Source organism: Caballeronia sp. BR00000012568055 (assembly GCF_029439455.1).
Classification (GTDB): domain Bacteria; phylum Pseudomonadota; class Gammaproteobacteria; order Burkholderiales; family Burkholderiaceae; genus Caballeronia.
Genome location: NZ_JAQFVG010000329.1, coordinates 1 through 44708, shown reverse-complemented (window position 1 = coordinate 44708; position 44708 = coordinate 1). Strand labels below are relative to the sequence as shown.

43 protein-coding genes and 1 other RNA gene are annotated in these 44708 nt (G+C 59.9%); 20 read left to right on the top strand and 24 right to left on the bottom strand.

The window, feature by feature from the left end; translation table 11 throughout:
* From P7F28_RS28155 to P7F28_RS28105, 11 genes are all read left to right on the top strand, one after another.
* On the top strand, positions 1 to 506 hold a 506-nt coding region (locus P7F28_RS28155), incomplete at its 5' end, for an NAD(P)(+) transhydrogenase (Re/Si-specific) subunit beta (protein ID WP_277188134.1).
* Positions 507 to 688: 182 nt separating this feature from the next.
* Entirely contained in the window at positions 689 to 1993 is a 1305-nt protein-coding gene (locus P7F28_RS28150; protein ID WP_277188133.1) for a class I SAM-dependent RNA methyltransferase, read from the top strand.
* Between the two features lie 165 nt (positions 1994 to 2158).
* Positions 2159 to 3556 (top strand): aminopeptidase P N-terminal domain-containing protein, encoded by a 1398-nt coding sequence (locus P7F28_RS28145; protein ID WP_370467421.1) that lies wholly within the window; start codon positions 2159 to 2161, stop codon positions 3554 to 3556.
* Positions 3557 to 3563: 7 nt separating this feature from the next.
* On the top strand, positions 3564 to 4751 hold the full coding sequence (locus P7F28_RS28140) for a UbiH/UbiF/VisC/COQ6 family ubiquinone biosynthesis hydroxylase (protein ID WP_277188131.1): 1188 nt from the start codon (positions 3564 to 3566) through the stop codon (positions 4749 to 4751).
* A 211-nt stretch (positions 4752 to 4962) separates the two neighbouring features.
* Entirely contained in the window at positions 4963 to 6063 is a 1101-nt protein-coding gene (gene dusB, locus P7F28_RS28135; protein WP_277188130.1) for a tRNA dihydrouridine synthase DusB, read from the top strand.
* On the top strand, positions 6060 to 6293 hold the full coding sequence (locus P7F28_RS28130; protein ID WP_277188129.1) for a Fis family transcriptional regulator: 234 nt from the start codon (positions 6060 to 6062) through the stop codon (positions 6291 to 6293). Before dusB ends, P7F28_RS28130 begins: the two co-directional genes overlap by 4 nt.
* Before the next feature lie 64 nt (positions 6294 to 6357).
* Complete coding sequence (gene purH, locus P7F28_RS28125; RefSeq protein ID WP_277188128.1) at positions 6358 to 7923, top strand: bifunctional phosphoribosylaminoimidazolecarboxamide formyltransferase/IMP cyclohydrolase; 1566 nt, start codon at positions 6358 to 6360, stop codon at positions 7921 to 7923.
* Between the two features lie 85 nt (positions 7924 to 8008).
* Complete coding sequence (gene ruvC / locus P7F28_RS28120; RefSeq protein ID WP_277188127.1) at positions 8009 to 8551, top strand: crossover junction endodeoxyribonuclease RuvC; 543 nt, start codon at positions 8009 to 8011, stop codon at positions 8549 to 8551.
* Positions 8552 to 8584: 33 nt separating this feature from the next.
* Positions 8585 to 9166 (top strand): Holliday junction branch migration protein RuvA, encoded by a 582-nt coding sequence (gene ruvA / locus P7F28_RS28115; protein WP_277188126.1) that lies wholly within the window; start codon positions 8585 to 8587, stop codon positions 9164 to 9166.
* 58 nt (positions 9167 to 9224) lie between these two features.
* A complete protein-coding gene (gene ruvB / locus P7F28_RS28110) occupies positions 9225 to 10286 on the top strand; it encodes a Holliday junction branch migration DNA helicase RuvB (RefSeq protein WP_277188125.1) in 1062 nt (353 codons plus the stop codon).
* 2 nt (positions 10287 to 10288) lie between these two features.
* Positions 10289 to 11194, top strand: coding sequence for an oxygenase MpaB family protein (locus P7F28_RS28105; protein WP_277188124.1), 906 nt, complete (start codon positions 10289 to 10291; stop codon positions 11192 to 11194).
* On the opposite strand, the gene P7F28_RS28100 is transcribed toward P7F28_RS28105, so the two are convergent.
* From P7F28_RS28100 to tyrS, 3 genes are read right to left on the bottom strand one after another with little or no spacing between them, the layout of a single operon-like run.
* On the bottom strand, positions 11191 to 11838 hold the full coding sequence (locus P7F28_RS28100) for a histidine phosphatase family protein (protein WP_277188123.1): 648 nt from the start codon (positions 11836 to 11838) through the stop codon (positions 11191 to 11193). The genes P7F28_RS28105 and P7F28_RS28100 overlap by 4 nt on opposite strands.
* Positions 11835 to 12281: a D-aminoacyl-tRNA deacylase gene (gene dtd, locus P7F28_RS28095; protein WP_277188122.1), complete on the bottom strand. Its 447-nt coding sequence runs from the start codon at positions 12279 to 12281 to the stop codon at positions 11835 to 11837. Before dtd ends, P7F28_RS28100 begins: the two co-directional genes overlap by 4 nt.
* The gene (tyrS, locus tag P7F28_RS28090) at positions 12278 to 13525 is read right to left on the bottom strand and encodes a tyrosine--tRNA ligase (RefSeq protein WP_277188121.1); all 1248 of its coding nucleotides are present in this window, start codon (positions 13523 to 13525) and stop codon (positions 12278 to 12280) included. The genes dtd and tyrS overlap by 4 nt, the downstream gene beginning before the upstream one ends.
* Positions 13526 to 14218: 693 nt before the next feature.
* Here tyrS and P7F28_RS28085 point away from each other — a divergent pair.
* The 4 genes from P7F28_RS28085 to P7F28_RS28070 all read left to right on the top strand — a co-directional run bounded on the left by P7F28_RS28085 (position 14219) and on the right by P7F28_RS28070 (position 17825).
* Positions 14219 to 15199: a hypothetical protein gene (locus P7F28_RS28085; RefSeq protein ID WP_277188120.1), complete on the top strand. Its 981-nt coding sequence runs from the start codon at positions 14219 to 14221 to the stop codon at positions 15197 to 15199.
* Between the two features lie 60 nt (positions 15200 to 15259).
* Positions 15260 to 15712, top strand: coding sequence for a hypothetical protein (locus P7F28_RS28080; protein ID WP_277188119.1), 453 nt, complete (start codon positions 15260 to 15262; stop codon positions 15710 to 15712).
* Between the two features lie 141 nt (positions 15713 to 15853).
* Entirely contained in the window at positions 15854 to 16465 is a 612-nt protein-coding gene (locus P7F28_RS28075) for a hypothetical protein (protein ID WP_277188118.1), read from the top strand.
* Between the two features lie 208 nt (positions 16466 to 16673).
* Positions 16674 to 17825 carry an anhydro-N-acetylmuramic acid kinase gene (locus tag P7F28_RS28070; RefSeq protein ID WP_277188117.1) on the top strand — a complete coding sequence of 384 codons (1152 nt, stop codon included), beginning with the start codon at positions 16674 to 16676 and terminating at the stop codon, positions 17823 to 17825.
* A gap of 66 nt (positions 17826 to 17891) precedes the next feature.
* Here the strand turns inward: P7F28_RS28070 and erpA are convergent, their stop codons facing one another.
* The 3 genes from erpA to rplM form a co-directional block, all read right to left on the bottom strand.
* Positions 17892 to 18257, bottom strand: a complete 366-nt coding sequence (gene erpA, locus P7F28_RS28065) for an iron-sulfur cluster insertion protein ErpA (protein WP_277188116.1) — start codon at positions 18255 to 18257, stop codon at positions 17892 to 17894.
* Between the two features lie 223 nt (positions 18258 to 18480).
* Entirely contained in the window at positions 18481 to 18873 is a 393-nt protein-coding gene (gene rpsI / locus P7F28_RS28060) for a 30S ribosomal protein S9 (RefSeq protein WP_014190405.1), read from the bottom strand.
* Between the two features lie 9 nt (positions 18874 to 18882).
* Positions 18883 to 19311, bottom strand: a complete 429-nt coding sequence (gene rplM / locus P7F28_RS28055; protein WP_277188115.1) for a 50S ribosomal protein L13 — start codon at positions 19309 to 19311, stop codon at positions 18883 to 18885.
* Between the two features lie 553 nt (positions 19312 to 19864).
* On the opposite strand from rplM, the gene P7F28_RS28050 reads away from it, so the two are divergent.
* The gene (locus P7F28_RS28050) at positions 19865 to 20287 is read left to right on the top strand and encodes an OsmC family protein (protein WP_277188114.1); all 423 of its coding nucleotides are present in this window, start codon (positions 19865 to 19867) and stop codon (positions 20285 to 20287) included.
* A 65-nt stretch (positions 20288 to 20352) separates the two neighbouring features.
* On the opposite strand, the gene rnpB is transcribed toward P7F28_RS28050, so the two are convergent.
* From rnpB to pyrC, 3 genes are all read right to left on the bottom strand, one after another.
* Positions 20353 to 20767, bottom strand: an RNA gene (gene rnpB, locus P7F28_RS28045) — RNase P RNA component class A.
* A gap of 19 nt (positions 20768 to 20786) precedes the next feature.
* Positions 20787 to 21587: a DUF3025 domain-containing protein gene (locus P7F28_RS28040; RefSeq protein ID WP_368860380.1), complete on the bottom strand. Its 801-nt coding sequence runs from the start codon at positions 21585 to 21587 to the stop codon at positions 20787 to 20789.
* Positions 21584 to 22645 carry a dihydroorotase gene (gene pyrC, locus P7F28_RS28035; protein WP_277188113.1) on the bottom strand — a complete coding sequence of 354 codons (1062 nt, stop codon included), beginning with the start codon at positions 22643 to 22645 and terminating at the stop codon, positions 21584 to 21586. Before pyrC ends, P7F28_RS28040 begins: the two co-directional genes overlap by 4 nt.
* A gap of 208 nt (positions 22646 to 22853) precedes the next feature.
* Here pyrC and P7F28_RS28030 point away from each other — a divergent pair, with 208 nt between their 5' ends.
* Positions 22854 to 23756, top strand: a complete 903-nt coding sequence (locus tag P7F28_RS28030; RefSeq protein ID WP_277188112.1) for a class II glutamine amidotransferase — start codon at positions 22854 to 22856, stop codon at positions 23754 to 23756.
* A gap of 103 nt (positions 23757 to 23859) precedes the next feature.
* On the opposite strand, the gene P7F28_RS28025 is transcribed toward P7F28_RS28030, so the two are convergent.
* The 8 genes from P7F28_RS28025 to P7F28_RS27990 all read right to left on the bottom strand — a co-directional run bounded on the left by P7F28_RS28025 (position 23860) and on the right by P7F28_RS27990 (position 30985).
* Positions 23860 to 24048, bottom strand: a complete 189-nt coding sequence (locus P7F28_RS28025) for a hypothetical protein (protein WP_277188111.1) — start codon at positions 24046 to 24048, stop codon at positions 23860 to 23862.
* 245 nt (positions 24049 to 24293) lie between these two features.
* On the bottom strand, positions 24294 to 25019 hold the full coding sequence (locus tag P7F28_RS28020) for an amino acid ABC transporter ATP-binding protein (protein ID WP_277188110.1): 726 nt from the start codon (positions 25017 to 25019) through the stop codon (positions 24294 to 24296).
* Positions 25016 to 25693 carry a glutamate/aspartate ABC transporter permease GltK gene (gene gltK, locus P7F28_RS28015; RefSeq protein ID WP_277188109.1) on the bottom strand — a complete coding sequence of 226 codons (678 nt, stop codon included), beginning with the start codon at positions 25691 to 25693 and terminating at the stop codon, positions 25016 to 25018. Before gltK ends, P7F28_RS28020 begins: the two co-directional genes overlap by 4 nt.
* A complete protein-coding gene (locus P7F28_RS28010; RefSeq protein ID WP_277188108.1) occupies positions 25693 to 26433 on the bottom strand; it encodes an amino acid ABC transporter permease in 741 nt (246 codons plus the stop codon). Before P7F28_RS28010 ends, gltK begins: the two co-directional genes overlap by 1 nt.
* Before the next feature lie 67 nt (positions 26434 to 26500).
* Entirely contained in the window at positions 26501 to 27397 is an 897-nt protein-coding gene (locus P7F28_RS28005) for a glutamate/aspartate ABC transporter substrate-binding protein (RefSeq protein ID WP_277188107.1), read from the bottom strand.
* A gap of 249 nt (positions 27398 to 27646) precedes the next feature.
* Complete coding sequence (locus tag P7F28_RS28000) at positions 27647 to 28411, bottom strand: hypothetical protein (protein ID WP_277188106.1); 765 nt, start codon at positions 28409 to 28411, stop codon at positions 27647 to 27649.
* Between the two features lie 212 nt (positions 28412 to 28623).
* A complete protein-coding gene (locus P7F28_RS27995) occupies positions 28624 to 29916 on the bottom strand; it encodes a Glu/Leu/Phe/Val dehydrogenase (protein ID WP_277188105.1) in 1293 nt (430 codons plus the stop codon).
* A 109-nt stretch (positions 29917 to 30025) separates the two neighbouring features.
* Positions 30026 to 30985 carry a LysR family transcriptional regulator gene (locus tag P7F28_RS27990; protein WP_277188104.1) on the bottom strand — a complete coding sequence of 320 codons (960 nt, stop codon included), beginning with the start codon at positions 30983 to 30985 and terminating at the stop codon, positions 30026 to 30028.
* A gap of 262 nt (positions 30986 to 31247) precedes the next feature.
* Between P7F28_RS27990 and P7F28_RS27985 the strand changes: the two genes are divergently transcribed.
* The gene (locus P7F28_RS27985) at positions 31248 to 32636 is read left to right on the top strand and encodes an MFS transporter (protein WP_277188103.1); all 1389 of its coding nucleotides are present in this window, start codon (positions 31248 to 31250) and stop codon (positions 32634 to 32636) included.
* Between the two features lies 1 nt (position 32637).
* Here P7F28_RS27985 and P7F28_RS27980 read toward each other — a convergent pair whose 3' ends face one another.
* Positions 32638 to 34527, bottom strand: a complete 1890-nt coding sequence (locus P7F28_RS27980; protein ID WP_277188102.1) for an ABC transporter ATP-binding protein/permease — start codon at positions 34525 to 34527, stop codon at positions 32638 to 32640.
* A gap of 172 nt (positions 34528 to 34699) precedes the next feature.
* Between P7F28_RS27980 and P7F28_RS27975 the strand changes: the two genes are divergently transcribed.
* Positions 34700 to 35095: an acyl-CoA thioesterase gene (locus tag P7F28_RS27975; RefSeq protein WP_277188101.1), complete on the top strand. Its 396-nt coding sequence runs from the start codon at positions 34700 to 34702 to the stop codon at positions 35093 to 35095.
* Here the strand turns inward: P7F28_RS27975 and P7F28_RS27970 are convergent.
* Together P7F28_RS27970 and P7F28_RS27965 are read right to left on the bottom strand one after the other, a co-directional pair.
* On the bottom strand, positions 35092 to 37749 hold the full coding sequence (locus tag P7F28_RS27970; RefSeq protein WP_277188100.1) for an EAL domain-containing protein: 2658 nt from the start codon (positions 37747 to 37749) through the stop codon (positions 35092 to 35094). The genes P7F28_RS27975 and P7F28_RS27970 overlap by 4 nt on opposite strands.
* Before the next feature lie 170 nt (positions 37750 to 37919).
* Positions 37920 to 38399 (bottom strand): nitrate reductase associated protein, encoded by a 480-nt coding sequence (locus P7F28_RS27965; RefSeq protein ID WP_277188099.1) that lies wholly within the window; start codon positions 38397 to 38399, stop codon positions 37920 to 37922.
* A 181-nt stretch (positions 38400 to 38580) separates the two neighbouring features.
* Between P7F28_RS27965 and fdhD the strand changes: the two genes are divergently transcribed.
* Positions 38581 to 39408, top strand: coding sequence for a formate dehydrogenase accessory sulfurtransferase FdhD (gene fdhD, locus P7F28_RS27960; protein WP_277188098.1), 828 nt, complete (start codon positions 38581 to 38583; stop codon positions 39406 to 39408).
* A gap of 2 nt (positions 39409 to 39410) precedes the next feature.
* Here the strand turns inward: fdhD and P7F28_RS27955 are convergent, their stop codons facing one another.
* Genes P7F28_RS27955 through P7F28_RS27940 form a run of 4 tightly spaced genes read right to left on the bottom strand, consistent with a single transcriptional unit; the run spans position 39411 to position 44276 of the window.
* Positions 39411 to 39812, bottom strand: coding sequence for a lysozyme inhibitor LprI family protein (locus tag P7F28_RS27955; RefSeq protein WP_277188097.1), 402 nt, complete (start codon positions 39810 to 39812; stop codon positions 39411 to 39413).
* Positions 39809 to 40573 (bottom strand): enoyl-CoA hydratase, encoded by a 765-nt coding sequence (locus tag P7F28_RS27950; RefSeq protein ID WP_277188096.1) that lies wholly within the window; start codon positions 40571 to 40573, stop codon positions 39809 to 39811. Before P7F28_RS27950 ends, P7F28_RS27955 begins: the two co-directional genes overlap by 4 nt.
* 54 nt (positions 40574 to 40627) lie before the next feature.
* The gene (locus P7F28_RS27945) at positions 40628 to 41827 is read right to left on the bottom strand and encodes an acetyl-CoA C-acyltransferase (RefSeq protein WP_277188095.1); all 1200 of its coding nucleotides are present in this window, start codon (positions 41825 to 41827) and stop codon (positions 40628 to 40630) included.
* 22 nt (positions 41828 to 41849) lie between these two features.
* Positions 41850 to 44276 (bottom strand): 3-hydroxyacyl-CoA dehydrogenase/enoyl-CoA hydratase family protein, encoded by a 2427-nt coding sequence (locus tag P7F28_RS27940; protein WP_277188094.1) that lies wholly within the window; start codon positions 44274 to 44276, stop codon positions 41850 to 41852.
* Between the last annotated feature and the right edge of the window lie 432 nt (positions 44277 to 44708).

Below are 44708 nucleotides of genomic sequence, written 5' to 3'. Positions count from 1 at the left end.
CCGATGACGCCGCGTTCATGCTCGGCAATGCGGAAAGCGTGGTGATCGTGCCGGGTTATGGTCTCGCGGTGGCACGCGCGCAGCACGCGCTGAAGGAACTCACGGATAAGCTCGTCGAAAAGGGAATCGACGTTCGATACGCGATTCATCCGGTCGCGGGCCGCATGCCGGGACACATGAACGTGCTGCTCGCCGAAGCGGAAGTGCCGTACGAGATGGTGCAGGAAATGGAGGACATCAACAGCGAGTTCGGGCAAACGGACGTGGTGCTGGTGCTCGGCGCGAACGATGTCGTGAATCCGGCGGCTAAAACCGATCCGAAATCGCCGATTGCCGGAATGCCGATTCTCGAAGCGTACAAGGCACGCACGATCATCGTGAACAAGCGATCAATGGCGGCGGGTTACGCCGGGCTTGATAACGAACTGTTCTACATGGACAAGACGATGATGGTGTTTGGGGATGCGAAGAAGGTGGTGGAGGAGATGATGAAGGCGGTGGAGTAACGCGCGTCATGCGGCTTTGCGCCGTGCGAAAGCCGCACGGCGCAAAGCGAAGGATTAAGGCGGTAGTCAGAGCACTCACGCCGAATTCATCGCTTGACGAATTAGCTGACACTCGCCACGGAAGGCGTTCGCACCCACCCGCGTACAATGTCGCCTTCTGAATGTCTTGAACGAATGCCCTCATGTCCTCCCCCCTCTTCGACTGGTTTCTCCCCTGCCCGCGCGGACTCGAAGCGCCGCTTGCCGCCGAGCTTGCCGAGATCGGAGAGCGTCACGTCGCCGGCGCGCCGCTGTCGGGCGGCGGATCGCTGATCGTCGGTGCGCAAGTGCCGGGCGGCGTGCACTTCCGGGGCGCGTGGGTCGCGGGCATGGCGGCGAATCTGCATTCGCGTATCGCGAGCCGCGTGCTGCTGAAGATCGCGCACGGTCCGTATCGCAATGAAAACGATATCTACGAGCTGACGCACCGGCAGCGCTGGGAACAATGGTTCACGCCCAGTCAGACCATGCGCGTCGATCTCACCGCGATCAAATCGCCCGTCAAAAGCCTCGAATTCACCACTCTGCGCGTGAAGGACGCCGTCTGCGACCGCCTGCGCGATCTGAGCGGCGCGCGTCCGAGCATCGACACGGCGCAACCCGACGTGCGCGTCTTCGTCTTCCTGACGATGAACGAATGCACGCTCTATCTCGACACCTCCGGCGAGCCGCTATTCAAGCGCGGCTGGCGACTCGACAAAGGCGCGGCACCGCTGCGCGAAAATCTCGCGGCGGGCATTTTGCGTCTCACCGGCTGGACGCCCGGCACGCCGCTGTTCGATCCGATGTGCGGCAGCGGCACCTTCCTCGCCGAAGCCGCGCAAACCGCGATGGATATCGCGCCGGGCCTGGAACGCCGCTTCGGCTTCGAAAAGCTCAAGCCCTTCCACCCCGGCATGTGGCAAAAGCTCAAGTCCGCCGCCACCGAAGCAAAGCGCGCCGCCCGCGCCTCGCAAACCGACATCAATATCTTCGGCAGCGATATCTCCGGCGACATGCTGGAGAAGGCGCGCGCCAATCTGAACCGCGCGGGCGTGCCCGATCTCGCGCTCAAACAAGTCGATGCGCGCAACATGACGCCGCCCACCGACGCGCCCGGCATCCTCGTCGCGAATCCGCCGTACGGCGAGCGGATCGAAGTGCGTGGACGCGGCCCGCGTGGCGAGATTCGCGAAACGCCGCGCTCGCGTCGCGACGAAGAAGATTCGTTCGAACGCGCTCAGCCCGATCCGGCCGACACGGAGTTCTTTATCTCGTTCGGCAACGCGCTCAAGCAGCGCTTCCCCGGCTGGCGCGCTTACGTGCTGACGTCGGATCGCAAGTTGCCGGGCATGCTGCGACTGCGCGAATCGACGAAAACGCCGTTGTTCAATGGCGCGCTCGAATGCCGCCTGTTCCGATTCGATCTCATCGCGGGCAGCGTGCGGAACCGGCCGACCGACGAATAAGAACGCGTCACGTCGAAGCCAGTATGCACGGCGGCCGCGCGCCGATCCATTAGGCCGAATGGCATAGGCATTTGCACAATCCGCACACGTGAGGCGCTTTGTGCCGATTTGCCTATGCCGTTCGGACGGATCGCGCGGCATTCCGCCCGGCGCTACAATCGGCGCATGAACTCAATCACCGAACTCGCCAGCCCCATCGCCGTCGACGTCTATCGCCAGCGGCGCGAACGTGTACTCGCGGCGTTGCGCGCGCAAGGCGGCGGCATCGCCGTGGTGCCGACTGCGCCGGAAGTCATGCGCAATCGCGACGCCGACTACGCGTATCGGCATGACAGTTACTTCTATTACCTGACCGGCTTCACCGAACCCGAAGCAACGCTCGTGCTGAACGCGAGCGCCAAATCCGGCGAGCCGTCCACGCTGATCTTTTGCCGCGAGAAGAACGTGGAGCGCGAGACGTGGGAAGGCTTCCGCTTCGGTCCCGAAGCCGCGCGCGAGGCGTTCGGTTTCGACGCGGCCTTTCCCATCGACTCACTCGACGAAGAAATGCCGCGCCTGCTCGCCGATCAACCCGCGCTGCACTACGCGCTCGGCACGTCGGAATCACGCGATGCGCAAGTGCGCCGCTGGCTCGACGCCGTGCGCGCAAAGAGCCGCAGCGGCGTGCGCGCGCCAACGCAAGCGCGTGATCTGCTGCCGCTGCTCGACGAAATGCGTCTGGTCAAAGACGATCACGAACTCTCGATCATGCGTCGCGCGGCAAGCATTTCCGCCGAAGCGCATCGTCGCGCGATGCGGGCGTGCAAACCCGGCATGCGCGAATACGAGATCGAAGCCGAACTGCTCTATACCTTCCGCCGACACGGCGCGCAGGCGCCTGCGTACGGTTCCATCGTCGCGGCGGGCGCAAATGCGTGCGTGCTGCACTATCCAGCGGGCAACGCGATTGCGCATGACGGCGATCTGATCCTGATCGACGCCGCCTGCGAACTCGACGGCTACGCGTCCGACATCACGCGCACATTTCCAGCCAATGGCCGCTTCACGCCCGCGCAGCGCGAGCTCTACGACATCGTGCTCGCAGCCCAACACGCCGCCGCCGATGCCACGCGCGCCGGCGTCAGTTTCGACGCACCGCATCAGGCCGCTTTGAACGTGTTGTCGCAAGGTCTGCTCGATACGGGCATCCTCGATAAAACAAAGTTCGGCACCGTCGACGATGTGCTCGCGCAGCGCGCTTACTCGCGTTTCTATATGCATCGCACGGGGCATTGGCTCGGTATGGACGTGCACGATGCCGGCGAATATCGCGAAGCCGATGGCCCGCTCGACGATCAGGGCGCGAAGCCGTGGCGCACGCTCGCGGCAGGCAATGTGGTGACCATCGAGCCGGGACTTTACGTGCGCGCGTCCGCCGATGTGCCGGAGCGCTTCTGGAATATCGGCATTCGTATCGAGGACGACGCGGTCGTGACAGCGAACGGCTGCGAACTCATCACGCGCGAAGTGCCGGTCGAGGCCGACGAAATCGAAGCGCTGATGCGCGAATCCAACTCAAACTGAATCGACCATGAGCGACGTTCAAGCCACGGAACAGCCTTTCGACTACGACATCGCCATCGTCGGCGCGGGGCCGGTCGGGATCGCGCTTGGCGGATGGCTTGCGCGGCGCAGCGCGACATCGCGTATGTCGATCGCATTGATCGATGCCCGCACGCCCGACGCCGCCGCCAGCGATCCACGCGCGCTCGCGCTTTCGCACGGCAGCCGCGTGATGCTTCAGGAACTCGGCTTCCCCGCCGATTCCACGCCCATTCGCCGCATTCACGTGTCGCAGCGCGGTCACTTCGGACGCACGCTGATCGAGCACGACGAACACGAGTTGCCGGAGCTTGGTTACGTCGTGAAGTACGGCTCGCTGGTCGGCGCGCTCGCCAACGCGGTGCGCGCGACGAAGGTCGATTGGCTCACGAACACCTCGGCGCTCGCGCCATTGCAGGATCACGATGGCGTGACGTTGCCGCTGCAATCGGCTGAAGGCGAGCGAACCATTCGCGTGAAAGTGCTGGTGAATGCCGAGGGCGGTCTTTATCAGCATCAGACTTCCGATGCACGCCGTTCGCGTGACTACGGCCAGACGGCGATCGTTGGCACGGTGAGCGTGTCGGATCCGCGCGCCAACGTCGCGTGGGAGCGCTTCACGCCCGAAGGCCCGATCGCGCTGTTGCCGTGCGGCGGTCGGCATCACGCGGATTACGCACTCGTCTGGTGCTCGACGCCGGAAGAAGCCGCGCGCCGCATGGAGCTGAGCGACGACGCATTTCTCACCGAACTCGGTCACGCCTTCGGCACGCGCATGGGCAGCTTTACGCGTATCGCGGGGCGCGCGGCGTTTCCGCTTGGCCTGACGGCGCTGCATACGCTGATCGACCGCCGCACGGTGGCGATCGGCAACGCGGCGCAGACGCTGCATCCGGTCGCGGGCCAGGGCCTGAATCTCGGCCTGCGCGATGCCCGCGCTCTCACCGACGCCCTTTCCGTCGATGGCCCGCGTCCACTCGCGCTCACGCATTTCGCGCAACGCCGCGCGCTGGACCGCCGCCTGACCATCGGCGCAACGGATACACTCGCGCGCCTGTTCACCGTCGATTTCCCGCCGCTCGCCGCGATGCGCGGTCTGGCGCTCACCGCGCTCGAATTCCTGCCTCCGGTCAAAACGGCGCTGGCACGTCAAATGATGTTCGGCCAGCGCCGTTGAACTGACAAATAGAGACAATCGTATGCTCACGGTCATCGAACTTATCCTCTATGAACGCGCGCGCTTTCATTGAAGATTTAATGACTTGCATGCGATTGCTCTTAATTTCAGCACGCTGTTCGCGTTAAAATACGCGTTTCCCCTTCAGAAACGTTGCATCCGCCTGACGCGGCTTCGGCCGGATTACGCCTCGCGGTGCTTTTTTGCCTTCATGCCAAGTATCGGTCCTCACGTTCTGCGCAATAACCTGTTCGTCGCTCCGATGGCAGGTGTCACCGACCGCCCGTTCCGCCAGCTCTGCAAACGCATGGGCGCGGGTTACGCGGTGTCGGAGATGGTCGCGTCGAATGCGCAGTTGTGGAAGAGCGAGAAGACCATGCGCCGCGCCAACCACGCGGGCGAAGTCGAGCCGATCTCCGTGCAGATTGCGGGCGCGGACCCGCAGATGCTGGCCGAAGCCGCGCGTCACAACGTGGCGAACGGCGCGCAGATCATCGACATCAATATGGGATGTCCGGCGAAGAAGGTGTGCAACGTGGCGGCGGGGTCGGCGCTGTTGCAGAACGAACCGCTGGTCGCGCGCATCGTGGAAGCGGTGGTGCAGGCGGTCGGCGTCGGGCCGGATGCGGTGCCCGTTACGCTCAAGATTCGCACGGGCTGGGATCGCGAAAACAAGAACGCGATCAAGATTGCGCACATTGCCGAAGATGCGGGCATTTCCATGCTGACGGTGCATGGCCGCACGCGCGCCGATCTGTATAAAGGCGACGCGGAATACGAAACCATCGCTGCCGTGAAGCAGTCTATCCGCATTCCGCTGGTCGCGAACGGCGACATCACCACGCCTGAGAAAGCGCGCCACGTGCTCGCCGTCACGGGCGCGGATGCCATCATGATCGGCCGCGCGGCGCAGGGTCGTCCGTGGCTGTTTCGTGAGATCGAATACTTTTTGCAGACGGGCGAGCGTATGCCGCCGCCGCGCATCGACGAGATTCAACAGGTGATGAACGAGCACCTGGAAGATCACTACGCCTTCTACGGGGAATTCACCGGCGTACGGACTGCGCGCAAGCATATCGGCTGGTACACTCGCGGCCTTTCCGGCGCCAATACCTTCCGGCACCGGATGAATACGCTGGACACGACCAAAGAACAATTGCTCGCTGTCAACGAGTTCTTCGACGCGCAAAAGGCGTTGTCGGACCGTCTCGTCTATGTCGATGACATCGACGAGTCCGCTGACGCAGACGGCGCGTGCGGCGAAGAATCGTGCGGCGGGCAAGACAACAACAAACGACTAATTGCCGCATGAGCAGACATAACATCGAACAATGCGTCCGCCAGAGCCTCGACAGCTACTTTCAGGATCTGGACGGATCGAACCCGCACGACGTGTACGACATGGTGATTTCGTGTGTGGAAAAGCCGCTGCTCGAGGTGGTGCTCGAGCAAGCGGGCGGCAACCAGTCGCTCGCGGCCGAATATCTCGGCATCAACCGCAATACGCTACGCAAGAAGCTTCAGCAGCACGGATTGATTTGATTCATCGGACCGGCGCGCTTCGCTCGGTCCGGCCTGGTTATCCTTTTCGGTTTCAGTGTTCATCATGATCAAGCAAGCGCTCATCTCCGTTTCCGACAAGTCCGGCATCGTCGAATTTGCCCGGTCGCTCTCCGACCTCGGCGTAAAAATTCTTTCGACCGGCGGCACGGCCAAACTGCTCGCGGATGCGGGCCTATCCGTTACCGAAGTCGCCGATTACACCGGCTTTCCGGAAATGCTCGATGGCCGCGTGAAGACGCTGCATCCGAAGGTTCACGGCGGCATTCTTGCGCGCCGCGATCTGCCCGAGCATATGGCCGCGCTTGAAAAGCACGATATTCCGACCATCGATCTGTTGGTGGTGAATCTGTATCCGTTCGTGCAGACGGTCTCGAAAGAAGAGTGCTCGCTGGAAGATGCGATCGAGAATATCGATATCGGCGGGCCGACCATGCTGCGTTCGGCAGCGAAAAATCATCGCGATGTCACCGTCGTGGTCGATCCGGCGGACTACGCCACCGTGCTCGACGAGATGCGCGCGAACGGCAACACCGTCGGTTACAAGACGAATTTCCGCCTCGCGACCAAGGTGTTCGCGCACACCGCGCAGTACGACGGCGCGATCACGAACTATCTGACGAGCCTCACCGAAGAACTCCTGCACGCGAGCCGCAACACCTATCCGGCGACGTTCAACGTCGCGTACGAAAAGGTGCAGGACTTGCGATACGGCGAGAATCCGCATCAGAGCGCGGCGTTCTATCGTGATCTTTCAGTACCGGCCGGCGCGCTCGCCAACTACGAGCAGTTGCAGGGCAAGGAACTCTCGTACAACAACATCGCCGATTCGGACGCGGCGTGGGAATGCGTGAAAACGTTCGATGCACCCGCGTGCGTGATCATCAAGCACGCGAATCCGTGCGGCGTGGCGCTCGGCGCGAACGCGCTCGAAGCGTACTCGAAGGCATTCCAGACCGATCCGACGTCGGCGTTCGGCGGCATCATCGCGTTTAATCGTGAAGTGGATGAGGCGGCCGCGCAGGCGGTGGCGGAGCAGTTCGTCGAAGTGCTGATCGCGCCGTCGTTCAGCGACGCGGCGCGCGCCGTGTTCGCGGCGAAGCAGAACGTGCGCTTGCTGCAAATCGCGCTGGGCGACGGCCACAACGCGTTCGATCTGAAGCGCGTCGGCGGCGGCTTGCTGGTGCAATCGCTCGATTCGAAGAACGTTCAGCCGCATGAACTGCGCGTCGTGACCAAGCGCCATCCGACGCCGAAGGAAATGGACGATCTGATGTTCGCGTGGCGCGTGGCGAAGTTCGTGAAGTCGAACGCCATCGTGTTCTGTGCGAACGGCATGACCATGGGCGTCGGCGCGGGCCAGATGAGCCGCGTGGACTCGGCGCGAATTGCGGGCATCAAGGCGCAGAACGCGGGGCTGACGCTGAATGGCTCGGCGGTGGCATCGGATGCGTTCTTCCCGTTCCGCGACGGCCTCGACGTGGTGGTGAATGCGGGCGCGACCTGCGTGATCCAGCCGGGCGGCTCCATGCGCGACGACGAAGTGATCGCCGCCGCCGACGAGCACAATATCGCGATGGTCCTCACGGGCACGCGTCATTTCCGTCATTGATCTGACGGACATCGCTTAAGATTGGCCTGTTTGCGCTCAGACGGCGCAAACAGGCCTTTTTATTTGGATGACGCGACGCGAACGTATGAGAATTCTTGGCATCGACCCCGGCCTGCGCGTGACGGGCTTCGGCATCATCGACAAGACGGGGAACACGCTCAATTACGTGACGAGCGGCGTCATCAAGACCGCCGATGCGGACCTGCCTTCGCGGCTCAACACTATTTTCAGCGGCATTTCGACCTTGATCGCGCAGCATCATCCGGATCAGGCGGCGATCGAAAAAGTCTTCGTCAATGTGAATCCGCAATCGACGCTGCTGCTCGGACAAGCGCGCGGCGCGGCGATTTGCGGAATGGTCGCGAGCGGCGTGCCGGTGGCGGAGTACACCGCGTTGCAGTTGAAGCAGGCGGTCGTTGGTTATGGACGCGCGACCAAGGAACAGATGCAGCAGATGGTCGTGCGCTTGCTGAATCTCTCAGGCGTGCCGAGCACCGACGCTGCGGATGCGCTCGGCATGGCGATCTGTCACGCGCACGGAGGCACGGGACTCGCGGCGCTCGGCGGCATTGCGCCGTCGCTGGCGAAGAAGGGCTTGCGCGTGCGGCGCGGGCGGCTCATCGGCTAACTCATCGGCTAATTTTCAAAGCATATACACACTATGATCGGTCGCATTGCCGGCGTTCTGCTGGAAAAAAATCCGCCGCATTTGCTCGTCGATTGCGGCGGCGTCGGCTACGAAATCGACGTGCCGATGAGCACGTTCTATAACCTGCCGAATTCGGGCGAAAAGGTCGTGTTGCTGACGCAGTTGATCGTGCGTGAGGATGCACATTTGCTGTACGGCTTTCTCACGGCGGAGGAGCGCGCGACGTTTCGTGAACTGCTGAAGATCAGCGGGATCGGCGCGCGGATGGCGCTGGCGGTGCTGTCGGGCATGAGCGTGCACGAGCTTTCGCAGACGGTGACCACGCAGGATGCCGCGCGTTTGACGCGGGTGCCAGGGATCGGCAAGAAGACGGCTGAGCGCTTGCTGCTCGAGTTGAAGGGCAAGCTTGGCGCGGATCTCGGTTCGGCCGCGGCGGCTGTTTCTGCGTCGGATCACGCATCGGATATTCTCAACGCGCTGCTTGCGCTGGGGTATTCGGAGAAGGAAGCGCTGGCGGCGGTGAAGAATGTGCCAGCAGGCACGGGCGTGTCGGAAGGGATCAAGCTGGCGTTGAAGTCGTTGTCGAAGGGGTGATTCGGCTTAGGCCATTCGGCCAGCTTCGCCGTGTAAAACCTCGCTGTACAATCAAAAAATGATCGAAACCGACAAACTCGCCGCCGAGCGCATTATCTCGGCCACGCCCGTCTCGCCGAACGAGGAAGCGTTCGAGCGCGCGCTGCGTCCGCGTCAGCTCGATGAATACGTCGGGCAGGAAAAGGTGCGCGGCCAGCTCGAAATCTTTATCGAAGCGGCGAAGCGTCGTTCCGAGGCGCTGGATCATGTGCTGTTGTTCGGGCCGCCCGGTTTGGGCAAAACCACGCTTGCACACATCATCGCGCGGGAAATGGGCGTGAATCTGCGGCAGACGTCGGGACCGGTGCTGGAGCGCGCCGGCGATCTCGCCGCCCTGCTCACCAATCTCGAAGCCAACGACGTGCTGTTTATCGACGAAATTCATCGGCTTTCGCCGGTCGTCGAGGAAATTTTGTATCCGGCACTCGAGGATTATCAGATCGATATCATGATCGGCGAAGGGCCGGCCGCGCGCAGCGTGAAGCTGGATCTTCAGCCGTTCACGCTCGTCGGCGCGACCACGCGCGCGGGCATGCTGACCAATCCGCTGCGCGACCGTTTTGGCATCGTGTCGCGGCTGGAGTTTTACAACGCGAGCGAACTGTCGCGCATCGTGGCGCGATCGGCTTCGTTGTTGAAGGCGGATATCGTCAACGAGGGCGCGCTGGAAATTGCCAAGCGCTCGCGTGGCACGCCGCGTATCGCGAATCGGCTGCTGCGGCGCGTGCGCGATTACGCCGAGGTGAAAGCCGACGGCATGATCACCGCCGAAGTCGCCGACGCCGCGTTGAAAATGCTCGATGTCGATCCGGTCGGCTTCGATCTGATGGACCGCAAGCTGCTCGAAGCCATTCTGCATAAGTTCGATGGCGGGCCGGTCGGCGTCGATAATCTCGCGGCGGCAATCGGCGAAGAGCGCGATACGATCGAAGACGTGCTGGAGCCGTATCTGATTCAGCAAGGCTTTTTGCAGCGCACGCCGCGCGGACGCGTGGCGACCTTGCTGACGTATCGGCACTTCGGGCTGGCCGCGCCGGATGCGGGGCCGATCAAGGATTTGTGGGACGCGAACGGACAATAAGCATGTCCGATCAGGCGACGTTCGTCACCCGCTTGCGCGCATCGATCGGGCAAAGCGTGGTCGGTTTGACGAGCGGCAGCGGACCGCTGATCGATTACACATCGCCGCCGGGCGATCCCGGTCTCTTCGGCCCGGACGCCGCCTGCTGGAAAGTCCACTCCGATTTCCCATCGATGATGACGGGCGGCATCAGCGCCCTTCTCCTTCAAACGCTGCATCCGCTTGCGCTGGCTGGCGTGTGGGATCACTCGACGTTTCGCACCGATATTCTCGGCCGTCTGCGCCGCACCGCTACGTTCGTCGCGTGCACGACATACGGTAATCGCGCCGATGCGCTCGCGCTGATCGAGCGCGTGAAGCATATCCACTCAGGCGTGACGGGCATCGCGCCGGATGGCCGCGCGTATCGCGCGAGCGATCCGGATTTGCTGACCTGGGTGCATGTGGCCGAAGTGTCGAGTTTTCTCAACGCTTATCTGCGCTTCAAGGACCCGACTTTCTCAAACGTGGATCAAGACCGCTATTTCGATGAAACCGCGACCATCGCGCGAATGCTCGGCGCGCGCGATGTGCCAACCACACGGGCCGCGATCGAAGAATATCTGGAAGCGATGCACCCGCAGTTGCAGGCAAGCGAGCGCACGCGTGAAGTGTTGAACGTGCTGAAGCGTGCGCCGACGCCGAGCATCGTCATGAAGCCGGCTAGCCGGATGCTGTTCAGCGCGGGCGTCGATTTGTTGCCCGAATGGGCGCAGCAGACGCTCGGACTTGGCTCGATGAAGCCCGCGCGGAAGATCATCGCGAATCCGGGCGTGAAAGTGGTCGCGTCCGTCGTGCGCTGGGGATATACCAACACCGTGTCGAAGCGCGCTTTAAAACGCGTGACAACACCAACATCGACCGATTAACCCCGCTTACGAAAATCGTCGTCGTCCGTATCCGTGGCGAGATGCGAGACGTCGCCCCATGCGATCACCTTTGCGCCGTCATCGCCATATTCGACCGTGTTGACGCTGCAGTTCAGCAACGGCCAGTTACGCGCTTCCGACAGCGGCAACTTCATCGCGTATCGATAAATACAGTCGAGCACGCCGCCATGCGCGACGCACGCGATCCGCCCGCCCGGATGCGCGGCGATGATCGGCTCCATCGCGTGCACGACGCGGTGATAAAACACGCGCTGCGACTCGCCGTCGCCCGGCGGCGAAAAGCCCGGATCACGCGTCTGCCATTCGATGAATTCATCGGGAAACTTCGCGTTGATCTCTTCGCTGTCGTGGCCCTGAAACGCGCCGTAGAAACGCTCGCGCAAGCCTTCGGTCAGACGCAGATCAAGACCCAGCGAATCGGCAAAGGGACGCGCGGTTTGCATCGCGCGTTGCAAGTCGCTCGAATAAACGGCGTCGAGCTTTTCGTGCGCGAGGCGCGTGGCCAACTGTTCGGCCTGCAAGAAACCATGCTCCGACAACGGAATGTCGATATGCCCTTGAATCCGCTTGATGCGATTCCAGTCGGTTTCGCCGTGTCGAATAAAGAGAACCTGAGTCGTCATGATGGGCGCACTTGAAGCCAGAAAGTCACCGGCCCGTCATTGACGAGCGATACCTGCATGTCCGCGCCGAATTCGCCCGTTTCCACGATCCGATGCTTCGCGCGCGCCTGCGTCACGAAGTAATCGAACAGGCGGCGTCCCTCGTCGGGAGGCGCGGCGGGCGTGAAGCTCGGACGCAGACCGCTGTTGGTATCGGCGGCGAGCGTGAATTGGGAAACCAGCAGCAAACCGCCTTCGACGTTTTGCACCGAGAGATTCATCTTGCCCGCTTCATCGCTGAAAACGCGATAGCCGAGCATTTTGGCGAGCAGCTTGTCGGCGGCAGCTTCGTTGTCGCCGCGTTCGGCACAGACCAGCGCGAGCAAACCCGCGCCGATCTCGCCAGTGACGCGATCGTCCACGCGCACATCGGCGCGCTTCACACGCTGGATCAGCGCGATCATGCGGTCAGCGTAATGCGCGCAAAGCGGCGCTTGCCGACCTGCACGACAAACTCGCCCGCTTCGACCTTCAGCGCTTTATCGGTAATCACCGTGCCGTCGATCTTCACGCCGTTCTGCTCGATATTGCGCAGCGCTTCACTCGTCGATGGCACCAGTCCCGCCTGCTTCAGCATCTGCCCGATGGCGAGCGGCGCGCCAGCAAGCGTGATCGACGGAATATCGTCCGGCACGCCGCCCTTTGCGCGGTGGTTGAAGTCTTCGAGCGCGCGCTCGGCGTCCGCCTTCGAATGGAAGCGCGCGACGATTTCCTGCGCCAGCATCACCTTGAAGTCGCGCGGATTGCGCCCGCCTTCGGTTTCCTTCTTGAACGCCTCGACTTCCGCGATGCTGCGGAACGACAGCAGCTCGAAGTAACGCCACATCAGCACATCGGAAATGCTCATCAGCTTGCCGAACATATCCGTCGGCTTTTCGCTGATGCCGACATAGTTGTGCTTCGACTTCGACATCTTCTCGACGCCGTCGAGGCCTTCGAGCAGCGGCATCGTCAAAATGCACTGCTGTTCCTGACCGTATTGCTTCTGCAATTCGCGGCCGACCAGCAGGTTGAACTTCTGATCCGTGCCGCCGAGTTCCAGATCCGCATTCAGCGCGACGGAGTCGTAGCCCTGCATCAGCGGATAAAGGAATTCGTGGATGGAAATGGGCACGCCGCCCTGAAAGCGCTTGGTGAAATCCTCGCGCTCCAGAATGCGCGCGACCGTGTAGCGCGATGCCAGCTTGATCATGCCGTCGGCGCCGAGCGGCATCGACCATTCGCTGTTGTAGCGAATTTCGGTCTTCTCGCGATCGAGCACCAGCGCGGCCTGCTCGAAATACGTCTTCGCGTTCATTTCGATCTGCTCGCGCGTGAGCGGCGGACGCGTGGCGTTGCGGCCCGACGGATCGCCGATCAGCGACGTGAAATCGCCGATCAAGAAGATCACCTGATGGCCGAGATCCTGCAACTGGCGCATCTTGTTCAATACGACCGTATGGCCGATGTGGATGTCCGGCGCGGTCGGATCGAGACCGAGCTTGATGCGCAGCGGCTTGCCCGTGGCGGCGCTGCGCGCGAGCTTCTGCGCGAATTCGTCTTCGATCAGCAGTTCGTCGCAGCCGCGTTTGGCGATGGCGAGCGCGTTCTTCACCTCATCGGTGATCGGGAGGGGCAGGCTCGCGGAAGCGTTGGAATCAGTGGTCATGCTTGCGGCTTGTGAAAGTCAAAGGGTTCGATGGTTGCCGGTGCGGGTGGTTAGTCAGAGGAACGTTACGCTCGGCCCGAAGGCGTCTCGCGTTTGACTATCCACACAATGAGACGCGCACAAAAATCTACGGCACTTCGAAAGTGCCAGGAAGCCCGTACACGAGCCCCGCTCTGGCTGGAATTTTACGCGATGACGCGCCATCCAGTGTAATAAGCGGAAATTTTATTATCTCATTGCCGCAAAATGCAGAAAGTTCATGCTAGTAACCGCGTTCGGTACAAAACATGAGAGATTACCCTTATGGAAAAAACATATGCCTCTTACTAACGAGCATCTTAAAAAGGCGGATCCGCATCTCAAATTAAAAATAGCATTGCCTTAATTAACTCCTCGCATTAGATTAATCACGCAGGCTTAAATACCTGCGAACCCAACCAAACAGATTAAGACGAGGTCAAAATGAATCAGGATATTAAAAGCATTCCGCAGGAAGCGTCGAAGCATGCAGTTGATCATTCTCTGAAAATTCAGAGTAATGGTCTGTCCACAAACAAGCTGATGGGAAATCTCCGCCCGAATCTGACTCAGCCTGAATGTAGCGGGCCGAACATGTAATATCGTTTGACAAGAGGGAAGCAGGAGCATTAGCTTTGTTCCTGCGAGTTCGGCAGGAAAACTCGGAGCAATACTATGACAACCAAAATGCGTCTCACACCCAAGATCATCGAACTCGGTGAAGCTGATTACCAGCATTTTATTGATCAGCTTCCGGATGCCTCTGCGATTATCCCTGACATCTCGAAACTAAACGATCGGGCTCTCACACAATCCGCTCACAAGCTCGCAAGCGAAATATTTTCCACGGAAATCGATCTCGTAAAGTCAGAGCTATCGGATGCAAAGGCTGGAATCGTGGCAGTTGACATTCCAGAAAGCCGAACGCTCAGCGTTGATGATAATGCGTTTTGGGGCGTGGCTCTGGCAACTGGATTCGGCTCGAATGTCTTTTCTCTCGCGCACGACAAGATTAATGGTACGCCATTCACGATTTACGCTGCATCCTATGAAAAGAGTCGCGAGCTGACTGAATTCGGACTGCCGACGGTCGCCCCGGAGACAAAGCTCGGTTTCCATACCGACGGTGTTATACATGGCGATACAGTGTCGATGCCCTGCAATATCATGCTTTACAACGTACTAATAGAATATTATCGCCCTGGTTGTTTTCATTGGGTTCCATTTCATTCATGGGATGAGAAGAAGACCTTTATGGAACGCGTTGGGGTTGGCAAACGTTATTCCGTCAAATTAGCGCCGAGTATCTATGATCTAGGAGAAGGAAAACTGGAGATCGTGTCGCCTGATACAGTAGATGTTCCAATTTTTGCGGACGACGAGAAAAATGAATTTCCGTTGTACATCAATGGGAGCGTCGTAGGCTCCAGCGACAATGAAAGTTTTGATCCCGAGATCTTCGCAGCATTAAAGCAATCAATTGCGGATAGCCGCGTGCGTTACTCAGTCCCGCAGCGAAGCCGCCGCATAATCTTTGCCCGAAATGTCGCGGGTGCGCATGCACGTGACATCTTTGAGGAGCCGATTCCCGGTGTGCCTTATACCCGAATTTTTTTGCGATCAGTCGATGTAGACGCCGTCAGTCTTGCTTGTTAGTTTTGCTGATTGTGTGCCGTATGTCTTCCGAACGCTGCCCCCCTACATTTGGATCTTCACGTGTCGTTAATTCGATTTCTCGCGATCTATGCGTTGAACTTCTTTCGAATTGGCTTCCAGACCGTTGCCATTGCGTGGTTCGCCACGTTGGCGACGGGTCGGGTAAGTGCTGTTGCTGAATTGCTGTTGGTTTCAAGTGTATCGACTCTGTGCATTTCGCCAATCATTGGACGTCTCGTCGATTCGATTTCGCGGAAGAAGATGCTCCTGTGTTTAGGACAGGTTTCGGCATTCTTTTTTGGTTTAATCGCAACCTGCATTTTGCGATTCGCACCTTCCATTGCGCCTTTTTTTGTGCTTTCATCCATTACCGTATTATTATCAGGCGCTTCATTGCTTTCGAGTGGCGCGATGGATTATTTTTTGCGCACGTTTATTTCCGACGAGATACGCGCACGCCAGCTTGCTCGGATTAATACCGTAAATCAAATTGCACTAATTGCAGGAACCTGAATAGCGGGTGCTGCCGCCTCCGCAGTTTCAGTAGAATTCGGGCTTCTCATCATTTCGCTGCTTGCGGGACTTACCACTCTTCTATGTTTGATTCTATTGTGGGATCTACGCCTAGACAAAAAAATTGAACGAAAGCGACGGGTGACCGGATTGTTCCAAGCGTCGATTTACTTTAATCATCCTATATTGTTCTACGTTGCTTGCTCCGGTGCGCTCGTTTATTCGATTGGCCAAGCGACGAATATGTTACTTCCAAGTCTGATCGCCTTTCACTTAAACCTGAGCAGTATCGAATATTCGAAGATAGAAACCGCGTGGTCGGTCGGAGCACTGGGAGTAAGCGTTTCGTTGGCCATATTGAAAACTAAAATGGTCCGCCCTTTGAGTTTCGAATTGATTATTATCAGCGCGATGTCGCTCGTACTTGGGTTCGTTCCTTTTGCGTCGCGGCTTCCTGTTCTGGTCGCAATGCACCTTCTACTCGGCGCCGCCTTCGCCTTTGTCCGCATCCGAATGGAGACTCGCTTTCTTCAAGAGTGCCCCGTGCATCTGCTCGGTCGATTTAGAGCAAACAGCATGGCGCTGACTAGCCTTGTGGGCATCCTTGTTTATTTCGCTCCACTGATTAATCGTAAGGCGTCGATCGCAGTTCTCTATTTGTCGGTTGCAAGCGCACTACTCTTCGTCACCGTGATCGTGTTCGCAGCATCCGCGTCAATTACATCAGTCGGCGGCCGCGCAATTAGGGAATGAGTGGCCTTTCATATAACCATCAGCGAAGCGACCGGTGCGGTTCCTGGATGAACCCGCGCATCGCCAAGCATCCAAGAATCCCCTTCGTTATGTTCACGTTCACGCCCATAACAAGCATATAAAGTGCGCATACCACTTAACGATTCTCTCCGATACGCGGATAATTCGCCGCTGAATCGTCTTAACCCAACGACGATAGGAGCGCAACGTGGGCAAGAAACGCGAGGAAGTCGAAACCAGCCACGCAGACGGCGTGTACTTCGGTTTGATGTCGGGCACCAGCATGGACGGTGTCGATGGCGTCGCCGTGCAGTTCGCGACGGGCAAGACGCCGGTCGTGCTCGGCGAGGCGCACATTTCCTTTTCCAAAGATTTACGCGATGCGCTCTTCGCGCTGCAAGCGCCCGGCGACAACGAACTCGAACGCGAAGCGCTCGCCGCCAACTCGCTCGCCACGCGCTACGCGATCTGCTGCCATGAATTGCAGAGCATGAGCGGCTGTTCCGCGACCAAGGTGCGCGCGATCGGCGTGCATGGCCAGACGGTGCGGCATCGCCCGGAAAAGGGTTACACACGGCAGATCAACAATCCTGCGATGCTGGCGGAAATGACCAATATCGACGTGATCGCCGACTTCCGCAGCCGCGACGTGGCCGCCGGCGGGCAAGGCGCGCCGCTCGTGCCCGCCTTCCACGCGACGATGTTCGGCGCGCCGAAGGAAACGCGCGTGGTCTGCAATCTGGGCGGCATCAGCAATATCACGATTTTGTCGGCGAGCGGCGCGGTGCGCGGCTTCGATTGCGGCCCGGCGAATGCGCTGATCGACGAATGGGCGCTGCGTCATCTGCAACGCGCATATGACGATGGCGGCCAGTTCGCCGCGCAAGGCACGGTGAATCAGCCGCTGCTCAACGCCCTGCTCGATGAACCGTTCTTCTCGGAAGCGCCGCCGAAAAGCACCGGCCGCGATCTTTTCAATCCGATGTGGATGGACGCGAAACTCGCCGCCTTTCCTGGATTACCGCCCGCCGATGTGCAAGCGACCTTAACCGCATTGACCGCCACGACTGTCGCGCGCGAGATCGAACGCCACGCATCCGATGCGCGCGCGGTCTATGTCTGCGGCGGCGGCGCGCGCAATCCGGTGCTGCTGAGGATGCTGCAAAAAGCGCTGGAAAATAGCGGCGTGTCCGGCGTTCCCGTCATGACGACGGACGCGCTCGGCGTGCCGCCGCAGCAAGTCGAAGCCTTCGCCTTCGCCTGGCTGGCGATGCGCTGCGTCGCGCGCGAGCCGGGAAATCTGGCATCGGTGACGGGCGCGGCGGGTGAGCGTGTTTTGGGCGCGATTTACCCGCGCTGATGTTTGTTAACGCAAAACGGAGCCAAATGGCTCCGTTCTTCACTGCATCGGCTTCCGAGAGAAAACTCAGACCGAGAACGACGAACCGCATCCGCAAGTCGTCGTCGCGTTCGGATTCTTGATCACGAACTGCGCGCCGTTGATATCGTCCTTATAGTCGATTTCCGCGCCGACCAGATATTGGTAACTCATCGAGTCGATCAGCAATTGAACGCCGGATTTGTCCATCACGGTGTCGTCTTCGTTGACTTCTTCGTCGAACGTGAATCCATACTGGAAGCCCGAGCATCCGCCGCCCTGCACGAACACGCGCAGCTTCAGTTCCGGATTGCCTTCTTCATCGATCAGTTGCTTGACCTTGTCGGCGGCCGCGTCGGTGAAGACGAACGGCAACGGCATTTCGGTCGTGGGGGTGTCGCTGACAGCGCTCATTCGAATTCTCCAATTAAGCTTCTAACCGCTATTGTAGGGCTGATCTCAATATCGTGCCGAATGTCCATGGAATCAATGGGCTATATGCAAATTCGACATCTTTTAGTCTGCACGCGCCACGACACACCATAGAAAAAGCCGCCGGCACCTGAGTGCGGGCGGCTTTTCCAGCAATTTCGATCCGAACCAAAGCCCGGACGAAACCCAAAGCGCAATCGAACGGTTAACGCTTCGAGAATTGCTTCCGGCGGCGTGCCTTGTGGAAACCGACCTTCTTACGTTCCACTTCACGCGCGTCACGCGTGACGAAGCCAGCGTTCGACAGTTGCGACTTGAGCGTAGCGTCATAGTCCATCAGCGCACGGGTGATACCGTGGCGGACTGCGCCTGCCTGACCCGTTTCACCGCCGCCCGACACGTTGACCTTGATGTCGAACGTGGTGCCGTGGTTCGTGAGTTCCAGCGGTTGACGCACGATCATCAGCGACGTTTCGCGCGAGAAGTAGTCGGCGATGGGCTTACCATTGACGACGATCTCGCCCTTGCCCGACTTGATGAAGACACGAGCGACGGCGCTCTTGCGGCGGCCCGTACCGTAGTTCCAGTTACCGATCATGTGGGCTCCTTAGATCTCGAGCGCCTTCGGCTGTTGCGCCGAGTGCGGATGCGTTGCTTCGGCGTAGACCTTGAGCTTCTTGATCATTGCGTAGCCGAGCGGACCCTTCGGAAGCATGCCCTTGACAGCCTTCTCGAGCGCGCGGCCCGGGAAACGCTCTTGCATCTTGCCGAACGTGGTTTCGTAAATGCCGCCCGGGTAGCCCGAGTGACGATAGTACTTCTTGTCCGTGGCCTTGTTGCCCGTGACCTTCAGCTTGCCGGCGTTGATGATGATGATGAAATCACCAGTGTCGACGTGCGGAGTGAACTCAGGCTTGTGCTTGCCGCGAAGACGGCGTGCCACTTCGCTGGCAACACGGCCGAGGACTTTGTCCGTCGCGTCAATCACGTACCATTCGCGCGTCACCTCTTCGGCTTTTGCGGAAAACGTCTTCATGATCGATCCAAAAATTGATGTGCCCTTTTAGCTTTCCTGTTCGGCCGTGCTTATATGTGCTGCACTTGCACGCTCTCTCAGGCTTCTCTCCGCGGGCGTGGTGCGAAGAGAACTTTGAATTATAAAGGGAAATGGTCCGCTGCGTCAAAGCGTTGCGGAGAGCCACGCGACGAGGGACGAAAAAAAGCCCGGGCGCGTGTGGCTCGGGCTTAATCCACCAAAGGAGGAGGTGGAGGAGACAGAACCGAGTATAGGCATCGGTATGCTGCGAAGCAAGAAGAATCTATATCGTGAAATTGAATTTCTTAATATGAAATATGTGGGATTTTGGTAATTTCATCGATAAAACAAGATGTTAGATTGAACTCTTACTTGCTCGACACGGCTTAGCACACTCTAGAGTGCTGCCTCGAGTCGCCTGAATAGCTGTATTGAATGACTCAAAACAGTGACTTATAGCAAGTCGTCAACCAGTAGAAGCCAGACCCGGCGGCAATGAGTTTTTGCGCAAACGGCTACAATAAACCCTCGAAAAAGCGGCTGGAGCCTGAGCATGGAATGCAAAGTTAGCTGGATGGGACAGGACGGCATGGCCTTCGCCGCCGAAACGGGAAGCGGCCATTTGGTCAATATGGATGGCGCGCCGGAAGGTGGCGGGCGCAATCTCGCGCCGCGTCCGATGGAAATGGTGCTGCTCGGCACCGGTGGCTGCACCGCCTACGACGTCGTGATGATCCTGAAGAAAAGCCGTCAGGAAATCACCGACTGCTCGGTGACGCTGAAGGCGGATCGCGCGAGCGAGGATCCGAAGGTCTTCACCAAGATCCACTTTCATTTCACGGTGACTGGCAAGAATCTGAACCCGGCGACGGTCGAGCGCGCGATCAATCTGTCGCACGACAAGTACTGCTCGGCTTCGATCATGCTGGCGAAGACGGCGGAACTCACGCATTCGTTCGATATCGTCGAAATCTGAGCGAATTGCCTGAGGCCAAAAAAAGAGCCGACGTCGCGAGACGCCGGCTCTTTCCTTTTGATTAACGGCAAAGCGGACCGATAAGCCGGATTCTGTGCACGCGCCCGGCCGAAACCGCACGCGCGTGGCAATCATTCCTCTAGGCGCGCCATTGCTGACGCGCTCAAGCTTCCTACCCGCAGACGAACGGGGGCACCGTCCTGCATCGCGAAGATGCCTGCCTGCCTATTTGGAATTGCTCCGGGTGGAGGTTACCGTGCCGGCGCGTCTCGCGACGTCCGCGGTGCGCTCTTACCGCACCGTTTCACCCTTACCTGATCTCCGGACTTGCGCCCGAAGCCATCGGCGGTTTGCTTTCTGTTGCCCTGTTCCGCGTGTTGCCACGGATGGCCGTTAGCCATCACCCTGCCCTGTGGAGTCCGGACTTTCCTCGCCCTCTTCGGCTTTCACCTCGGAGGCCGCGATTGCCTGGCCTGCTTTGCTGCCCGCGATTTTACCATCAGCGGTTGCGGCGGCCTTTGCGGGACACGGCGGCGTCATCGTAGAAATCGGGCGATGCATTCGCGGGCCACCAGCCGGGAACGCCCAGCACCGGCAGCGGCGCGAAGCTGCGGCCGTCGAGCGGTTCGGACAGAAGGCGGTCGGCTACTAAGCGATCGAGCGTCGCGCGGCGGGCGGGTTCATCGAGTGAGAAGTAGTCGGGCGGGACGTCGATGATCCATGCGTGACCCGTACACGCTTTGTATGGCGCGATCAGCTTTTCCAGCAGCGCGTGCCCGAAGATGCGCGCCTCGCAGCGCACGCCCCACGCCGCGCGTTCGGCGATGAACAACGTGTTCCAGTCGAAACGGCGGAGCGCGTCGGTCAGCGATGGATCGGCGCTGGCGAAGAGGATGGCGTTTTCATCGAAGACCGTGAGCGCGTCGCGCACGCCGCCACGTGTCGGACCGATGCCGAGTGCATCGATTTGATCGGCTTGTCGCGTGTTGAGCGCGGCTTTGATGCGCGGCTGCGTGAACCACATCAGGCCATTGAAGAAATCGTGGAGATTGTGGCGCGTTGGCACGTTGCCGGTTGCGGCGATGTGGCCTTCGTAGGATGCGCCTTCCGGCAAATCGTCCTGCGCGATGAAGCGCAACGACTTGCCACGGCCGGTGAAAAACCCGGCCGCACGCGCGTCTTCGTTCAATAAGGAAAGATATTCCGGGTAACCAACCAGCGCTGCGGCCTTCCATCGCTTGCCGCGTTCAGCGATAGGCGCAAGCCAGGGCCGCGCCCAATCGATCGCCGCAAAGCTCACCCGGCAAAACGCCAGTTGATCGATTCGCCGCCTTTCAGCGGCACGATCTGCGCATCGCCGGCGGTGAATTCGGCGGGCAAGGTCCACGATGCGCGTTCCAGCGTGACCTTCTCCGCACTACGCGGCAGGCCGTAGAAGTCAGCACCGTAGAAGCTGGCGAAGCCTTCGAGCTTGTCGAGCGCGCCGGCTTTACCGAATGCTTCGGCGTACAACTCGAGCGCGTGCAACGCCGTGTAGCAGCCCGCGCAACCACACGCGTGCTCCTTCAAACCCTTCGGATGCGGCGCGCTGTCCGTGCCGAGGAAATAGCGCGGATTGCCGGAAGTCGCCGCCTTCACCAACGCCTCGCGATGCGTTTCGCGCTTCAGCACCGGCAAGCAGTAATAGTGCGGGCGAATGCCGCCGACGAGCATCGCGTTGCGGTTGAACAGCAGATGATGCGCCGTAATGGTCGCGCCGATATCGCCTTCCGCCTCACGCACATAGTCAGCAGCATCTTTCGTCGTGATGTGCTCGAACACCACTTTCAGCCCCGGAAACGCGCGACGCAACGGCGTCATCACACGGTCGATAAACACCTTCTCGCGATCGAACAAATCGATATCGCCATCCGTCACTTCGCCGTGAATCAGAAGCGGCATGCCAACTTCCTGCATCGCCTCAAGCGTCTTCGCACATTTGCCGATGAGATCGGTCACGCCCGCGTCCGAATTGGTCGTCGCGCCCGCCGGATACAGCTTCACGCCATGCACGAAGCCACTCGCCTTGGCGCGGCGGATCTCGTCGGGCGGCGTGTTATCGGTGAGATAGAGCGTCATCAGCGGCTCGAAGTCCGGGCCGTTTTTCGGCAACGCAGCCAGAATCCGATCCCGATACGCCGATGCCAGCGCCGTCGTCGTCACCGGCGGCTTCAGGTTCGGCATGATGATCGCGCGGCCAAACTGGCGCGCGGTATGCGGCAGCACGGCGGCGAGCGTATCGCCGTCACGGACGTGCAGATGCCAGTCGTCGGGGCGCGCGATGGTGAGCGTATTCAGCGGAGAAGGATGAGCGGACATGGCGTATTGGCGGCGGGAACGTGTGTTGGTCGAAGGCCTTCCGAAAGCTGCGCACGAGCCGGCAATTTTCGCCGTGGGAATTTGACAACGTGCGCACCTGCGAGCGATGACGCGTTTTTTTGGCGTCGACCTCGGTGATATGCTTGTCGTACGTATTGTAACAACGCGGCTTCAGACCAAAGCTGCTGCCCGAAGCAAAGAAAGCAACATGTGCCAACTTCTCGGAATGAATTGCGCCGAACCGACCGATGTGACGTTCTCGTTCACCGGTTTCGCTGCGCGCGGCGGCGTTACGGATCATCACGCTGACGGCTGGGGAATCGCCTTCTTCGAGGACAAGGCGTGCAGACTGTTCATCGATCATCAGTCGTCCGCCAGTTCGCCGCTCGCGGATATGGTCAAGCGCTATCCGATCAAATCGAAGAACACGATCGCGCATATTCGCAAGGCGACGCAGGGGCATATCCTGCTTGAGAATTGCCATCCGTTCATGCGCGAGTTGTGGGGACGGCACTGGATTTTCGCGCACAACGGCGATCTCAACGGCCACGCGCCCGAACTCAACGGCGTGTATCAGCCGGTCGGCACCACGGACAGCGAACTGGCGTTCTGCACGCTGCTGCAAGGTCTGCGCCGCGCGTTTCCGTGTTCTCAGCCGCCGCTCGACGAACTATTCGAAGCGCTGGCCGAACTCACGCGCGGCATCACGCAATACGGCGTGTTCAATTTCCTGATGTCGAACGGGCAGGCGCTGTTCTCGCACTGCTCGACGCATTTGTACTATCTGGTGCGGAGCTGGCCGTTTTCGACGGCGCATCTGATCGACGCGGATATGTCGATCGACTTCGCCAAGTACACGACGCCGGAAGATCGCGTGGCGGTGATCGCCACCTCGCCGCTCACCGACGATGAAATCTGGACGCGCTTCACCCCCGGCGATCTCGCCATGTTCCAGTGCGGCGCGCTCACGCGTACGTTGAATATTCCGGTGCCGGAAGCGGTTGCCAAAAAGGCCGCAGAGCCATTGCAGAAAGCATGCGTGGGATCGGCGCTGAAGATCGAGGAAATAAGATCGAGCGCGGCGGTGGAAACGGAATTGGGTATCGAATAAAGCGGAAAAAGAAACGTGACCGAGCACCGAAGTGGCTGTTGGTCACGTTCACTTGCTGCTAAACCACGCGATCTCGAGTGGATTAGCAGCAGGAAATGGCGCCTCAGAACGTAGCGTGAATTTCCTGATCGCAATAGTCACCGCTGTAAACAGGGACCCGTGACACTTCACCGGAACCGCTTATTGTGACGCGATACTCCACGGTGCATTCCGAGCCATCGGCGAATGCAGCCTGAGCAAAAGAGAAAAACAATGCCGACGCGACAGCAGTAAGGCCGACTACTTTCTTCATGACAACCACCTCTTTAAATAAGCATTACCAATCAATTGCGACGATCAAACGTCGCCGTTGAATATAGCTTAGAAGAATCTTGACGATTGGCTTTCGCGACGCTTTGTTCCAAACCGGATGACCGCGAAATCGCTTCTCACATTCGGCCCGACTGACTTTCTCGCCAAGCTGACAGCGCAACGCATGCACAAAAAACGCGGCGCTCCTTTCGAAGCGCCGCGTTCTCTGCCGCCGGTAATACAGGCTCAGTGCAGGATCTTCGCCAGAAAATCCTTCGCGCGATCCGACTTCGGATTCGCAAAGAACGCTTCCTTCTGATCGTCCTCGACGATAATCCCGCGATCCATAAAGATCACGCGATTCGCCACCTTCTTCGCGAAGCCCATTTCGTGCGTCACGCACATCATGGTCATGCCTTCCTGCGCGAGTTCGACCATCACATCGAGCACTTCGTTGATCATCTCGGGATCGAGCGCGGACGTGGGTTCGTCGAACAGCATCGCGATCGGATCCATCGACAGCGCGCGGGCAATCGCCACGCGCTGCTGCTGACCGCCCGACAACTGGCCCGGAAACTTGTCCGCATGCGCGCGCAGGCCGACGCGATCCAGCAGCTTCAAGCCCTTTTGCGTGGCTTCATCGTTCGAACGGCCGAGCACCTTGATCTGCGCCAGCGTCAGGTTCTGCACGATCGACAGATGCGGGAACAGTTCGAAGTGCTGGAACACCATGCCGACCTTCGAGCGCAGCTTCGACAAGTTGGTCTTCTTGTCCGTCAGCGACTGCCCGTTGATGCTGATTTCGCCCTTCTGGAACGGCTCCAGGCCGTTCACGGTCTTGATCAGCGTCGATTTACCCGAACCCGACGGGCCGCACACCACCACGACTTCGCCCTTTTTCACTTCGGTCGTGCAATCCGTCAACACCTGAAACTGCCCGTACCACTTCGAAACGTTTTTGATAGAGATCATCTTGCGACCTTTTTCTGAAGACTTTTGACGAGGGCCGACGCCAGCACGCAAATCACGAAATAGCATGCGCCCGCGAACAGCACCATTTCGACGATCGTACCGTCGCGGTCACCGACGTTCGCCGCCGTGCGGAAGAAGTCCGCGAGACTGATGACGTACACGAGCGACGTATCCTGAAACAGGACGATGGCCTGCGTGAGCAAGAGCGGCACCATCGCGCGGAAGGCCTGCGGCAGCACCACGAGTTTCATCGCCTGACCGTAGGTCATGCCGAGCGCGAAGGCCGCGTTCACCTGACCGCGCGCCACCGCCTGAATGCCCGCGCGGATGATTTCCGAATAGTATGCGGCTTCAAAAAGCGAGAAAGCGACCATTGCCGATGCCAGGCGAATATCGATATCCGCCGAGAGACCCAGCACGTTCTGCAACACCTGCGGCACGATCAGGAAGAACCACAGCAAGACCATGACCAGCGGGATCGAACGGAAGATCGTCACGTAGGCGTTGGCGAACCATTGCAGCGGCTTGATGCCCGACAGACGTAATAGCGCAATCAGCGTCCCTAGCACGATGCCGACCACAATGGCCAGCACCGTGATTTGCAGCGTGATGATCGCGCCGGTCCACAGCGTCGGCAACGCGCCTGGAATACCGCTCCAGTTGAATTGATGCATTACTTGCCTCCGATGTAGCCAGGCAGCCGCGTCTTGGCTTCGACCCAGCGCATCAACTGCATCACGACGAGATTGATCAGCATATAAGCGACCGTCACCGCGATGAACGACTCATACGTCTGCGCGGTGTAATCGACGAGCTGACGCGCCTGCGCCGACAAGTCCAGCAGACCGATGGTCGATGCCACCGCCGAGTTCTTGAACACGTTGAGGAATTCCGACGTGAGCGGCGGCACGATGATCCGATACGCCACCGGCATTAGCACATAGCGATACGTCTGCCATTGCGTGAAGCCCATCGCGAGACCCGCGTTGCGCTGGCCGCGCGGCAAGGCGTTGATACCCGAGCGCACCTGTTCGCACACGCGCGCGCCGGTGAACAGCCCGAGACAGATGATCGACGAGGAAAAGAACTGCGCGGTCGGCGGCAGTTGTTTGAACCAATTTCCGATGGAAGGCGGCAGCAATTCCGGTATCACGAGATACCAGACGAAGAACTGCACGATCAGCGGAATATTGCGGAAGATCGCCACATACACGGTGCCGATAGCCGACAGCGTGCGGTTCGGGACCGTGCGCAGAATACCGAAAAACGAGCCGACCACGAGCGCGATCACCCACGCCGCGAGCGATACGGTAATCGTCACCCAGAAGCCGGAAATCAGCCAGCCGAGATAGGTGGTGGGTTCGCCGGTCGAAACAGGGCTGAGCAGAACGCCCCAGTTCCAGTGGTAAGACATGGACTCACTCCAAAAAAAACGGAAGAAGCAAGCTCCTTCCGTTTAGTTCGTTCGATGATCGAACCGGTTAGTCGATTGCCTTGTCATTCGGGCTCTTGTAGAGAGCCTTCATGTCATCGCTTTCCGGGAAGTTGAGGTTGAGGCCCTTCGGCGGAATCGGGCTTTCGAACCACTTCTTGTAGATCTTGTCGGCGTCGCCCGAGGTTTCGACCTTGGCGATGGCGTCGTCCACGACCTTCTTGAACTCAGGATCGTTCTTGCGGATCATGCAGCCGTACGCTTCATGCGACTGCGGTGCGCCGACGATCACGAAATCGTTCGGGTTGTTCGACTTGGCGCGTTCGCCTGCGAGCAGTGCGTCGTCCATCATGAACGCAACGGCGCGGCCGGTGGACAGCGTCAGGAACGACTCGCCGTGATCCTTCGCGCTGATGATGTTCATGCCCATGTTCTTGTCCTGATTCATCTTGCGAAGCAGGCGCTCGGACGTGGTGCCGGCAGTCGTCACGACGGTCTTGCCCTTCAGGTCGGCCCAATCCTTCACGCCCGAATCCTTCTTGGTCATGAGACGCGTGCCGATCACGAAAATCGTGTTCGAGAACGAGACTTGTTGCTGACGTTCGGCGTTGTTGGTGGTCGAGCCGCACTCGATATCGACCGTGCCGTTCTGCACGAGCGGAATACGGTTCTGCGAGGTGATCGGCGTGAGCTTCACTTTCAGGTCGGACATGCCGAGCTTCTGCTTGACGGCATCCACGACCTTCAGCGCGAATTCATGCGAATAGCCGACGACTTGCTGCTTGTCGTCGTAGTAGGAAAACGGAATCGACGACTCGCGATGCCCCAGCGAGATCACGCCCGTGTCCTTGATTTTCTTCAAGGTCCCCGCATCCTGCGCGTAGGCAGCCGACGTTGCAACCAAACCGAGCGCGGCCAACAGCAGCGCTGCTTTTTTAATCTTCATGTGTTCGATCTCCTATGGCAAAAGCGGGGCCAAGTTTAGCAGGGTAATTATTCTGAAAGAAATGGCTGTTAACCCACGCCGTCTTATTTTCGAGACGACTTGGCGATACACGTTGCAACCCGGTTGCGACCGCGCGAATGATAAATCAGTTCAATAAAAAAAGCGGGAGACATTCTTGTGAATGTCGCCCGCTTTCTTTATGGGGTAGGAACGCGGCGCTGATGCGCGATCCGCGTGCCTGTAAAACGATTATCTCGTTGCCGCGACAACGAATGCTTCCGAACGATCCGGATGCGTCGCCGCTGCAATCAGCGCATTGCCGTTGACGCTCACCACGCCCGTGAAGGTCTCGCCGCGGTTCGGACACTTGTCTCCGAAGACGATCGCCGTGTCGTACACGTTCTTCGTGCCGTGAACCTTGACGTTGCCCGAGAACGAGCAGCCACTCGGCCCTGATCCGTACACCGAGCCATTGCTGTAGATCACGAACGTGACGGTCTCGCTGCCTCTGAACGTAGCGCCCGCGCCGTTGTACGTCCCGGAAATTGCGGCGAGATTCGGCGTCTCATCGTAAACCGTGCTGTAAGTGGTCGAAAATGAGGCGCTTTCATTCGCGGCTGACGTGAACGAGCCGTTCAAAGACGTCTGCGGGAAGTAGGCTGCGTTGACTGAGCCGTGGACGGCGGTGCTGCGGTAAATCTGGTAGTCGAAGGCGTCAGCGGAGTTGAACACGGCATTGGACGCTGTCGCCGTTCCCTGCACCAGGCCAAGTGCGTTTGTCGCCTGATTCACATACACAAAGTAGTACGTGCCGTTATCGAGTACGACGCCGCTGACCTTGTCGCCGTTCGCATCCGTGCCGCTGTACATACCCTGTGCTTCGAAATCGCCATTGACGGCAGGCGGAACATCTGCGTTGTTCGCGGCCTTGCCGTCGTCGTTGCTTCCACCGCCACCACCGCATGCAGCAAGCACCAGCGCGCACAGCACGCTTAGTAAGCCGATCTTCTTCATTTGTTCTCCTTTTGTTTACGCTCGTTTATCGAGGGGCGAGCGCTTCCCCGCAGTGCTTTCGGGTGAATGGTCAGCCCGAAGATTGCGCGGAGTATAAGTAAACTAAGGAAAACGAAATGTCAGAAATTGTGGATTGTCAGGCACGAACGCCAAAAAGCGCGCGGCTCTCGTGAGCCACGCGCTTCATCAAAACTTTCGCACCGCCGATCCGATCAGGGATACAGCCCGCGCATCTCACGCGCCTGCAGAATCCGCGTACACGCGACGATAAACGCCGCCGTGCGCACCGAGACCTGCTGCTCGCTCGACACTTGCCATACCGCCGCGAATGCCTCGCGCATCACGCGTTCGAGTCGTTGATTGATTTCGTCTTCGGTCCAGAAGAAGCTGGAGAAGTCCTGCACCCATTCGAAGTACGACACGGTCACGCCGCCCGCATTCGCCACCACGTCGGGAATCACGAGCACGCCCTTGTCGTGCAGGATGTCGTCGGCCGCCGTCGTGGTCGGGCCATTCGCGCCTTCGACGATGATCTTCGTCTTGATCTTCGCCGCGTTCTTTTCGGTAATCTGGTTTTCCAGCGCGGCCGGAATCAGGATGTCGCTTTCGATCATCCAGAACTCGTCCTTCGATACCGGGTCCGCGCCCGCAAAGCCGCCGACGCCACCGTTCTTCGCCACATGCTCGAGCAACGCGACCGTATCGATACCCTTCGAATTGAAGATGGTGCCGGTGTGATCCTGCACGGTAATCACGCGCGCGCCCGCTTCCTGGAACAGCTTGCCCGCGATCCCGCCCACGTTACCGAAGCCCTGCACCGCAATCCGCGCACCTTCGATTTCCATGCCGATCCGACGCGCCGCTTCCGTGCCGACGACGAACACGCCGCGCCCCGTCGCTTCCTTGCGGCCGAGCGAGCCGCCCAGCGCGATCGGCTTGCCGGTGACGACGCCGGTCGCCGTCTGGCCTTGGTTCATGGAATACGTGTCCATCATCCACGCCATGATCTGCTCGTTGGTGTTCACGTCCGGCGCCGGAATATCCGTATTCGGCCCGATGATGATGCCGATCTCGCTCGTATAGCGACGCGTCACGCGCTCCAGCTCACCACGCGACAACGTACGCGGATCGACACGAATACCGCCCTTCGCGCCGCCGTACGGCACGTTCACCGCCGCATTCTTCACCGACATCCACGCCGACAGCGCCATCACTTCCGAGAGCGTCACGTCCTGGTGATAACGCACGCCGCCCTTGCCCGGACCACGCGATACATTGTGCTGCACACGATAGCCTTCGAAGTGCGCGACCGTGCCGTTATCGAGTTCGATCGGGCAATCGACGACGAGAATCCGCTTCGGACGCTTGAGGGTTTCGAGCCAGCGGGAGAGAGAACCGAGATACGGTGCGACGCGATCGACTTGCCGCAGATAGTTGCCCCAGGGGCCGAGGTCGTCGGCGTTCAGATAGGAGGGAACGGCGTGATCGTACTTCGGGGTGGACATTGACGCTCCAGCGTTGTGTGGAATGCGCCCATTGTCGAAAAACGGCATTTTTTTATCCAATGCCGTTTCCTTATCCGATTATGCGTTTCGTGCATAACGTTCGAAAGCCTTACGCGGCGGGCGTGTTGAGCGTTGCCTGAGCGACTGCGTCCCATAGCGCGCGCATCAGCGCCTGACGCGGCTCTTCGCCCTGCGACGCCATCTTGTCGCGATACAAACGTATCTCCATCGTCAGCGTGAACTGACCGGCGGGCGTGCCACGCGTGCCGCGATCCAGTCGAATCAAGCGCCCTTCTTCGACGGAATCTTCCACCGCGCTATGCGGCAGGAACGCGATGCCGTGACCGGCAATGGTCATCGCCTTGAGGCCTTCGGCCATGTCGGTTTCATACACCTTGTCGAGATACAAGCGCACCGGCGATGTCGCGATGATCACCTCGGTCATGCGTCCAAGGTACGCGTTCGGCGTGTACGAGAGATACGGCACGGGTGTATCGGCGGATGCGGGCAGTGTGAAGCGCGCGCGTCCGCCTTTGGTCACAGCGGAGAACGGGCTGATGGGTTCGGTGCCGAGCGTGAGCATGTCGTAACGCGCGGGATCGAGCGCGACGGGATGGCTTGGATGGTGATAGCCCATCACCAGATCGCAGCCGCCTTCGACCAGCGACAACACCGCATCGTGCACGTTCAGCGCGCGCAGACGCGTGCGAATGCGCCCGAGCCTCGCTTCGATATGTTCGAGCCAGCGAGGAAAGTAGGTCAGCGACAAGGTATGCGGCACCGCAAACTCGATCGTCGCGGCAGGCACGCCGGTTTGTCCGCGCAACAGCGTGCGTGCTTCGTGAAACTGCGACAGCATGGCCAGCGCTTGCTCATAGAACACGTTGCCCGCTTGCGTAAGACGCGTCGGATAAACGGATCGGTCGATGAGTTCAGTGCCGAGCCATGCTTCGAGCGCCTGAATACGCCGCGAAAACGCCGGCTGCGTAATGTGCCTGAGTTCAGCGGATCGACTGAAGCTGCGCGTCTCCGCGAGCGAGACGAAGTCTTCGAGCCATTTGAGTTCCATGCTTCGTGGTGCGCTTTGATGCGCTCATAGCGGCAAAACCCGCATTTTATCGATACGCCCACGCTTAATGCGTGGCGCACCACGCGCAAGCGTCATCGCACGGGCGCGGTGCGGTTATCCGCTTGGTTAAATCGTGGACAAAAAACACGTGCGTTCGGGCAAAGGCACGACTGGCTTGCGTTCGCGCCGGTGCAGCAGACGATTGGCATAGGCCTTGCAAATTTCCGGCATCGAAACGACGCACGCCCATCCGGAATTCGCCATGTCCAATCTGATTGCCTCGCTCAAAAGCGGCAACTGGCGCTCACTCGTCGCCTGCTTTCTTTACTTCGATACGGGATTCACGGTCTGGGTGTTGTACGGGCCGCTCGCGCCGTTTATCGGCCGCGATGTGACGATGTCGGCGGCACAACAGGGCTTTCTCGTCGCGGTGCCGGTGCTTGCCGCCGCGATCCTTCGCGTGACACTCGGCAACCTCTATCAATCGACCGATGGACGACGCGTCGCGTTGATGGGCGTGCTGCTTTCGTCGATTCCGGCGATCGTGCTGCCCTTGCTTTCGGGCACGCCATCGTATGCGCTATTACTTGTGCTCGGCGTGTTCCTCGGCATGGGCGGCGCAAGCTTCGCCGTCGCATTGCCGATGGCCGGCAGCAACTATCCGCCGAAGGTGCAAGGCCTCGTGCTCGGGCTGGCCGCGGCGGGCAACATCGGCGCGGTGCTCGACGGCTTCCTGTTCCCCCATCTCGCCGATGCCTTCGGCTGGAAAATGTCCACCGCCGCCGCGCTTCCCTTGCTGGCGATCACGGCGGTCGCGCTGTTCGCGTGGGCATCGGATGCGGGCGAAAAATCCGGCAGCACGATGCGCGCGTTGTCGAGCTTCGTGGTGACGCTCGTGAGTCTCGTCGTGCTGGTGCTCGCGGTGAACGCGGGCGTGTTCGGCACGGGCAAGGCTGGCGTGCTGCTGTTGCCGGTGATCGGCGCGCTGATTGCCATTGCCGTGTTGCCGCGCCGATACCGCTCCGTGCTCGGCGAGCGCGATACGTGGATCGTCATGCTGATCTACAGCATCACCTTCGGCGGTTTCGTCGGCATGTCTTCGTACGTGACGCTGCTGCTGACCACGCTCTATCAGATGCCGAAGCTCGAAGCGGGTCTGTTCATGTCGCTGCTGGCGTTTCTCGGCGCGATCGTGCGGCCGTTCGGCGGCTATGTGGCGGATCGCGTGACGGGTGTGCGCGCGTTGCTCGTGCTGCTCGCGGCGATTGCTATCGGCGATTTCGCTTTTGCTATCTGGATGCCGCCGGTCGCGGGCGGCCTGGCGATTCTGATTTGCCTGTACATCGCGTTTGGTCTCGGCAATGGCTCGACCTTTCAGCTCGTGCCGCATCGATGGAAAGGCAAGACCGGCTTGCTGTCGGGGATCGTGGGTGCCGCGGGTGGCATCGGCGGGTTTTATCTGCCGGTGATCATGGGCATCGCGAAGGAGACCACGGGGAGTTATCAGATGGGCTTCGCCACTTTCGGCGTACTTGCGACGTGTGCGTTCGGCGCGTTGTTCATGCTGCGCACGCAGTGGCTGCGCTGGTCATCGACTGAGGCGATCGGGCGTGATGCGGTGGCGATCGGCGGGGCGCACGCGATGGAGTAAATCAACGGCCGAGCGTCGCCACCGGATCGAGCGTCGTTTCGCCCGAATCCGGTCCTGCGGCCCGCTGCTGCAACGCCCACATCTGCGCGAAGAGACCGCCTGCATCGAGCAATTCGGCGAACGTGCCGCGCTCCACGATCCGCCCGTGATCCATCACGATGATCTGCTGCGCATGCGTAACCGTCGATAGCCGATGCGCAATGATCAGCGTGGTCCGCTCGCGCGCGATCGAATCCAGTTCGCGCTGAATGGCGCGCTCGGACTTCGAATCGAGTGCGGAGGTGGCTTCGTCGAAGATCAGGATCGGCGGATCTTTCAGCAGCGTGCGCGCGATGGCCACGCGTTGCTTCTCACCGCCCGAAAGCTTCAGCCCGCGTTCACCGACCGGCGTGTCGTAACCCGCAGGCAACGCCTCGATGAAATCGTGAATATGCGCCGCGCGCGCCGCCGCGATCACCTCGTCGCGGCTCGCGGAAGGCCGTCCATACGCGATGTTGTAGTAGATCGAATCGTTGAAGAGCACCGTGTCCTGCGGCACGATGCCGATCGCCGCGCGCAGCGAATCCTGCGTCACATCGCGAATGTCCTGTCCGTCGATCGTGATGCGGCCAGCCGCCTCGCGGTCGAGATCGTAGAAGCGGAACAGCAAGCGTCCCAAAGTCGATTTTCCGGAGCCGCTATGACCCACTACCGCCGTCGTTGTGCCAGCCTGAATCGTGAAATCGACATCGTGAAGAATAGGCCGCGCCGATTCGTACGCGAAGTCCACCGCTTCAAAACGCACCGCGCCGCCGATCACTTTCAGGTCGGGCGCGTTCGGCACGTCCGGCACTTCGCGTCCCGCCGCCAGCAGCGTGAACATGCGGTCCATATCGGTCAGCGCCTGCTTCAGTTCGCGATACACCACGCCCAGAAAATTCAGCGGTATGTAGAGCTGAAGCATGAACGTGTTGATGAGCACGAGATCGCCGAGCGTCAGCCGCCCTGCCATCACGCCTTGCGTCGCGCGCCACAGAATGAACACCAGTCCGGTGCCGATAATCGTCTGCTGACCGAAGTTCAGCATCGACAAGGAACGTTGCGACTTGATCGCGGCCGTGCGATAGCGCTGCAAATTCTCGTCGTAGCGTCGCGCTTCCCATTCCTCGTTGCCGAAGTATTTGACCGTCTCGTAGTTGAGCAGCGAATCGATCGCGCGCGAGTTCGCCTTCGAGTCGAGATCGTTCATCGTGCGGCGAAAATGCGTGCGCCATTCCGTCACCTTCACGGTGAACACGATATACGTGACTAAGGCGATGCCCGTAACAATCGCGTAATACGCTTCGTATTTGGTGATGAAAAACACCATCACGAGGCCGACTTCGACCAGCGTCGGCAAAATGCTGTAGAGCGAATACGACACGAGTTGCTGAATGCCGCGCGTGCCGCGTTCGATATCGCGCGACATGCCGCCGGTCTGCCGCTCCAGATGAAAGCGCAGCGACAACGAATGCAAATGGCGAAACACCTTCAGCGCCAGTTGCCGCACCGCGCTTTCCGTCACCTTCGAAAACAGCAGTTCGCGCAGTTCAGTGAACAGCGAAGTCGATAACCGCACGCCCGCATACGCCACCACCAGCAAGCCGATTCCGCCGATCAGCACCATGCCCGGCGCATCATGTGCGCGGCTGATGGCGGTGAGGCGCTGCACGGACGACAAACCATCGACGATATGCTTCATCACGATCGGCACGCCGAGGTTCGCGACCTTCGCGCCGATCAGACACGCGAGCGCGAACGCGACGCGCCATCGGTATGTGGTGAGATACGGCAAGAGCGAGCGAATCGTCTGCCAATCGTCTCGCGGGCCTTGGGACGGCAAGCCCGGCTCGCGTGTGGGGAAGCGGCGCATGATGTTTTGTGGGAATGGCTTATATCGACCGGACGAGCGTGTCGGACGCGCGCTTTACCGTACAATCGATTGGGATTGACCCATAAATAAGCATTGTCGCAGAAGGTTCAAGGGGCTGCTTTCGCTGACCTTATGTCCTTGGCGACACGTGCAAACCGGAAAGCGCGCTGCCATGCCATACGAATCGCAACTCCCTCAGAAGCCGGTCGCGCTGCGCGTCGTGCCGCAGCCCGCGGATGCCAACGTTCACGGCGATGTCTTCGGCGGCTGGATCATGGCGCAAGTGGATATCGCCGGTTCCATTCCGGCGAGTCGTCGCGCGAGTGGGCGCGTCGCCACTGTCGCGGTCAACTCGTTTCTGTTCAAGCACCCGGTGTTCGTCGGTGATCTGCTGAGCTTTTATGCAGACATTGTGAAGACGGGCAATACGTCGGTGACCGTGTATGTCGAGGTGTGGGCGCAGCGCATGAATCGCGCGGACGATGTCGTGAAGGTGACCGAGGCGACGCTCACCTACGTCGCCACGGATCGCGATCGGCGGCCACGCGTGTTGCCGGCGCTCGATTAAGCCTCGGCAAGCACGCCCTGCTGCAAGAGGCCGGGAATCGCTTCCTGCGGCATCGGGCGCGAGTAGAAATAGCCCTGCATTTCATCGCAGTCGCGCTGGCGCAGGAATTCGTGCTGCGCCTCGGTTTCCACGCCTTCCGCGATCACCTGCAATTCCAGCGAATGCGCCAGCGCGATAATCGCCGACGTGATGGTTTCATCGTCATCGGATGAGCCGATATCCGCCACGAACGACCGGTCGATCTTCAGCCGATGCACCGGAAAGCGCTTCAGATACGACAAGCTCGAATAGCCCGTGCCGAAGTCATCGATCGCAATACCGATCCCGAGCGACGACAGTTCTTCCAGCATCGACACCGCTTCTTCTGCATTGCGCATGATCGCGCTTTCGGTAAGTTCGAGTTCGAGAAAGCGCGGTTCCAGACCGGTTTCATCGAGCACGGACGTCACGAGCGTGGCGATATCGCGCTGCTGAAAATGCCGCGCCGAAAGATTCACGGAAACGCGCGCAGGCGGCAATCCCGCGTCCTGCCACGCCTTGTTCTGACGGCACGCCTCGCGCAGCACCCATTCCGATAACGGCCCGATCAGCCCGCTCTCCTCCGCCACCGGAATAAACGATGCTGGTGACACCAAACCTTGCTCCGGATCGCGCCAGCGCACCAGCGCTTCGATCCCGACGATCGAACCCGTCGCCATATCCACTTGCGGCTGATAGTGCAGCAGGAATTCGCCGTCGCGCAGCGCGCGCCGCAAGCGCCGTTCGAGGTTCATGCGCGCGCCAACCGTCGCGTTCATCTCCGGCTGATAGAACTGGTAGGTGTTGCGGCCCATATCCTTCGCGCGATACATCGCCAGATCGGCCTTTTTCATGACGGTTTCGGCGTCGTCGCCATCTTGCGGGAACAGCGACGCGCCCATGCTGCATCCGACGTAAAGCTCGGTATCGTCGATCAGAACCGGCTCGGAAATGGCCGCGCGCGTGCGCTCCATCCAGGCGATCAGACCGGCTTCATCGGTGAGATCGGGGAGCACGATCACGAACTCATCGCCGCCATGACGCGCGACGGTATCGCTGGAACGGGCCGAGCGCGCAAGCCGTTCCGCGATCACCGCAAGCAAGCGATCACCGACACTGTGGCCGAGACTATCGTTGACGTTCTTGAAGCCGTCGAGATCCATAAACACGACGGCGATCTTCGCATCGCGCCGACGCGCGGTTTCGATCGCGTGCTGCAAGCGGTCGCGCAGCAGATTGCGATTCGGCAGACGCGTGAGGCCATCGTAATTGGCCTGATATTCGAGCTGTTCCTGATAATTCATCAGGTCGGTTACATCGTTGATGATGCCGATATGGTGCGTCGTCTGTCCCAGCGCATTCGGCACCGGCGCGATAAACAACTGATTCCAGAACAGCCCGCCGTCCTTCCGATAGTTCCGCACCACCACGCTCGCTTCCGTATTCGCGGTGAGCGCATGACGAATCTCGACGAGTCCGTCCTGATCGCTTTCCGGGCCATGCAAAAAACGGCAATCGCGCCCGATCACTTCACTCGGCTCGTAACCCGTGATGCGCCTGAACGCCGGATTGGCATACTCGATCACGTTCGCACCGCCGACCACGCCGGTGATCAGAATGGCGTTGACGCTGGCATCGAGCGCGCGACTTTGCAGACGCAACGCGAGTTCGGCGCGCTTGCTGTCGGTGACATCGTGATAGGAACCGAGCACGCCGATGGTCTGCCCTTCGCCATCGAGCAGCGGCATCTTGCTGGTGACGATGGTACGCAGCGAATCGCCCATCACGACATCGCGCTCGTAGTGCATCTTCGGCACGGTAGTCGACATGATCTCTTCATCGTCGATACGCGCCGCCGCCGCAAACGCACTCCACGGCAAGTCGAAATCCGTCTTGCCGACGACCTGCTCGTTGTACGCGAGACCGGCATCGTGCGCGAAGGCGGTGTTGCAGCCGAGATAACGCGAATCGCGATCCTTCCAGAACACGCGCTGCGGAATGTTGTCGATCACCGCTTCGAGCATTTCGTTCGAACGACGCGCTTCCGCTTCGGCGTTGATGCGATCGGTGACATCGTTCGCCAGCATGAAGATGCCGGGCTTGTTCGAATATCGTAAAGCGTGATGCGATACATCCGCGCTGATCGCTGCGCCATCGCGCCCACGATATCGCCATACGCCCGCCGATCCGCTCTCACTGCGCGCGAGCCGCGCGACGAAGCTGTCGAAATCATCGGCGTAATGGAGATCGCGCAGCGTCATGTTCATGAACTGCAATTCGTTCAGACCGAAGTGCGCGATGGCCGCCGGGTTGACTGCGACGAAGCGCATGCTTTCGCGATCGACGATCCACATCGGCACCGGATGCGCTTCGAACATGCCGCGAAACGGCTCGTTGCTGTGCTGCCGCGCTCGCGCAATCCCAAGCTTTTCGCGCGATGCACGTTCGTGGCTCGCAAACAGCCAAATGAGCACACCGCTGCCAGCGAGCATCGTAAAGACGAGCAGACGCAGCGTGCCGGCGTCGCTGTCGCGCAAACCGCCGATCCGTTCGCACGCGACGAACGCATTCGCGCCAAGCGCGGCCACCACGACCACGATGCTGACGAGCAAACGCCTGGAGATGAAACGACTCATGCGACGGCTGATCCTTTGGCTGATACCGCTGGCTGCGCGTCGGAGCGCAGTGGAGAACGAACGTTCAGTCCGTGCTCATTGGTTATCGCCGATATCGGCAGCAAGCGTGCCGTCTTTAGGGTCAGCCGTCGATTAATCTGAGGAAAGCCAAAGATTAACGTTTGCGGATGTTATTCCGTCAGACCAAACTCGCGCATCGCGGGCAGAAAGTCGTGATTGACCTTATCCGTGTTGCGGGAAAGTTTGGCGAGCGCGTAACGCTGGAATCGATCGAGCTTTCCCCATTTGGATAAGCTCGGCGAACTTACGCCGCACAGACTGCTTTGCCGGATCACCGTTTCGGGCACAGCGTCGGCGTGCGCCCAGACGGGATCGGTATCGCGCGCAACGTGATCGGGCTGTGTGTTGGTATGCGTTTTAAGCATTTCTTCGAGCGTGAGGTCGAAGTTCTTCTCGATCTCCGCTTCATCTTCGATCGGAAAACGCGCGAGCAACACGCGGTCTTCGTAAGGCAGCATCTGCCATTGTTCGAGCGAAATACGCATGCCGAAGCGATCGAGATTGAAGCGCACGGCCAGCGGAATAAAGCGCAGATTGTCCGAGGATTCGACCTCGAAACCGAAGAGACGGGCGGCGTCGTAAAGTCCCATGGCGATAGCCTCGTTGGATGAAGGGCGTTCTTTGCCCGCTTACGTTATTGTAGAAGTCTGTATCGGGATCCAACCGTAGCGATCTATGCAATGCGGTACGTCAGAGCAGCAAATGACGTTCCCAGACTTTACCCGAAGTCTTGCGTATCAAGCGCTTAAAAAAGCAGTCAGGAGCACTTCATTGAATCCACTCGAAACCGACGATCAACCCGGCTATGTCGAGCGACAGGTGAAACGTCATCGACATGGCGAAACAAGCGTGGCCGCCGATCACGTCGGTCAGGAATGGCCGGTTGCGCTGGTCTTCAACGGCATCTCGCATGCGGTGATGATGTGCACGCCGCGCGATCTCGAAGCGTTTGCCGTGGGCTTTTCGCTGACGGAAGGCATCGTTGAACGTGGCAGCGATATCCACGATATCGAAGTCTATTTCCGCGATGACGGCGTCGCGCTGCCGCACGCGGAAGTGCATCTGCAAGTCGTGCAGCAGGCGTTCGTTGCGTTGAAAGATAAGCGGCGTGCGTTGGCCGGACGCACGGGCTGCGGCGTGTGTGGAATCGAAAGTATCGACTTGCTGGATTTGCAGCCGGAGCGCGTGCCGGATACCGGCTTTCTGGCCAGGCTCGCGCCCGATGCGATCGAACGCGCGGCGCGGGAGTTGTCGGCGCATCAGCAGTTATCGAAGCTGACGGGTGGCTTGCACGCCGCCGCCTGGTGCGATGAACACGGCGCAGTACGCTACGCGTTCGAAGATGTCGGACGGCATAACGCGCTGGACAAGCTGATCGGTCATCTCGTGCTGCAACGCGAAGATACGACGCAAGGCTTCGTGTTTCTGTCGAGCCGCGCGAGTTATGAACTCGTGCGCAAGTCCGCGCGCGTCGGCATTCCGATGGTCGCGACCATCTCCGCGCCGACATCGCTGGCGATTGCGATCGCGGAGAAAGCAGGCCTGCGGCTCGTCAGCTTTGCGCGGGAAAACAGCTTCGTGGAATACGACATCGACTGATCTTATTGCCCGCCGCAGGACATATCGCCTTCTTCGCAGTGAAGTTGCGAGTCGAGATGCTTCGTCTGCTCGCGCGTCAGTTGTTCGATACACATGCCCTGCATCGCCAAATGAATGCTGCCGGTGCGTGAAGACATGGTGTCGAACTCGCACTGCGCATCGCGCCATGCGACCCACGCGCGCTGCGACTTGCGAAGCTGCTCCGCGCCGTCCTTGCTGACCTTCGCCATCAACGCGCGATACGTCTGATTCAGCTTCTCGTCCGCCGCCTTCATGTTTCTGCCGACGCATTCGTTCATCGCCATTTGCGATTGCGAGTCGCCGCATTCGGCTTGATTCGCCGCCTGTGCCTGCGTGCTTAACGCGAGCAGCATCGACGTGAAGATAAGCGCGCGTCGCATCATTCGAACCTCGTGAAATCCGGCTTGCGCTTCTCGAAGAACGCCTGAAACGCCTCGCGCGCCTCCGGCGCGATCAGCATTTGCGCGAACTGCTCGGCTTCGGTTTCCATGCGCGCGGTCACTTCGCTCGACTGCGAGCGCTTCATCAGCGCCTTCGTCACACGCAATGAAGATGCAGGCAGTGCGGCCAACTTCTTCGCTTTGTTCTGCACATATGCATCGAGTTCGCTGGCTTCAAGCGCGCCGTTGACGAAACCCATCGCGATGGCTTCGTTCACATCGAACGCTTCGCCTGTCAGCAGCTTTTCCGCCGCGCGTTGATATCCCGCCGTGCGCGGCAGCAACAGACTCGATGCCGCTTCCGGACACAAGCCCAGTTGCGCGAACGGCAGCGAAAACTTCGCCGTCGATGCCGCGTAGACCATGTCGCAGTGAAGCAGCATCGTCGTACCGATGCCGACGGCCACGCCCGGCACCGCAGCCACAATCGGCTTCGGAAACGCGCTGATGCGGCGCAGGAACTGGAACACGGGCGCGTCGAGACCCTTGGGCGGATCGTTGAGGAAATCGTCGAGATCGTTGCCTGCGCTGAACGCGCTGCCATTGGCGCGCAGCAGCGTCACGCGCACGGTCGGATCCTTTTCGGCTTCGTACAAACCGTCGGCCATTTCCTGATACATCGCCGCCGTGATCGCGTTTTTCTTGTCCGGGCGATTGAGCACGATGCTCAGCACGCCGTCCGCACGCTCGATAAGAATGTCCATCTGCTGTCTCCGTTATCGTCGGGTCCGTAAGCGTATGCCCACGGACCCGAAGCATCACAGCCGCTCGATAATGCCCGCCGCGCCCATGCCAGTGCCGACGCACATCGTCACCATGCCGTACTTCAGGTTGCGTCGGCGCAGGCCGTGTACGACGGTCGCCGCACGAATCGCGCCCGTCGCGCCGAGCGGATGCCCGAGCGCAATCGCGCCGCCGAGCGGATTGACCTTGGACGTATCCAGCCCGAGATCCTGAATCACCGCCAGCGATTGCGCCGCGAACGCTTCGTTCAGCTCGATCCAGTCGATATCGTCCTGCTTCAATCCCGCCGCTTTCAGCGCGGCCGGAATCGCTTCCTTCGGCCCGATACCCATGATTTCCGGCGGCACGCCGCGCACCGCGAAACTCACGAAGCGCGCCAGCGGCGTCAGATTGAACTGCTTCAACATCTTTTCCGATACGACGATCAACGCGCCCGCACCGTCCGATGTCTGCGAGCTATTGCCCGCCGTCACCGAGCCTTTGTTGGCGAACACGGGACGCAGCTTAGCCAGACCTTCGACGGACGTTTCCGCGCGCGGGCCTTCGTCGAGTTTGATCTCGCGCGCGTTCACGCGCACTTCGCCCGATGCGAGATCGGGGAAACGCTCATGCAGCGTGTACGCGGCGATTTCATCGGCGAATTCGCCTGCTTGCTGCGCGGCCAACGCGCGCCGATGCGATTCCGCCGCGAACGCGTCCTGCGCCTCGCGGCTCACTTTCCAGCGCTCGGCCACTTTCTCGGCGGTCAGACCCATGCCGTACGCGATACCCACGTCCTCGTTGCGATCGAAGATATGCGGCGACAGCGACGGCTTGTTGCCCATCATCGGCACCATGCCCATCGACTCGCAGCCGCCCGCGATCATCGCATCCGATTCACCCACGCGGATGCGGTCCGCCGCCATTGCAAGCGCCGTCAGGCCGGATGCGCAGAAGCGGTTCACCGTCACGCCGCCGACCGAACTCGGCAGACCGGCCAGCAACGCGCCCATGCGCGCGACGTCCAGCCCTTGCTCCGCTTCCGGAATCGCGCAGCCGATGATCGCGTCTTCGATCACGCTGGTGTCGAGTCCCGGCACTTGCGCCACGGCCGATTTGATCGCGTGGACCAGCAGTTCGTCGGGGCGCGTGTTCTTGAACACGCCGCGCGGCGCCTTGCCGATCGGCGTGCGGCTCGCGGCGACGATATATGCGTCTTGAAGTTGTTTGCTCATTGTTTGCTCCAATGCGTCGCGCTTAATTACGAACCGGCTTGCCGGTCTGCAACATGCCCATGATCCGTTCCTGCGTCTTCTGCGTGCCGAGCAAGTCGACGAACGCGCGACGCTCCAGCGCCAGCAGCCATTCCTCATCGACGAGACTGCCCGCTTCGATATCGCCGCCGCACATGGCTTCAGCGATACGCCCCGCGATCAGATAATCGTGATCGCTGATAAAGCGGCCATCGCGCATATTCACCAGCGACGCCTTGATGGTCGAGATCGCCGAACGTCCGGCCACGGGAATCTGCTTCGCGCGCAACGGCGGACGATAGCCCGACGCAGCGAGCGCCCGCGCTTCCTTCTTCGCGATGTCGAGCAGCTCAAACACGTTGAACACGATCGTGTCCGATGCCTTCAGATAACCCATCACGCGGGCATCGAATGCGGACGCGGAGACTTTCGCGGTCGCGGCGTTTTCGAACGACTTCTGCAGGAACTTGAGCAGATCGCTGGTTGCGTTGACGGCGCTCGCGGCTTCGGCAGCGCGCAACGCCGCTTCCTTCAGACCGCCGCCCGCCGGCACCAGACCCACGCCGATTTCCACCAGGCCCATATACGTTTCGATATGCGCGACGCGCTTTGCCGATTGCAGCACCAACTCGCAGCCGCCGCCCAACGCAATGCCCGATACCGCCGCCACCACCGGCACGTTCGCGTACTTCACGCGCAGCATCGTGTCCTGAAACTTCTTCACGAACGGCTCGATGCCTTTTGCGCCGCCCATCATGAACGCGGGCATCGCTTCTTCGAGGTTTGCGCCTGCTGAGAACGGACCGCCCGGTGCGCCGAGTTGCAGCGAGGTCGGTTGCCAGATCACGAGGCCGGCGTAGTCCTTTTCGGCAACATCGATTGCCTGTGTCAGGCCGTCGAGCACGCCCGGACCGATGGTGTTCATCTTCGATTTGAACGAGACGATCAGCACATCGCTTGCGTCTTGATCCAGCCATGCGCGCACGTGCTCGTTCTCGAACACCGTCTTGCCGAAGGTCTTCGGATCGGCACCCGTTTCGCCGACGAGCGGCGCGCGGAACACTTGCTTCTCGTAGACCGACAGCGTCGAGCGCGGGACGTATCGCTTGGTGGATGGCGACCACGAACCTTCGCTCGTATGCACGCCCTGCTCCGCGACGGGACCATCGAGCACCCACGCGGGCAGCGGCGCGTTCGACAGCGCCTTGCCTGCATCGATATCTTCCTGCACCCACTTCGCGATCTGTTGCCAGCCCGCCGCCTGCCAGCTTTCGAACGGACCTTGATTCCAGCCGAAGCCCCAGCGGATGGCGAGATCGACGTCGCGCGCGTTATCGGCAATCGAATCGAGATGCACGGCGATGTAATGGAACACGTCGCGGAAGATCGCCCAGAGGAATTGCGCCTGCTTGTTGTCGGTTTCGCGCAGCAACTTGAAACGCTCGGCGGGCGGGCGCTTCAGAATGCGGCCGATCAACTCGTCCGCCTTCGCGCCGCCATCGACATATTGCGACGTCTTCGGGTCGAGCACCTTGATCGCCTTCCCTTCCTTGCGATAGAAACCCGCGCCGGTCTTCTGGCCGAGCGCGCCGTTCTTCACCAGCGCTTCGAGCACGGGCGGCGTTTTGTAGACGGGGAAGAAAGGATCGTCGGGCAGGTTGTCCTGCATCGTTTTGATGACGTGCGCCATCGTGTCGAGACCGACGACATCCGCCGTGCGGAACGTGGCCGACTTCGCGCGGCCCAGACGTGCGCCGGTGAGATCATCGACTTCATCGAATCGCAGACCGAACTTTTCTGCTTCTGCGATCACCGCGAGAATCGAAAATACGCCGACGCGGTTGGCGATGAAGTTCGGCGTGTCTTTGGCGCGCACAACGCCTTTGCCGATTACGCTCGTCAGGAAGGTTTCGAGTTGATCGAGAATTTCCGGTTTCGTCGATTCGGTCGGGATCAGTTCGACCAGATGCATGTAACGCGGCGGGTTGAAGAAGTGCACGCCGCAGAAACGCGCTTTGAGTTCTTCGTGGAAACCGTTCGATAGTTCGGTGATCGACAAGCCCGATGTGTTGCTTGCGAAGATCGCGTGCGGCGCGATGTGCGGGGAGACTTTCTTGTAGAGATCGTGCTTCCAGTCCATGCGCTCGGCGATCGCTTCGATGACCAGATCGCAGTCTCTCAACTTGGCGATGTCGTCTTCGTAGTTCGCTGGTTCGATGTATTGGGCGTCTTCTTTTACGCCTAGCGGTGCTGGCGAGAGCTTCTTCAGGTTCTCTATCGCTTTCAGCGCGATGGCGTTCTTTGGGCCTTCTTTTGCTGGAAGGTCGAACAGCAGGACAGGGACTCGCGCGTTGATCAGATGCGCGGCGATTTGTGCGCCCATTACGCCGGCGCCCAGGACCGCTACTTTGCGGATGTTCAGAGTGTTCACCTTTGGTGTGCTCCTGTTTTCGGTTTTCTTGCTTGTCTTGCTACTGCGTTTGTCTTGCGTTTTCGTTCAGTAGCCGCCTCCCCGGCGGGGGGGTAACTTTCTTTGCTGCTGCAAAGAAAGTCACCAAAGAAAGCAGCTTTTCCAATCAGACACTGCCCGTTGAGAAGGCAAGTGGATTAATTCTCTCTCTAGGTAACAATAGCTCGCCACCACGGAGGCCTGCCCGGCCTGCAAGGGAATAGGTACGGTCTCTTTAAGCATCTCCATTTCCTTAGCAGAGCGGATCGCGCTCATTCTTCCAGCGTGCGCGCCCTGCGCGCCGCCGGGCGTTAATCAAGCGAACCCGGCAGAGAACCAAGACGACGACTCAGCAAACGGCAACGTACAGACGCTATTCGGCCCAACGGTGATTAGCGCTTCTGTTCCCTCACG

What these genes read in the sequence shown, in the direction of transcription:
- P7F28_RS27990 (WP_277188104.1), bottom strand. Translation starts at nt 30,985, where the DNA reads ATGGAACTCAAATGGCTCGAAGACTTCGTCTCGCTCGCGGAGACGCGC.
- rplM (WP_277188115.1), bottom strand. Translation starts at nt 19,311, where the DNA reads ATGAAGACGTTTTCCGCAAAAGCCGAAGAGGTGACGCGCGAATGGTAC.
- P7F28_RS28050 (WP_277188114.1), top strand. Translation starts at nt 19,865, where the DNA reads ATGGAATGCAAAGTTAGCTGGATGGGACAGGACGGCATGGCCTTCGCC.
- dtd (WP_277188122.1), bottom strand. Translation starts at nt 12,281, where the DNA reads ATGATCGCGCTGATCCAGCGTGTGAAGCGCGCCGATGTGCGCGTGGAC.
- P7F28_RS28130 (WP_277188129.1), top strand. Translation starts at nt 6,060, where the DNA reads ATGAGCAGACATAACATCGAACAATGCGTCCGCCAGAGCCTCGACAGC.
- P7F28_RS28020 (WP_277188110.1), bottom strand. Translation starts at nt 25,019, where the DNA reads ATGATCTCTATCAAAAACGTTTCGAAGTGGTACGGGCAGTTTCAGGTG.
- rpsI (WP_014190405.1), bottom strand. Translation starts at nt 18,873, where the DNA reads ATGATCGGTAACTGGAACTACGGTACGGGCCGCCGCAAGAGCGCCGTC.
- P7F28_RS27975 (WP_277188101.1), top strand. Translation starts at nt 34,700, where the DNA reads ATGCCATACGAATCGCAACTCCCTCAGAAGCCGGTCGCGCTGCGCGTC.
- P7F28_RS27950 (WP_277188096.1), bottom strand. Translation starts at nt 40,573, where the DNA reads ATGGACATTCTTATCGAGCGTGCGGACGGCGTGCTGAGCATCGTGCTC.
- P7F28_RS27985 (WP_277188103.1), top strand. Translation starts at nt 31,248, where the DNA reads ATGTCCAATCTGATTGCCTCGCTCAAAAGCGGCAACTGGCGCTCACTC.
- pyrC (WP_277188113.1), bottom strand. Translation starts at nt 22,645, where the DNA reads ATGTCCGCTCATCCTTCTCCGCTGAATACGCTCACCATCGCGCGCCCC.
- P7F28_RS28030 (WP_277188112.1), top strand. Translation starts at nt 22,854, where the DNA reads ATGTGCCAACTTCTCGGAATGAATTGCGCCGAACCGACCGATGTGACG.
- P7F28_RS27995 (WP_277188105.1), bottom strand. Translation starts at nt 29,916, where the DNA reads ATGTCCACCCCGAAGTACGATCACGCCGTTCCCTCCTATCTGAACGCC.
- P7F28_RS28005 (WP_277188107.1), bottom strand. Translation starts at nt 27,397, where the DNA reads ATGAAGATTAAAAAAGCAGCGCTGCTGTTGGCCGCGCTCGGTTTGGTT.
- P7F28_RS28100 (WP_277188123.1), bottom strand. Translation starts at nt 11,838, where the DNA reads ATGACGACTCAGGTTCTCTTTATTCGACACGGCGAAACCGACTGGAAT.
- P7F28_RS28000 (WP_277188106.1), bottom strand. Translation starts at nt 28,411, where the DNA reads ATGAAGAAGATCGGCTTACTAAGCGTGCTGTGCGCGCTGGTGCTTGCT.
- P7F28_RS27980 (WP_277188102.1), bottom strand. Translation starts at nt 34,527, where the DNA reads ATGCGCCGCTTCCCCACACGCGAGCCGGGCTTGCCGTCCCAAGGCCCG.
- P7F28_RS28105 (WP_277188124.1), top strand. Translation starts at nt 10,289, where the DNA reads ATGTCCGATCAGGCGACGTTCGTCACCCGCTTGCGCGCATCGATCGGG.
- P7F28_RS28145 (WP_370467421.1), top strand. Translation starts at nt 2,159, where the DNA reads ATGAACTCAATCACCGAACTCGCCAGCCCCATCGCCGTCGACGTCTAT.
- P7F28_RS28010 (WP_277188108.1), bottom strand. Translation starts at nt 26,433, where the DNA reads ATGTCTTACCACTGGAACTGGGGCGTTCTGCTCAGCCCTGTTTCGACC.
- dusB (WP_277188130.1), top strand. Translation starts at nt 4,963, where the DNA reads ATGCCAAGTATCGGTCCTCACGTTCTGCGCAATAACCTGTTCGTCGCT.
- P7F28_RS27970 (WP_277188100.1), bottom strand. Translation starts at nt 37,749, where the DNA reads ATGAGTCGTTTCATCTCCAGGCGTTTGCTCGTCAGCATCGTGGTCGTG.
- ruvB (WP_277188125.1), top strand. Translation starts at nt 9,225, where the DNA reads ATGATCGAAACCGACAAACTCGCCGCCGAGCGCATTATCTCGGCCACG.
- ruvA (WP_277188126.1), top strand. Translation starts at nt 8,585, where the DNA reads ATGATCGGTCGCATTGCCGGCGTTCTGCTGGAAAAAAATCCGCCGCAT.
- P7F28_RS27955 (WP_277188097.1), bottom strand. Translation starts at nt 39,812, where the DNA reads ATGATGCGACGCGCGCTTATCTTCACGTCGATGCTGCTCGCGTTAAGC.
- ruvC (WP_277188127.1), top strand. Translation starts at nt 8,009, where the DNA reads ATGAGAATTCTTGGCATCGACCCCGGCCTGCGCGTGACGGGCTTCGGC.
- erpA (WP_277188116.1), bottom strand. Translation starts at nt 18,257, where the DNA reads ATGAGCGCTGTCAGCGACACCCCCACGACCGAAATGCCGTTGCCGTTC.
- tyrS (WP_277188121.1), bottom strand. Translation starts at nt 13,525, where the DNA reads ATGACCACTGATTCCAACGCTTCCGCGAGCCTGCCCCTCCCGATCACC.
- P7F28_RS28085 (WP_277188120.1), top strand. Translation starts at nt 14,219, where the DNA reads ATGACAACCAAAATGCGTCTCACACCCAAGATCATCGAACTCGGTGAA.
- P7F28_RS27945 (WP_277188095.1), bottom strand. Translation starts at nt 41,827, where the DNA reads ATGAGCAAACAACTTCAAGACGCATATATCGTCGCCGCGAGCCGCACG.
- P7F28_RS28140 (WP_277188131.1), top strand. Translation starts at nt 3,564, where the DNA reads ATGAGCGACGTTCAAGCCACGGAACAGCCTTTCGACTACGACATCGCC.
- P7F28_RS27965 (WP_277188099.1), bottom strand. Translation starts at nt 38,399, where the DNA reads ATGGGACTTTACGACGCCGCCCGTCTCTTCGGTTTCGAGGTCGAATCC.
- P7F28_RS28150 (WP_277188133.1), top strand. Translation starts at nt 689, where the DNA reads ATGTCCTCCCCCCTCTTCGACTGGTTTCTCCCCTGCCCGCGCGGACTC.
- purH (WP_277188128.1), top strand. Translation starts at nt 6,358, where the DNA reads ATGATCAAGCAAGCGCTCATCTCCGTTTCCGACAAGTCCGGCATCGTC.
- gltK (WP_277188109.1), bottom strand. Translation starts at nt 25,693, where the DNA reads ATGCATCAATTCAACTGGAGCGGTATTCCAGGCGCGTTGCCGACGCTG.
- P7F28_RS28025 (WP_277188111.1), bottom strand. Translation starts at nt 24,048, where the DNA reads ATGAAGAAAGTAGTCGGCCTTACTGCTGTCGCGTCGGCATTGTTTTTC.